The following is a 57,671-nucleotide window of genomic DNA, read 5'->3' as shown; positions in this document are numbered from 1 at the left end:
CTGGCGGTAGGGCCTGCTCTTGTAGGCAAGGTCAGCATTGAAGACCCGGTTGAAGTCACACTGGAGAAAGCCGCTGCCGCATTGAACAAAAACATCTCGGACCTCACTGTGATGATTCTGGATCGTGTACGACATGAGAGCACAATCAAGACGCTACGCAAGGTTGGAGTGAGAATTAAGTTCCTCAGTGACGGTGATGTTGCGGGTGCAATGGCACCTGCCTTCCCCGAGGCGGGCATTGATCTGTATGTCGGATCTGGAGGAGCGCCAGAAGGTGTGCTGGCTGCCGCAGCGCTATCTTGTCTTGGGGGTGAGATTCAAGGTCGTCTGATGCCTGCCAACGCAGACGAATTCCAGCGCTGCTTGCAGATGGGAATTGACAATCCTTACAAAGTGTTAACGATGCAGGATATGATCGGCACGGAGGACGTCATTTTTGCCGCAACAGGTGTGACGCCAGGTGAGATCTTGGGAGGGGTACGGTATCTTGCGGATGATCGTGCCGAGACGGATTCGATTGTTATGCGTGCCAAAACCAAAACAATTCGGTTTATTCGTTCCCAACACTTCCTGCCGAACAAAGAAGTGCTGCACAAAGTAAGACAGCTCCAATCCACGCCAGAACCCTCGGATCGCATTCCGAGTCATGCGAAAACAAAGGAGCAGGCTGAGTTCAGCCAATCCTCCGTTGATCTTGGCGTTACAACGACGTTGTAATTGATCCTTATTAGTAGTTAAAAGGATGGGGAATGGGTTCAATCCATTCCTCATCTTTTTTATGTTAAAAGCATTGACAACGGTTACATGGCATGAGAAAATGTACGCGCGTACATAAATATCGATTTTTAACCATTTTATGATTTAATGATGAGCTATATATGTTGAACTAATCATTTGCACGATAACGGAGAGGACAGAAAAAACCTGAAAAAGCGAAGCGTTCGCCTAAAAGCTTTCTGAAAGAAAGCTGCATCGGAAGCATACGCTATCCCCGGATTTTCCCCTTTAGAAAAGGGAATCGAAAAATCTGGGGATAACAGCGATTGGAAGGTTGTTCTGTCATCGTAGTGTCAGTGTAAATAATCTTTAGTTCAATTTATATAAAAGGGGTTGAAATTCATGGCATCTCGTAAAGAAGTGGCTGATCTTGCGGGTGTTTCCGAGGCGACGGTCTCCCGGGTGCTTAATGGGGTAGGTCCTATTAAGGAAGAGACACGCCGCAAGGTTCTTGAAGCTTCCGAACAGTTAGGCTATGTGCCCAGCGCTCTTGCTCGCAGTTTTGCCAGAAGTAAAAGCGGGAACCTTGGTGTGGTATTACCTTATGTTCCGAAGGCGCATCTGTTCTCGGCGTATTTCTTCTCGGAAATGCTGAGTGGGATTGGAAGTAAAGCCAGAGACAATAGCATGGACCTGTTGGTTATGTTCCGAACACCCGGTGAAGTGATGAATTATACGGATTTGTTCCGGCGTCAGAAAGTGGACGCTTGCATTATCCTTGGTGCCAGAGATGATCATGAAGAACTGGCGGCCATGCAGCAACTTCATCAGGAAGGACACCCATTCTGTGTCATGAATCAGCATTTTGAGGGCCAATCATTCACGGAAGTGGATGCGGATCATGTGGAAGGAAGCAGGCTTGCCATACGTCATCTTACGGATCAGGGGTATCGCAAAATCGCTTTTCTCAATGGTCCAGACAGCTATTCCAACAGCCAGGAGCGAATGGAAGGCGTTCGTCTTGGCCTGCAAGAAGCAGGTATGGAGCTGGACCCGAGTCTATTGCTTAAAGGGAATTATAGTAGAAGAAGTGGCATTGAGGCGGCAGCGATTGTAGCAGATCGCCTACATGAGATTGATGCTGTGTTTGCGGCCAATGACCGGATGGCAATAGGTGTCATGCATGGTTTGCGTGAGCGGGGAATAGGGCCTGCGGATTTTCCGGCATTTGTGGGTTATGACGACTCCGATGCCGCCGAGATGGCGGTTCCGCCGCTGAGCAGCGTCAGGGTTCCATTTTTCGAGATGGGTGAACTTGCAGTATCGAAGCTTATACATGGGTCTGTGGGTGACACACATAAAGCGAATAACTCTGTTGTAGCCGTAACCGAATCAGCGAGAGCGTTGTTGCCAACCGAACTGATCATCCGTGCTTCTTCTATCCGTCAATAGTTTATTGGTACACCTATAGAAAGACTTTTTATTATTCCAAAGGAGGAAATGACCATGTCAAATCGTCTTCGTGTCGGAATGGTTGGATACAAGTTTATGGGGAAGGCCCACAGTAATGCCTATCGCAGTCTGCCGATGTTTTTCCCGTCTGCTCCGTTGCAGCCTGAGATGTCTGTGATCTGTGGACGTAACGAGCAGGGAGTTCAAGAGGCGGCGAGCCAGTTTGGTTGGTCTGAAAGTGTAACGGATTGGCGCGAACTGGTGAAGCGGGATGATATCGATCTGATTGATATTAACGCACCAAGTGATGCCCATAAGGAAATTGCGTTGGAAGCAGCTCGTCAGGGCAAACATCTGTTTTGTGAGAAACCACTGGCCCTGTCGCTTGCGGATTCGCGTGAGATGCTTCAGGCAGCAGAGGATGCTGGAGTCGCACATATGGTCGGGTTCAACTACCGTTTCTCACCAGCGGTGCAATTAGCGAAGGATCTGGTGGAGAGCGGACGATTGGGTAAGATCTATCATTTCCGTGCTTTTTTCTTGCAGGACTGGATCATGGACCCTTCGTTCCCACTGGTATGGCGTTTGCAAAAAGAAGTGGCTGGCTCTGGTTCCCATGGGGATCTGGGCGCACACTTAATCGATCTGGCTCGTTTCCTTGTTGGTGAATTCCAGGAAGTCATCGGCATGAGCGAAACATTTATCAAAGAACGACCACTTGCAGCCGAGATGACCGGACTAAGTGCCAAGGGCAGTTCGAATGCGGATGCACCGAAAGGAGAAGTGACCGTCGATGACGCGACGTTGTTCCTGGCACGATTCGCAGGAGGGGCGCTGGGCAGCTTCGAGGCTACACGTTTTGCAGCGGGGCATCGGAGTACAAACTCGTTTGAGATTAACGGCAGTCTCGGCAGTGTACGATTTGATTTTGAGCGTATGAACGAACTGGAAGTGTATTTTACAAAGGATGAAGAGGACGTACAGGGATTCCGCCGTGTACTGGCAACCGATCCGGCACATAAATATGCTGAAGCCTGGTGGCCTGCTGGACATACGATTGGATTCGAGCACACGTTCACCCATGAAATGCTGGAGCTGGTGACAGCGATCTCTGAAGGACGCCAACCATCACCGAGTTTCCACGATGGGGTCGCGTGTCAGGCTGTACTGGAAGCAGTAGAGCGTTCGGTAACAGAACGGCGCTGGGTGACGCTTGAAGAGATGTGAGCAAGCAAGACAGTGACGTCAGGAATAAGGTTGAACACAACTAAACTAGGCGAAAGCGAGTGAATAAACGATGAGTAAAGCACTGATTGTATGGGGCGGCTGGGATGGACATGAACCGGAGCAGGTAGCAGCGATTTTTGAACGTATTTTGAAGGAAGAGCAGTTTGAGGTTGAAGTCTCGAATACGTTGGAGTCTTATGCGGATGCAGAGAAGCTGATGGGTCTGGATCTGATCGTGCCGTTGTGGACGATGGGACAGATTGAGCAGGAACTGGTCAATAACGTATCAGCGGCTGTCCAGAGCGGTGTGGGCTTGGCTGGTCTTCATGGCGGGATGTGTGATGCCTTCCGAAATAACGTAGATTGGCAGTTTATGACGGGTGGACAATGGGTTGCCCATCCAGGTAACGATGGTGTGGAGTATATGGTGAACATGAAGCGCGGCTCTAGCCCGTTATTGGATCATATTGAAGATTTTCAGGTGAAAAGTGAACAGTACTACCTGCACGTAGACCCGGCAGTGGAAGTGCTGGCAACCACTCGTTTTCCAGTGGTGACTGGTCCGCATGCAGCGAATGGGCCCGTAGATATGCCTGTTGTCTGGACGAAACGCTGGGGCGCAGGACGGGTATTCTACAACTCACTGGGACACCATGCAGACATTGTAGACATGAAACCCGTGACTGAAATGATGCGCAGTGGATTCAAATGGACAGCAGCAGGCAAAGAACTTGCCAAGAGTCGAGTAAGTTCAGCAACCGAAGTGTACACAGGTATGGCGGACAACCAGAACTAATGAGATTGTAGTTGGATTGCAAACGTAACTTCAGTGTTAACCATTCATCCTCAATGGATAAACCATTTCTGATCCACGGCGAAGGGAGCCCCAGGTATGAAAACAATGAAAGTAGGCATTATTGGCTGCGGTAAAATCAGCGGCATCTATATGGAAAACTGTCATCGGTTCGAGGTGCTGGAACTTGTTGCTGTTGCGGATCTCGATCGGAAACGTGCCGAGGAGCAGGCTGCAGCCTATAATGTGCCTAACGTATACAGCGTCGACGAAATCTTGGCTGATCCCGAGATTGAGCTGATCATCAACCTGACGATTCCTTCCGTTCATGCCGATGTATGCTTGCGGGCGCTTGAATCTGGCAAACATGTGTATGTAGAAAAACCGCTCGCGGTTACCCGTGAAGAAGGGCAGGCCGTGCTCGAAACAGCGAAGCGTAAGGGACTGCTCGTGGGTTGTGCACCAGAAACGTTCTTTGGTTCAGGAATCCAGACTTCACTTCAATTGGTGGAAGAAGGAGTAATCGGCAAGCCGGTTGCGGCGACCGCATTTATGATGAGCCGTGGTCATGAGCACTGGCACCCAGATCCGGAGTTTTATTACGCGTCAGGCGGTGGGCCAATGTTTGACATGGGTCCGTACTATCTCACCGCACTGGTTCAACTAATGGGACCGATCAAGTCGATCGCAGGTATGACAGGTAAAGCCATGGAAGAGCGGACGATTACGAGTGAGAAAAAGAGAGGCCAGACGGTTCCCGTCGAAATTCCTACTCACGTTACGGGTCTGTTACAGTTTGAACAGGGAGCCATTGGCACACTGATTACAAGTTTTGACGTATTTGGCGGAAGTGCACTGCCACCGATTGAGATATATGGCACGCATGGTACGTTGCAGGTACCTGACCCTAATACCTTCGGCGGTCCGGTTCGTTACCGTTTGTTAGGCGAACATGAATGGACGGAAGTTCCGCTTCTCCCAGGATATCAGGAAAATACACGCGGCATCGGTGTGGCAGATATGGCCTATGCAGCACATAGTGGACGTGCACACCGTGCGAGTGGGGAACTGGCCTACCATGTCCTTGAAGCCATGTGGGCATTCCACGATTCATCAGATGAGCAGACGTTCTACCAAATGAAAAGCTCGTGCCAGCGACCTGCTGCATTGCCAGTGGATCTGCCATTGTATACATTGGATAAATAAGATAGCCATTATTCTTTATGTCATGATAAATAGCCCCTTTCCTTCAAACAAGGAAAGGGGCTGTTTATATATTAAATCAAAAAAAACTGGGGATAACAGCGATCAGAAGCTTGTTCGGTCATTGGAGTGACCAGTGTAAATATTCTTTAGTCCAACTTATATAGCCATTTATGGCTCAAATCCCGCCTGACTGATCCAGATCTCATCCTCGGCAAAATAGTCTTTCATCCGCTGAACCACAGTCTGATACGCATCTGGATGATACCAATGCTCCATGCCTACTTGCTGATAGAGCGACTCCATGCCGAGCTGCCGGGTGCGCTTGCCCTCGCTGCCATCGCCCATGAAATAATCGTCAATGCATACACGCTGAACCAGAGGTCTCAAGATGGCTGCAAACTGTTCACTGCTGGGTAATACGGGAGCAATCGCAACCTGTGTCGGTATTCCGGCATCCCGCAACTGTTCCAATGCACGTAATCGGCCTGCAATTGGGGGAGCGGAGGGACTGAAATGCTTGCGCATATCGTCCAGATCCGTCTCCACCGTCATGCTGACCCGAACCCGGTCACCTAACTGCAGTAGCAGATCTATATCCCGGGTAACGAGTGGACTGCGGGTCTGGACTAATACAAAATTGGGCGGATGCTGTACCATCGTTTCAAGTAATGAACGCGTGATACACTCCTTGTATTCGGCGGGTTGATACGGGTCGGTACTGGAGGACATGAACAGAGTGACTTTCCCTTTCTGTAAGGCACGCTGCAATTCTTTGGCGAACACTCGGGAGGCCTCTTGTTTCACATCCACCCAGCTCCCCCAATCCTCTTTGCGAAATAGGGAGACAGGCATCTGTCTGACATAACAATAGGAACAACCGAAGGCGCAGCCTGTGTAAGGATTCAGTGTATGTGTATATCCATTAAGGAACCCTGTCCCCTTGTTGAGTAACGTTTTGGGTACTTTATAAGTAAGATTCGTCTTCATGAGTTTTCATGCCTTTCGCGGTAGTGTGCAGGTGTGAGACCTGTATGTTTGCGAAATACAGTAATGAAATAAGCTGAGTTAGGTATACCGACATGGCGTCCAATATCGGTGACGGTAAGTCCGGTATGTTCAAGCAACTTCCGGGCTTCGGTAATTCGTTTATCCTGAATATATTGAACCGGTGTGCGGCCTGTAATTCGCTTGAACACACGATGCAGATGATATGGACTGCCATGACTTACAGTGGCTAGGACATCCAAGGTTAGAGGTTCGGCGTAATGATGTTCGATGTAATCCGTGATCCCGTATACCCACTCCTGATCAGGTACCCGCTCGCCTGTAGGTTTACAACGTTTGCAGGGTCTGAACTTTAATGCTAACGCTTCTTCAACATGTTGAAATATCAGCACATTTTCAGCTTTGGGTGCTCTGGACTTACAGGAAGGTCGGCAGAAAATGCCCGTTGTCTGCACACCGTAAAAGAACGTTCCATCATAAGAATTATCGTTGTGGATGATGGCATGCCAGTATTTTTCATCTATAGATTCGGGCAGTATGCGATCTTGATCTCGACTTTCCACGGTGATCACCTCATCTCTAATTATACCCCTGATTCCAAGGGAGTGACGAAGTTTCAACTTAAAAAGCAAGATATCAATATTTGGGGGATAAAGCACCTTCCTTCAATCTGAACGAAATATGAGCTACAATATACTGGATGGTGTAAAGGTTATATAGGTTCAACTAAACTTTCTACACGAGAACGGAGAGGACAGAAATAACGTGAAGAAGCGAAGCGTTCGCCTAAAAGCTTTCTGAAAGAAAGCTGCTTCGGAAGCATACGCTATCCCCGGATTTTCCCTTTGAAGAAGGGAATTGAAAAAAATCTGGGGATAACAGCGATCGGAAGGTTATTCTGTCATCGGAGTGGTAAGTGTAAATATTCTTTAGTTGAACTCATATAGAACTCAAATGAAATTTATAGACGAAAGAGGTAGGTAAGCATGGTTCGATTTGGTGTAGTGGGTACTAACTGGATTACAGAAAGGCTTCTTGAAGCCGCAGTACAGGTTGATGGATTTAAATTGACCGCTGTGTATTCCAGAACTGAAGATAAGGCTAATGCATTTGCAGATAAATATGATGTTGAACACCGCTTCACCGATCTGGAAGAGTTGGCAGCAAGTGATGTGATTGATGCAGTCTACATCGCAACACCGAATACGGTTCATGCAGAGCAGGCTGAGCTTTTTCTGAGAAACGGTAAACATGTATTGTGCGAGAAACCTCTGGCTGCAAATAGCGCCGAAGTTCGGAGCATGATTGATACAGCACGAGAACATCAGGTTCTGCTCATGGAAGCGATGAAATCTACCCTTGTTCCCCAGTTCAAAATGGTGCAGAAGAACCTGCACAAAATCGGTCCTGTCCGCAAATATGTAGCAGGATACTCTCAGTATTCTTCGCGTTACGACAAGTACAAAGAGGGGATCGTCCTGAATGCGTTCAAGCCTGAACTCGCCAATGGTGCGTTAATGGATCTCGGTGTGTATTGTCTCTATCCATTGATTACATTGTTCGGTGCACCTAAGCGGGTTCAATCCCAAGCGATGATGCTGGAATCTGGCGTGGATGGACAAGGCAGTGTGCTGCTGGATTATGATGGGATGGATGCGGTTGTTACATACTCCAAAATCTCCAATTCTCATCTACCAAGCGAAATTATGGGGGAACTGGGCAGTATCATCATTGACAAGATTGGCTCACCGGAACATGCAGAGATACGTTACAATGACGGTACGGTGGAGCAGCTCACAGTCGAACAAAACCATCCGGCGATGTATTATGAAGTGGAGGAGTTCGTAAATCTGGTTGAGCTGGGCCAAAAGGAGTCTGACATGAACACGTATGAACGCTCTTATGTGACGATGCAGGTTATGGATCAGATTCGAAAGCAGATTGGGCTTGTGTTCCCTAACGATTGATTCAAGCGCAGGAAAGGAAGCTGAGACGAGATGAGCAGAGATGAGCAGAGCAACAATAGAGAGCGTCAGAAGAACAGCGGAGAAGATCAGCAGTCCAATGATTCTGGAGGTTTGGAACTGAAACAGATCGTTTTCATAGGAAGAACCTTCGAGGAATATATGAAGATGTTCAACCTGACGGTGGAGGATCTTACAGGCAAGTCTATTTTGGATTGTCCAGGTGGAGCATGTTCATTCAGTAGCAAGGCGCACAAGTTGGGTGCAGATCCCATGGCCGTGGACATTGCCTACAAATATGATATCGACGAGCTTGAGGTAAAGGGATTTCAGGACATTGAGCATACGATGAAACAGATGGAATCGGTGCAAGGCATATATGTGTGGGATCAATTTGGATCAATCCAGGGGTTAAAGGAAGAGCGAACTCGTGCAATCACAGATTGCATCGCAGATATGAGAATGTTTCCTGACCGTTATGTGGCGTCTGTGCTCCCGGTTCTACCCTTTGCGGATGAACAATTCGATCTGACGTTATCTGCCCATTTCCTGTTTACGTATGCGGATCGATTGGATGTTGATTTTCATATTGCAACCATAATGGAGCTGCTGCGTGTGAGCAAACGAGAGGTTCGTATTTTTCCAACAGTGGATCTGTCTGGCGAACGTTACAAGCACATGGATGAGTTGAAATTAATACTCGAAGAATGTGGGTGCACGGTATCCGAAGAACCAACTTCATATGAGTTTCAACGGAATGCTCACACCATGCTTCAAATTGTTAAACATAATCGAACAAGATAGGAGGTTTTTTGGATGAATAAAGTACTTATACTTGGGGGTACACGTTTTTTTGGTAAACGTCTGGTGGATCACTTGCTGTGGGAAGGGAAGTCTCAGATCACAGTCGCAACTCGTGGTAAAACGGATGTCGACTTCGGACCCGAAGTAAACCGAATCAAGATGGATCGTGAAGACCCGGAATCTCTGGCAGAGGTTGCGCAGACAGACATGTGGGATGTTGTGTACGATAATATCTGTTATTCACCGGATGCAGCGAAAGCGGCATGTGAAGCTTTTGCAGGGCGCACCAAAAGGTACGTTTTGACATCTACATTGTCTGTGTACGGTGATCCCAGACCTGGATTTAAGGAAACGGATTTTGACCCGTATACATATCCATTACACTATGGGAGTGCGGAGGATTTTTCGTATGGAGAAGGCAAACGACTTGCGGAGGCTGTATTTTTCCAGGAAGCGGATTTCCCGGTTGTGGCGATGCGCATTCCCATTGTACTCGGGATTGATGATTATACGAGAAGACTTCATTTTCATATTGAACATGTGCAAAAAGGAAAACCGATCGGCATGCCAAATCCGGATGCAGAGATTGGATTCATCAATTCCACAGAAGCGGCAAGATTTCTCGCCTGGCTTGGACATTCGTCCATTACCGGTCCGGTGAATGCAGCTTCCAAGGGTGCGATTACGCTGTCAGCCATGATTCATCTGATCGAGACGGTCACGGGCATGCAGTCCCAGATCCTCACGGAAACGGTGAAAGAGGACATGTCACCCTTCGGAATTGAGCAATCATGGACGATGGAGACGACCAAGGCAGAACAAGCAGGTTATACGTTTGAACCTCTGATGGACTGGTTCCCGGGACTCGTTCGTGAGGTCGCTCTTGCATTACAGTCGGAGCGGTAGAATATCGGCATGGATGGAACTGAAATAAACCTGATGGGCAAATCGGTTCGGACGAACTAAATCTTTTCAACGAATGAATGTAAAACAGGGTGCAGCCAGAGCGTAATCTCCGGTGCACCCTGTTCATGTTTTACATTTTTCGAGTTGGAAAGGGACCTAATCTAGATAAGTGGGACTAATCATTTAAACGATAATATTTAGTCAACTCTGGTGCTTAACTCTATTTTTGCTCACGTGGGGTAGTGGCTGAAGCCCGTATGCGCAGTTCTGACGGTAGAATGACGGTTTGGGCTTCGGAAGGTGCCTTGCCTTCAATCCGGTCAATCAGCATCTGTACGCCCTGAAACCCAAAGTCATATGCTGGCTGTGCAGCTACAGTTAGGAAAGGATCAAAAGCAGAAGCCAGATCCAGATCGTCGAAGCACACAACAGAAATGTCTTCTGGTACACGCAGTCCTCGTTTGCGCAAAAGCCGAATGACCCCAATCGCCAGCATGTTGTTGGCGGCAAAAATGGCTGTTGGTTGATTCGGTTGAGAGAGTAGTCCATCCAGTCCCTCTTCATCGCTGAAATCCCGGTACCCGGTTCGAAGCACAAGCTCGGGATCGATATCAGCTCCGGCCTCACGTAAACCCGCTATATAACCTTCCTCCCGCAGTCTGGCGGTAGAAACCTCCGACGAACCATTGACCAGTGCAATGCGCCGGTGCCCCAGTTGCACCAGATATCGGATCAGTTCAATCGCGCCTTCCCGGCTATCTCCTGCAATGATATCTGACGTAATGCCAGGTACGATGCGGTCCAGAAAGACAAACGGAATGTGACGTTCCTGCAGTTGTTTTAGATGAGGAAGAGAACGATCTCCCGCTGGGGCATAGAGTACACCATCCACGCGAGTAGATAGAATCGCATCCACGTAATCTTTTTCCTTATTATAATCCTCGTCACTATTGCCGAATAAAAGACGGTACCCACGAAGATGGGCTGCATCTTCAGCACCACGCGCCAGTGTTGTATAAAAAGGGTTGGTAATATCCGTAATAAGCAGGGAGAGCATCTGGGTTCGTTGAAGCACAAGGCTGCGTGCATTGGAGTTCGGGATGTAACCCAGTTCGTCGATTACCTGTTGCACACGTTCGCGTGTCGCGGAGCTTATGCGGCCTGTATGATTAATGACCTTGGAGACCGTCATGGCGGAGACGTTGGCTTTTTTGGCAATATCGTAAATGGTAATCATTAGAATCTAACCTTTCCGCAACATAGTCTTACCATTCTATAGGATAATGCCAATTGACAGCAACATAGGCTCATGCTATGTTAGGGTTACCGATAACCCTAAAAGGTTCTGAACGTCTTTACTACATAAACCATTTCGTTGAATTCGCTCATGCACGTTCCATTTTCTTGAATAGAGGAACTACATACAAAGCTAATTAATGAAGTGGTTTATTGTTATTTTCTTAAATATGTAAACGCATTCAATATCAAGTAAGGCTCTTGGTAATCTGTGTATGTAGTTCTTTCGTGCAACTCGGGTATCGGTTATATCTCCCATTATCTCATTTCAATCAACGCACATGGATCAGACAGAAGGTTTCTCAATTCAACCCAAATTCTATGAAACGAATTGAAGGAGGACATTCCAGTATGACACATCAGGATTATCGTTATAAACAGGCTTTCCCCAAGATTGGTATTCGTCCCACGATTGATGGAAGACGCAAAGGCGTTCGGGAGTCACTGGAAGAACAAACGATGCGGATGGCGACATCTGTTGCCGAGTTGCTTGCAGCAGAACTACGTTATCCTGACGGGTCCGCAGTGGAGTGTGTTGTGGCTGAGACCTGTATTGGCGGGGTGGCCGAGGCGGCCGCAGCATCAGAATTGTTCAGCCGTTCGAACGTTGGTGTAACGATCACCGTGACACCATGCTGGTGTTATGGTACGGAAACGATGGATATGTCGCCATCCACTCCAACAGCCATCTGGGGTTTTAACGGGACTGAACGTCCGGGTGCAGTCTATCTGGCAGCGGTACTTTCTGCTCATGCACAGAAGGGGATTCCTGCCTTTGGAATCTATGGAGAGGATGTTCAAGACGGAGGGGATACAACAATTCCCGAAGACGTGCGTGAGAAATTGCTCCGGTTCAGCCGTGCGGGTTTGGCAGCCACGACCTTGAAAGGGCAAGCGTATCTGTCCATTGGATCGGTATCCATGGGGATTGCAGGCTCGATTGTGAACGATTCATTTTTCCAGGAGTATCTGGGCATGCGCAACGAATATGTGGATATGAGCGAACTCACTCGTCGTATTGAAGAAGAAATCTACGATCCTGAGGAGTATAAGCTCGCGCTGGCTTGGGTGAAGGAGAATTGTAGCGAAGGTCCGGACAACAACGCTGCCCATCTGCAAACGGATCGTAAACGCAAAGAGTACGAATGGGAAACCGTTGTGAAAATGACCCAAATCGTGCGTGACTTGATGGCGGGCAACCCAAGATTGGCAGAGCTTGGTTTTACAGAGGAGTCGATGGGTCACCACGCGATTGTATCCGGCTTCCAGGGACAACGGCAGTGGACGGATCATTCTCCGAACGGAGATTTTCTGGAGTCGATATTAAACTCTTCCTTTGACTGGAATGGCAAACGTGCGCCTTATCTGGTTGCAACGGAGAATGACAGCCTGAACGGGGTATCGATGTTATTCGGTTCGTTACTCACGCATACGGCACAGATCTTTGCTGATGTGCGCACGTATTGGAGTCCGGATTCGGTACAGCGTGTGACGGGGCACCAGTTGGAAGGAAACGCAAAGGATGGCATTCTGCATCTAATCAACTCTGGTTCGGCAGCCTTGGATGGCACTGGACAACAGTCCAGAGATGGTAAGCCTGTACTCAAGCCATTCTGGGAAATTACAGATGAGGAAGTTCAGGACTGCCTGAAAGCAACATCGTGGAGACCGGCATCCGTAGAGTATTTCCGCGGGGGCGGCTATTCAGCGGATTTTCTGACCAAAGGCGGCATGCCTGTAACGATGACACGTCTGAATCTGGTCAAAGGACTGGGACCCGTGCTGCAAATCGCTCAGGGTTACACAGTCGATCTGCCTGAAGATGTGCATGATACGCTGGATCAGCGGACAGACCCAACCTGGCCATCCACCTGGTTTGCACCTGTTCTAACCGGATCGGGAGCGTTTACTTCCGTATACGAAGTCATGAATCAATGGGGAGCGAACCATGGGTCCATCTCATACGGACATATCGGTGCTGATCTGATCACCCTCGCTTCCATGCTTCGCATTCCGGTAAATATGCATAATGTACCTGAAACGGAAATTTTCCGTCCGCGTGCATGGGGATTGTTCGGCACAAGTGAGCCGGAGAGTGCAGACTACCGTGCTTGCAGTGTATTTGGCCCGTTGTATCGTTAAAATAAAGTTCCATTCCTGTCAAACGCCATGTACCTTGTGAAATGAGGTAACATGGCTTTCTCTTGAAAGCTGTGCTCAGAACTCGAATACGGCTTATCGCGTAGAGTTAAGGAGGCTTGAAAGAATGGGCAATCAAGCAACACATGTGCTTGCTGCCGATTACGGCGCTGGGAGTGGACGCGTAGTCCGGGGTTCATTTGATGGAAACAGACTCTCGTTACAAGAAGTGCATCGATTCAACAATGAACCCGTGCAGCTGGGCGACGGACTGTATTGGGATTTCTTGCGACTTTTTCATGAATTAAAACAAGGCATTGTGAAAGGGACGCAAGGCATCTCTCCATCGGTCCGTTCTATAGCTGTGGATACGTGGGGAGTGGACTATGGACTGGTGGATGGTGCGGGAAGGTTGTACTCGAACCCACGACACTATCGGGAAGCACGCAATGCACAGTGGATGGAAGAAGTTCTGCACATGGTGAAAGAAGAAGAACTGTATGCCATGTCCGGCGTTTTACCGCAGCAGATCAATACAGTTTTTCAACTGCTAGGCAGTGTACGAGAGCAGGCCGAAGTTTTGCGTCCGGATGTGCGCATGTTATTTATGCCGGATTTATTTCACTATTATCTATCTGGTCAGCAGGCTTGTGAGTATACGATTGCAAGTACCAGTGGGCTGTTGCATGCAGGCGAGGCACGTTGGAATGAACATCTGATCGGGCGTCTCGGTATACCGGAAACATTATTTCCAAAACTCGTTCAACCGGGCACCGTGCTGGGCAATTTAACGAATGAGTTGTGCGCCGAGTTACAGACTGGACCGATGCAGGTAGTCTCTGTGGGATCACATGATACGGCATCTGCCTTGGCAGCGATTCCTGCGATGGATTCGGATTTTGCTTTTATCAGCTGTGGTACCTGGTCTCTTATGGGGGTGGAGCGTGATACACCTGTATTGGATGACCGAAGTCGTGCATTGGGATTTACCAATGAAGGGACGGTAAGTGGAAAAGTACGCACCCTGAAAAATCGTTCAGGCTTATGGCTGCTACAGGAATGCAAACGGCAATGGGAGCGGGAGAATCAACCTCTTACACATGAAGAACTGATTCAATTGGCTACCTTGGCAGCGCCGCATCAAAGTTATGTATCGCCGGGAGATGGCGTATATTTGGCCCCAGGGAATATGGCTGAACGAATACGGCAACAATGCAGTCTCACCGGACAGACTGTGCCTGAAACGACTGGAGCGATTGTACGCTGCATTCTGGAAAGTCTTGCACTGGAATTCAGACAGACGCTGGATGAACTGCAGTTGGTTACAGGTACAAGACCTCGTGTCATTCATATGGTTGGTGGTGGTGTACACAATCGACTATTATGCCAGTTTACAGCCAATGCAGCCGGTGTCCCGGTGGTGGCAGGCCCGGCAGAGGCGACTTCAGCAGGGAATTGCATGCTGCAATTCCTTGCGCATGGAGAAGTGAGTAGCTTGGCCGAGGTACGGGAGGTCATGGCTGCTTCCTTTTCCCCCGAGATCTATGAGCCTGAGGATACTGAGCTGTGGCAGGAAGCTTATGAAAACTACCAAAGTCTAAATCAAATCAAAAGGTAATAAATAGATTCAATGCAATGAGCATTGACGCAAAATGCTAAAAAGAAAAGTATGAGGAGTGGTGAGCAACATGTCTGAACAACAAGTAAGGGAAGAGTTAACGAAGTATGCTCGGAGAGCAGTTGCTCAAGGACTGGTGGTAGGACCCGGTGGGAATCTGAGCGCTCGCTCTGGGGGAACGATGTTGTTGTCTCCGAGCGGTTATGCACTTGAAGACCTGGAACCGGACGAGTGGATCGCTATTGATATCGAGACAGGGGCGACTAGCGCGGGATCAACACGTCCGTCTTCCGAAGTATTAATGCATCTGTATAGTTATCGTGTGAATCCTGATATCCAAGCCATTGTGCATACGCACCCGGCATATACGATCGCACTTAGTCTCGTTTTCGATGAATTGCCACACTTGTTTCCTGATCAGTCCGCTTTGGTAGGTGATATCGGATTTGTTCCATATGTTTTGCCAACGACGAAACAACTTGCCGAAGCAGTCTCAGCAAAGGTAGAAGAACATACGGCACTCATTCTCGTCAATCACGGATTGGTCACAACGGGTAAAAACCTCCGCGAAGCCTATTACCGCACTCAGGTGGTGGAAGAAAGCGCGAAGGTATATATGATCGCCAAAGCAGCCGGGGAACCCAAAGTGTTAACTGCTGAAGAATATAAGGAAATTCAATCCCTTGAAAGTGAAGCCTATCGTGTACAGTTGTTGCAACAACTCAAGTCTTAAACTGAGATTAATCATTCGTCAAAACATGACATGAAACCGGACAATCCACTATTTTTCTCGTCAACTATTGCATAACCTGAAATACCGAGTATAATACTTGGTAAATAGAACGAAAAGGGGATGCAATAAACGATGAAAACACATGCTGAATTGAACTCACTTCTTGTTGACGATTATCTGGATCTCCTGAACATTGCGAAACAGCTGGGTGATGACGAATGGAAAGATGCTATTCTGCAAGCATTGAAGGAAGAAGTCGATGCGAATCATCATCTGGATTCCAAAGAGGTAAGACAGGATTTATGGATTCAATTTGAAGGCATTAATGAACAAATGCATGATCTGTTAATGCAATTGAAGCATGCCGACAGTCCTGAGGAGAAAGAGCAAATTATTGAAATGATCTGGGGATTGAAAGTAGACCGTCATGCGATCACACGTAAACTTGAAACCATGAGCCGTGCAAGCGCTGGACATCAATAAGCTCTAGGTTGATTATACATTGAAAACCCGCGTGTTTCCTGGGATTATCCCTAGGACGCACGCGGGTTTTGTTTTTGCTTTAATTGTTATTCTATACTTTAAGTGAGTGTTCAAAAAGGTCGGTTTTCAGTACCGAGAAGATGGGATGAAGCTAGAAATGGAGTAGCGGAGCGTAGGGAAAACTACGTGAGCAACGGACATTTCGGCTGAATTCCATATTCGATGCTGATGATGCCATTAGGCATCCTTCGTAATCAAAAGCGGACTTTTTGAACTACCTTTCTTAAAATTGTTTTGCGAAAGTGCGTGCTTGCTCTATAGCTTGTTGCTTGATCTCTTCCGCACGATCTTTATATTGATTGTGCCCCTCAACAAAAATGCCATCAAGCTTCGGCACACCGAGGAATGACATGATAATGCTTAAGTATCGATGACCGGATTCCATCTGAGCAGCTGGACCTTCGGAATAAATGCCGCCGCGCGCTTGAATATGCAACGCTTTTTTGTCAGACAACAGTCCAACAGGACCTTGTTCGGTATAACGAAATGTTTTGCCAGCTACGCAGATCGAGTCCACATAAGCCTTTAGAATAGGAGGGAACGAGAAGTTCCACATCGGGGTTACAAAAACATATTTATCTGCTGAGGCAAATTGATCCGACAGTTCATTCAAACGACTTACTTTCGTCTGCTCTTCGGCAGTCAGATCACTACCCGATTGCAGTTTGCCCCAACCACTGAAGACATCCGCATCGATATGGGGGATATCCGAACGATACAGATCGAGGTGAACAACCTCATCAGACGGGTGACTTTCACGATATGCATCAATAAATGCTTTGCCTGTAGCCATGCTGAAGGAGGTTTCATGATCATGAGGATGGGCAGTAATATACAATAAGGTAGACATGTAGTTCTTCCTCTCTGTGCGATTAATGGGGTGAAGCAATCTTGGCAACGATGAAGCGACCGCAGTAGTATGCATCGTTGCCCCCGTTTTATACGTCAGAAAGGGATATGAATGGATCGATCATGATACTGAATTGGATACTATATGGTGACCAGATACTCAATCCATGTATAATATACAGGACGAGTATTTATTTTCCAAAGACAATAGGATGAGTGAGATGAGCGCACATGGGAATGGACCTGGAGAAGCAACGATTAAGCATTGAAGCAGCGAAATTGTATTATCAGTCCGATTATAGCCAGCAGGATATTGCCGCAAGGTTGGGCGTGTCGCGTCCAACGGTGTCAAGATTACTTCAGTACGCCAAAGATCGTGGATACGTCCGGATTGAAATTATGGACCCGCTGGAGGATATCGACATCATTGCCGGAGAACTTAAGTCGAAGTATGATCTGGATACGGCACTTGTGTGTTTTGCCCCGTTGAAGAGTGATGAGGAAATACAGAAGCATATCAGCAAAAGAGCAGCAGACTACCTTCAAGAGACGGTTCAGGATGCAGATATTATCGGGGTGACTTGGGGAACAACCATGCATGCTGTAGCACGCCAACTTCGTCCCAAGCAGGTGAAAGGTGTCGAAGTCGTGCAATTAAAGGGGGGCGTAAGCCACTCCCATGTCAATACGTATGCCGCTGAGATTGTTCATTTGTTCGCTGAAGCATTCCATACAGTACCAAGGTATCTGCCGCTACCTGTTATTTTCGACAACATTGAAGTGAAAAACATGGTGGAAGCGGATCGGCATATCGGCAGAATCGTGGAACTTGGCAGACAGGCCAACATTGCTTTGTTTACTGTGGGTACTGTGAAAGAAGATGCATTATTGTTCAGGCTCGGTTACTTCAATGAAGAAGAGCAACAATTGCTGATGAACTCCGGTGCAGGTGACATTTGTTCACGCTTTTTCGACGCGGAAGGTCAGTTGATCAGTGAAGAGATTAACAGCAGAACCGTTGGAATTGATCTAGCCGAGTTGAGAAATAAGGAAAAATCAATCCTTGTTGCCGGGGGACAACGCAAAATTGAAGCCATTCACGCCGCGCTCAAAGGTCATTACGCAAATATTCTGGTTACGGATCAGTACACAGCGCAGGCATTACTTCGATTTTAATTTCAAATGGATATGGATGACAACATCTGCCACGCAAAAAGGGCGGATGTTTTGCTTTTTTAGGAAGAAAATATAACGAAGAAGAAATATAAGTGTAACTATGAACAAAAGTTCAAGTTGATTTTTACATATGTTCATGTTAGTGTAAGGGTATAGAAAATAACTAGTTCAGATAAGGGAGAGATTCAATTGACTACACCACAATTAGCTAAAATGATCGACCATACGTTGCTTCGTGCGGACGCAACGCAAAGTGAAATGGCCAAGTTAACCGAAGAAGCAAAGCAATATCAGTTTGCTTCCGTATGTGTTAACCCAGGCTGGGTTGCTTATGCAGCTGAGCAGTTGCAGGGTTCTGGCGTAGATATCTGCACCGTTATTGGTTTCCCTCTGGGAGCATCTACATCGGAGACAAAAGCTTTCGAAACGAAAGATGCGATTGCTAAAGGTGCAACTGAAGTCGATATGGTCATCAATATCAGTGCTTTGAAAGATGGCAAAGATGATTTCGTTGAACAAGATATTCGTGCTGTTGTTGAAGCGGCTGCGGGTAAAGCTTTGGTGAAAGTTATTATTGAAACTTGTCTGTTGACGGATGAAGAGAAAGTACGTGCTTGTCAGGCAGCTGTGCGAGCTGGAGCTGATTTTGTTAAAACTTCTACAGGTTTCTCCACAGGTGGAGCAACGCCAGAAGATATCGCTTTGATGCGTCGTACTGTAGGTCCTGATGTTGGCGTTAAAGCTTCCGGTGGCGTACGTAGCCTGGAAGATATGCAAAAAATGATCGAAGCGGGTGCGACTCGGATCGGTGCAAGCTCTGGCGTGAAGATTATGCAGGGTGGTCAGTCTACATCTTCTTATTAAGCAAAAGCATCTTATCAAGAAAAAAGCTTAATAAATAAAAGTAATGTTATATTCTCTGTACTTGGGCGTTCGACTCAGGTACAGGGAATACAACTTACACTTATATTTTAAATAACGGAACTAATTGTAAGCGCTTCATAAGTTTTCTGAAAGATTACTGATAAGAATGCTTAAGAGCCCTTTGAGCTGAATTTTCACATCCGGCTTAACTACCTTCAAAGGAGAAATCAAATGAAATTTCTAATTGCCATTATCGGCTTACTCGTTGTTTTTGGACTGGCTTATATCGCAAGCAACGGCAAAAAGCAGATTCGTTACCGGCCACTGGCTATCATGATTGTTTTGCAAGTTATACTAGCTTATGCTCTGTTGAATACAGGAGTGGGTACTTTTTTAATTGGCGGTTTCGCGACCGTATTTAAAAGTTTACTCGACTATGCGAATGAAGGTATCGCATTTGTATTTGGGGGTTTGACTACCGTAGGTGCCGAAAGCGGGGGGACACCATTTTTCCTCAGCGTATTGATGCCAATCGTTGTCATCTCTGCACTCATTGGGATACTGCAGTATATCCGAATCTTACCTTTTGTTATAAAATATATTGGTCTGGTATTAAGCAAAATCAACGGAATGGGCAGACTGGAATCATATAACGCGGTTGCTTCGGCTGTATTGGGGCAATCTGAAGTGTTCATTTCTGTGAAAAAACAAATTGGGTTGTTGCCAAAACATCGGCTGTACACCTTGTGTGCTTCGGCGATGTCCACGGTATCGATGTCGATTGTTGGTGCTTATATGACCATGATCGAGCCGAAATATGTGGTTACAGCTCTTGTACTGAACCTGTTTGGCGGATTTATCATTGCTTCGATCGTTAACCCTTATCGGGTGACGGAAGAAGAAGATATATTGGAAGTGCAGGATGAAGAGAAACAATCGTTCTTCGAAATGCTTGGCGAGTACATTCTGGATGGATTCAAAGTTGCTATCATCGTAGCTGCGATGTTAATCGGTTTTGTTGCTTTGATCGCACTTGTTAACGGAATTTTCAGCGCAGTGCTTGGCATTTCGTTCCAGGAGCTACTTGGTTATGTGTTTGCACCATTTGCCTTCATCATGGGTGTTCCATGGAAAGAAGCGATTCAGGCAGGAAGTATTATGGCAACCAAAATGGTATCCAACGAATTCGTAGCTATGCTTAATTTGAAGGAGACTGCAATGTCTGCCAGAACAACGGGTATCGTATCTGTCTTCCTCGTGTCGTTCGCCAACTTCTCCTCCATCGGTATCATTGCTGGTGCGGTGAAGGGACTCCATGAGAAGCAAGGTAATGTGGTCGCCCGCTTCGGTCTGAAACTGCTTTACGGTGCTTCGCTTGTCAGCGTGCTGTCAGCGATCATTACTGGACTGTTCTTGTAAGCTGGATTATTTGGAAGGAGTGCTTAAGTTATGTCAACATTCAAAAGAGTACATCTGGTCGTTATGGATTCTGTAGGAATCGGCGAAGCGCCGGATGCAGCAGAATTTGATGATTTTGATGTAGATACCTTCGGTCACATTGCACGTGAACGCGGAGGTCTGAAAATGCCTCACATGGCCAGTCTTGGACTGTCCAACATCAAAGAAATCGAGGGTGTCCCTGTAGCGGATGCACCTAAAGCGTACTACACCAAGATGCAGGAAGCATCCAGAGGCAAAGACACAATGACAGGTCACTGGGAGCTGATGGGTCTTTACATTGATACACCTTTCCGTGTGTTCGAGAATGGTTTTCCCGATGAGTTGATTCAGCGCATTGAAGAGAAAACGGGCCGCAAGGTGATCGGTAACAAACCGGCCAGTGGCACGGAAATTCTGGATGAGCTGGGTGCAGAGCATGTTGAAACTGGCGCGCTCATCGTGTACACATCAGCGGATTCGGTTCTGCAAATTGCAGCACATGAGGACGTTGTTCCACTGAAAGAACTGTATGAGATCTGTGAGTTCTGCCGTGAGATTACACTTGAAGATCCGTACATGCTGGGCCGCATTATTGCACGTCCATTTGTAGGAGAAGCGGGTAACTGGAAACGTACTGCGAATCGTCATGACTATGCGCTTAAGCCTTTTGGTCGTACTGTTATGAATGAACTGCAAGATAGCGGATTTGATGTGATTGCTTTGGGTAAAATCGCAGATATCTATGATGGCGAAGGTGTAACCAAGGCTGTTCGTACCGTCTCTAACATGGATGGCATGGACAAGTTGTCTGAAACGATGGATGAAGAGTTCACTGGACTCAGCTTCTTGAACCTGGTTGATTTTGATGCCCTGTACGGTCACCGTCGTGATCCACAAGGTTATGCTCAGGCACTTGAAGACTATGATGCACGGCTGCCAGAGATTTTTGCCAAAATGACTAATGATGACCTGCTGCTGATCACTGCTGACCATGGTAACGATCCAACATACCGCGGTACAGACCATACACGTGAATATGTACCACTTCTTGCCTACTCACCGCGCTTCAGCGAGGGCAAAAAGCTTGATTTGCGCAGCACATTTGCTGACCTTGGCGCAACCGTAGCTGAGAACTTTGGAGTGAAAATGCCGGAATATGGTACCAGCTTCCTGAAGGATTTGAAATAAGTTTTTCAAAAACTGGATAGGGGAGGTCGGAGTAGCTTAAGCTGCTCCGGTCCTGCCATCATAATAGACTAATTGTATAACTGGAGGAGATTCATTCATGAGTACACATATTGGAGCAAAACCCGGAGATATCGCAGAAACGATCCTTTTGCCAGGAGACCCTTTGCGCGCGAAATATATTGCAGATACGTACCTCGAAGATGTTGTATGTTACAACGAAGTTCGTGGAATGCTCGGTTACACAGGTACATATCAAGGACACCGGATTTCGGTGCAAGGTTCAGGGATGGGAATTCCGTCCTTTGCAATCTATGCTAACGAATTGATCAGCGAATATGGCGTGAAAAACCTGATTCGTGTGGGTACTTGTGGCGGTATGCAGGAGCATGTACGTGTACGTGACGTCATCCTTGCACAAGCAGCATGTACAGATTCCAGCATGAACAAACACGTATTCGGTGGATATGACTTCTCACCAATCGCTACCTTCTCCCTGCTGAAAGAAGCATATGACCGTGCAACAGCTAAAGGTATGAAGATCCACGTCGGTAACGTATTCAGCTCCGATTCTTTCTACCGCGATGACCGTTCCGTCACCGAGAAGTTGATGAAACACGGCGTACTCGGCGTAGAGATGGAAACAACAGCACTGTACACCATCGCTGCCAAGTTTGGTGTTAACGCACTGACCATCCTGACGGTAAGTGACCACTTGCTGACAGGCGAAGAAACATCTGCCGAAGAGCGTCAAAAAACGTTCAATGACATGATGGTAGTTGCCCTGGACACAGCAATCACACTGTAATTGTTATATTCATAATCAATTGATGTGGATCGAAACTTTTGTTTTAAGCATGGAGTGAAGGAACCGGAATCGATTCTGAAGAAGCGTTAGCGTTCGCCTTTGTCTCCGAGTTTTCCCATTGCAAAATGGATCAAAAAAAATTGGAGACAACAGCGATCGGAGGAACGATCCGGAGCCGTAACGGTTGCTGCACAAAGTGTTTTGTAGGATGACAACAAGATGTTGTTGCATATTATATTCATAATCATTTGATTTGGATCGAAACTTTTGTTTTAAGCACGGAGTGAAGGAACCGGAATCGATTCTGAAGAAGCGTTAGCGTTCGCCTTTGTCTCCGAGTTTTCTCCATTGCAAATGGAATAAAAAAAACTTGGAGACAACAGCGATCAAAAGAACGATCCGGAGCCGGAACGGACTCACAACAAAGTGTTCAATACAATCAATACACACACAAGGAGAGATCATCATGAGAATGGTAGACATTATTGCCAAGAAACGCGACGGAAAAGAACTGACAACAGCTGAGATTGATTTTGTTGTTCAAGGATACACACAAGGAGAGATCCCGGACTATCAAGTCAGCGCATGGGCGATGGCAGTATTCTTCAAAGATATGTCAGACAAGGAACGCGCTGATCTGACAATGTCGATGGTAAATTCCGGTGAAACAATCGACCTGTCCGCTATCGAAGGCATCAAAGTAGACAAGCACTCCACAGGAGGAGTGGGCGATACAACAACACTGGTACTGGCTCCGCTTGTTGCTGCGCTTGATGTTCCTGTTGCCAAAATGTCCGGACGTGGACTTGGTCACACGGGTGGTACAACAGACAAGTTGGAATCCGTTGCTGGTTTCCACGTAGAGCTTGAAAAAGAAGAGTTCATTCGTCTCGTAAACGAACATAAGGTTGCAGTTATTGGACAAAGTGGTAACCTTACGCCTGCAGACAAAAAGCTCTATGCACTGCGTGATGTAACAGCTACCGTTAACTCCATTCCACTGATCGCCAGCTCCATCATGAGTAAGAAAATTGCAGCAGGTGCAGATGCAATCGTATTGGATGTTAAAACGGGTGCTGGTGCATTCATGAAAACAACGGAAGATGCTAAAGAATTGGCACATGCCATGGTAAGCATCGGTAACAATGTTGGCCGTAAAACGATGGCTGTTATCTCCGATATGTCCCAACCACTGGGTCTGGCGATTGGTAACGCACTTGAAGTGAAAGAAGCCATCCTCACACTGCAAGGTAAAGGTCCAAAAGATCTGGAAGAACTGTGTCTGGCACTTGGACGTCAGATGGTATTCCTTGCTGGCAAGGCAGATTCCTTGGAGCACGCTGAGGAGAAATTGAAAGAAGTGATCCAGAACGGTAAAGCACTGGAGAAATTCAAAGATTTCTTGGCAAACCAAGGCGGAGACGCTTCGGTTGTGGATCATCCAGATCGTTTGCCACAAGCACAATATCTGGTTGAAGTCCCAGCAGACAAAGACGGCTATGTTGCCGGAATCGTCGCTGACGAAATCGGAACTGCAGCAATGCTGCTCGGCGCAGGCCGTGCAACAAAAGAGTCTGAGATCGATCTCGCGGTTGGTCTGATGCTGAACAAAAAAGTTGGTGACCCAGTCAAAGCTGGTGAGTCCCTTGTAACGATTCATGCCAATCGTGAAGACGTAGCAGATGTCATCGCGAAGATCAAAGAAAACATTACGATTGCGGATCATGCCGATGCTCCTGTATTGGTTCATGATATCGTAACGGAATAATACAATCAGAGAAGACGAGATGTAATCTCATGTCTGACTGAACATGAAAGCCCCAAAGCGATGTAATCCATCGCTTCGGGGCTTTTTGTCGTTGAGGTGCAAGTTGTTACTACTAGCAACTACGGGCTCTTTATTTTCTCATACGCCATCACCGAATCTGCATTGGTGTAAATATAAGGCGTGGATGGCTCGGCTACAGGTGTCACCTTTGTGGCCCGAATCTCAATCGTATCCTTACCGTTCACCTGTGCAGACCCGATGCTGCCATCGATTTGTACCCAACTGTCTGTAGGGAAGCTATCCGCTTCGGGGATGTGAATCATCACGCCAAAGGGAGCCGCATCAGCAGGGCAGCACATGACCAGAAATCGTCCCAGTGCAAAATGTGATTCATGATCCATGCTTTTGTCCCGATAAACGAACCCGGTTAAGGAGATATCTTTGCCTGCAAATTGTCGTTGGAACATATCGATCGTGCCGAGGGTTTCAGAGAAGATCTCGGGATAGACTCGGATGACCTGTTCTGCATACAACTTCTCCGCCAGTTCAGCGAATTCACGGCTATACTCGTCTGGGGGAATGAATTGTACTTTGGTAGCCGATGCAGGCTGAACGGTCGTTGGTTTTTGTGTGTGATCTTGTACATTCAATTGCGTTGCCGGATCAGGTAAAGGCTCTTTTCGACGAATCTCGGGAGGGGCATAGGTGAGAGACATGCCTTTCTGACTGGCCATGGAACTGCCGAGAGCCCGATCAGGTAACAGAAACCCCAGCAACAAGGGGATAGCAATCAGACCATATACCATTGAGCTACGAAGGAACCCCGAGGGTGGTGGATGTTCACAGTCGCAATGAACCTCGTTTCTGCCGAACAGTCCATGCCAAGCCATGATAATGGCAATAAACAATAAGGGAACAGGACAGCATAATAGCAGTTTTTGCATGGTAGGAGCCAAATAATAATGAAGCGAATCACTTGAATTCAACTGAATAATGTACACTGCCACCCCGCCGATCCAGCCTGCACGGATCAGGTTATGCCATTGGATGACGTGTGACCTTGGAACAGGAGGTTTGGTCATCGTATAGACAGTGTGGTTCATAACATCACCTCATTTCTATTCATAGTCAGGATGAAAGTTCATGGGATTAACCATTTAGGTCATGAAGTATGTTGCTCAACCGTTATACCAGTAGGTTAATCAACCACGAGCCGGCAAAAACGAGCGTAATAATCGCTAGACTTAGACCAATAACAAACCGCGTACGGAAGGTCGAGAGCAGCATCAGGGTGCTTTTGAAATCCAGCATTGGGCCAAGCACAAGGAAGGATACCAGCGGCCCCAGTGCAAACGTATGTGAGAACGCAGAAGCCACAAAAGCATCTGAAGTGGAGCAGAGAGACAATACATAAGCAAATCCCATCATAAACACATAGGAGGCGACAGGACCATTGCCAAGTGAGATCAGATCGCTGCGGCTAATGAATGTCTGGATGCAGGCTGTAATCAGGGCACCGATCACCAGATATTTGCTCATATCGACGAATTCGTCTCCGGCATGAATGAAGAAGCTACGCCAGTTTTTTACATGGTTATGATCATGTGCATTTGCGTGGGCGTGAGGTTGTGCCATTTTAAAACCAGGATGCGTCTTAACCTCTGTCACTGCGACTTTTGGCATCCGAAGGGGATTTCGACGAACGAACACATACACAAGCATGCCTATTGAAGCTGCTACAGCAAAGGCCAGTACCATTCGGGCAATGGTAATCTCAGGATGGGAGGGAAAGGCGAGCAAGGTTGCGGTAAATACGATGGGATTGACTACGGGACCACTCAAGATGAACGTCACTGCGATATAGGCAGGCATGCCTTTGTGCATTAACCGTCTTACTACCGGGATCATGCCACATTCACAGATGGGAAAAATAATACCGAGCAGCCCTGCGACAAGTACACCGCCGATCGGATTCTTGGGTGTAAGTCTGCGGACCATTTCTTCGGATACGAACCACTGCATGAGCGAGGACAATAACACACCCATGAGCAGAAAAGGTGCGGCTTCAAGGAAAATACCTATGAATACGGTTTTCATATTTTGCAAAGCTTCACTGTTCCATGCTTCCTTCAGGTCTGGAGCCATTGTGATCAACACGGGAACAAGAAATGCACAAGGGATCAGGAAGGACAGGAGCTTCAAATTGGCTGCCATTTTCATGAAACAGACCTCCACAACTAGGACTTTGCTAAAATATATGCTTGTACGTGCAGCAACATACATCATTCCTATGTTCTAATCAACATTTTTACGATTAATCAAGATTCTTCATCATATTAGAGTTGACAACCCAAAGAAAACTGCGGTATAGTTCGGATTGATTGTCCTTAATAGTAATTATTACGATTAAGGAAAGGGAGCCTCTTTTTTCTCTCTCATAGGCTCATAAAGAAGATTAGTCAATCCAACTTAAGCAGAGTGGAGGAAGCAGAAATGTCAGATCAACAGGTTCAACAACGGGTTCCAGTAACCGTACTGAGTGGATATTTGGGTGCAGGCAAAACGACACTGCTCAATCATGTGCTTCATAACCGCGAGGGGATGCGGGTTGCTGTCATCGTCAATGATCTCAGTGAGGTTAATATCGATGCAGGTTTAATACGAGATGGTGGAGGATTATCGCGCATTGATGAGAAGTTGGTAGAGATGTCTAATGGTTGCATCTGCTGCACATTGCGGGAGGATCTGCTGAAAGAAGTCGAGCGGCTGGCGCTGGATGGTTCTTTTGACTACATATTGATTGAATCCACGGGTATAGGTGAGCCGGTACCTGTTGCGCAGACGTTTACGTATATCGACGAGGAACTCGGCATTGATTTGACGAAATTCACCCGTCTCGACACGATGGTTACGGTTGTTGATGCTGCCCAGTTCTGGCGTGATTTTTATTCCAAAGAAACATTGAAGGATCGTGGACAGGAAGCCGGGGAGGATGATGTTCGCGGAATCGTTCATCTGTTGACGGATCAAGTGGAATTCTGTGATGTGCTGATTCTGAACAAATGTGATTTGGTGTCGGAGGAAGAACTTTCGAAGCTTGAGAAGGCACTACATGCCATGCAACCGGAAGCTAAGTTGATTCGCACGACACATGGGCAGATTGATCCGAGAGAGATATTGAATACGGGACGTTTTGATTTTGAAAAAGCAAGCCAGTCCGCGGGTTGGATCCGCGAATTAATGAAAGAGGAACATACCCCGGAGACTGAAGAATATGGAATTCATTCATTTGTCTATCATCGTAAACGTCCATTCCACCCAGAACGCTTACTGCGTTGGATTGCGAAATGGCCAGATAACATCGTGCGATCCAAAGGTCTGATGTGGCTGGCGACAAGAAACCATATGGCAATCTCTTTCAGTCATGCAGGCACATCGAAGCAGCTTGCGCCAGCAGGAATATGGGTAGGTGCGATGAGTGAGGAGGAAAGACAACTTCACTTTGGTGATACATTGCCAAGCATACCGGATTGGGATGATGAGTGGGGCGATCGGGTGACGAAATTGGTATTTATCGGCATTGACATGAACCGGGCAGAGATTGAACGTACATTGGATGAGACCCTTCTTACGGAGGAAGAGATGTTAATGAACTGGCGTGAACTGAAAGATCCTTTTCCGGCGTGGAGTTGACAAACGAAAAAGCATCAGCTAATATCATTAAATAGTAATTATTACGATTAAATAAGAGGAGGCAACAACCATGAGAGTCATTGTAACCTTAGCCTGCACCGAGTGCGGGGACCGCAACTATACAACAACCAAGAACAAACGTAACCATCCAGAGAGACTTGAGATGAAGAAGTACTCCCCACGTTTGAAGAAAATGACGATCCACCGGGAAACCAGATAAAATTTTTTGTTATTTTTAAATCGTAATATTTACGAAAAGAGGGAAAGGCATGATACTATCCTCCATGCGTGATGTTGTATTTGGATATGGCAAAGAGCCGGTCATTGATCAACTGTCGCTGGATATCCATGTGGGAGAGTTCATAGGCATTACTGGCCCCAATGGTTCTGCCAAAACGACCCTGTTAAAGCTGCTGCTAGGGCTATTGAAGCCCTGGAGCGGCACGATACATATGAGTCCGCAGTTGAAACGCGGGAACACATCCAATATTGGCTATGTACCCCAGCAGGTGGCATCGTTTAATAGTGGATTTCCCAGCACGGTGAACGAACTGGTCCGATCCGGATGTTATACCAGACTGGGACTATTCCGAAGCTTCACAGCAGAGCAGGATGCCATCGTTGAACGCAGTTTGCGTGAGGTCGGCATGTGGGAATATCGGAATACACGCGTCGGTGAGCTGTCTGGTGGACAGAAGCAGCGGATCTGTATTGCCAGAGCTATGGCTGGGCAACCGCAGGTTCTGGTACTGGATGAGCCAACAACGGGAATGGACCGCCACAGCCGTGAAGGATTTTACAATCTGATGCGCCACTATGCTGATGTTCATGGGTTAACCATTATTATGGTTACTCATGGGCTGGAAGAGATGGGGAATCGATTGGATCGAACGATTACTCTGGAGCGGCAAGAAAGTGAGGAATGGCAGTGTTTGAGTACGAATTCATGCAACGTGCCTTCTGGGCAGGTGGACTGATTGGGGTCATAGCTCCGATTCTGGGTGTCTATCTGATGCTCAGGCGGCAGGTCCTTATGGCAGACACGTTATCCCATGTCTCACTCGCAGGGGTGGCGCTCGGTTCGGTCATGAATCTTAACCCGGTAATCTGCGGATTCGCCATTGCCATTATCGGTGCATTACTGGTTGAACAACTCCGGCGAAGTTACCGAACCTACAGCGAGGTACCTGTGGCGATCATCATGACTTCGGGGCTGGCTCTTGCAGTGGTATTGATGAGTCTCAAAACCAATCTGTCCAAAACATTCAGCTCATACTTATTTGGATCTATTGTCGCGGTTAGCGATATGCAGTTGTGGATGATGGCAGGGGTATGTGTCACGGGATTGCTTTTTTTCATCATTCTCCGAAGACCGCTCTATAGCTTTACGTTTGATGAAGAGACAGCTTCCATTGGAGGCGTTCAGGTGAAAGGATTATCGTTTGCATTTGCCATTCTGACAGGAATGACTGTAGCATCAGCCATGCCGATCGTCGGTGTGCTGCTAGTGTCTGCTCTCATTGTATTGCCCGCTGCCCTGGCACTAAGAGTGTCTCGCAGTTTTACAGCAGCCATCATTGTCGCGGTAATTACAGGTTTAATCGGTATTTTTTGCGGACTCACAACATCTTATCATCTGAATACACCACCGGGAGGAACAATTGCACTCATCCTGTTGGTCTTCCTATTGACTGGAATATCAGCGCAAAAGCTGATTGCACGATATAACCGCAAGCGTCACCGCAAAGAAACGAAATCACAGCACGTCATTCTGGTCAACCATTCTAGGAGGAATACATCACATGAAATTCAGTAAAAAAGCAACGCTTGGATTGTTGTTCAGTCTCACACTTATCGTCGCAGGCTGCGGACAAAAATCCGCTTCTGATGCAAATACAAGTTCTACGGGTGCTGCTAATACAGTCTCCACAGAGAATGAAGCAGCAAAATTAAACGTGCAGGTTAGTTTCTATCCCATGTACGAATTCACTAAAAATGTAGCAGGTGACCTAGCGGATGTACATACCCTCGTTCCAGCAGGTATGGAGCCTCATGATTGGGAGCCCACACCGCAAGATATTGCCAGCATTGAAAAAGCGGATGTGCTTGTATACAACGGTGCGGGTATGGAATCATGGATAGATCAGGTCACCGGAAGTCTGAGCAACGCTTCGCTCATTCAGGTGGAAGCAAGCAAGGGCATCAACCTGCTTGAGGGTGGAGAGCATGATCACCATCATGAAGATTCAGAGGCAACAGAACATGAGCACGATCATGACCATGCGAATGAAGCGACTACAGAAGAGCATGATCACGACCACGATCATGATGCCGAGGCAGAAGAAGGACATGATCACGATCACGGTGGACTCGATCCCCACGTATGGCTGTCGCCTGCACTGGCTGTCAAAGAAGTACGCAATATTGAAACAGGATTAGCGCAGGCTGCTCCAGAACACGCTGAACAGTTCAAGCAGAATGCAGATGCTTACATTGCTCAACTGGAGTCACTGGATCAGGACTTCAAGACCGCTGTGACGGATAGCAAACGCAAGGATTTCATCACCCAACACGCTGCATTTGGTTATCTGGCTAAAGAATATGATCTGCAGCAGGTACCTATTGCCGGGCTATCCCCTGAGCAGGAACCTTCAGCAGCGCAGATGGCATCCGTTATTGATTTTGCGAAAGAGCATCAGGTGAAGACGATTTTCTTCGAAACATTGGTTTCATCCAAAGTGTCTGAGACGATTGCAAGTGAAGTGGGGGCCAAGACGGCTGTATTGAACCCGATTGAGGGACTCACCGAGGAAGAAATTGCGGCGGGAATGGACTACATTAGCGTGATGAAACAGAATCTGGAGGCACTGAAACTGGCGCTGAACGAATAATAAAAGATCAATTTGATGCCTGTCACCGAAAAGGGTACAATAATACAACATGCTGAGGAATGGAGTGCCATTCCTTTGCCTTTTTGCGAAGCAGAGAGCACAGTGATGTGCTCTCTGCTTCGTTTAAGGTGACCGGATTGAGAAGAAACAGGAGGAAGCAGTAGATGAATTCAAATGAGGAACATGAAGTGCTGTTAAGTGAACAGCCCGCCCATCTGTGGAGACGGCGTAAGCTGGAGCTGATGCACTGGACGGAACGTGATAAACATACGGTATCCGCGAAGAAAACGGAGATATGGAATGGCGTTGAAGTGGATGCCGAGCTTGTGAACGCATTGTCCATACTTCAGAATGCGGGCGTGAAGACTGAATTTTCATGTGCAGGGGTGAGTCCGCTTGATGAACCTGTCGATCATTCCCTTTATGCTTATGTTACCCTGATACAAAGTGAGGTTGCAGATCAATTCGTGCACTATGCTCTCCGTCAGATGCGGAATCGACTGCTTGTTACGCTAGAGACTGAAAAGGGCCGCTATGATCTATCTTCTTTTTTCATTGGACACAATCGGAGCTTCTGCTGGTGGATAGAGCACTGTGCCCTACAGTTCGGAAGCCGAAACGAATCGAGTGAAAAAAGCGTAGTATAAAGGATAGGCTTGTTTATTTGAAGGTAAAGGAGGTATGGCACGATTGAATAAGTGGGTCAAAACGATACTTTTTCTACTAGGCTCCGTCTTTCTTACACGATTCATCCCATTTTCGTCCTTGTTCCGTAACCTGGATACGATGATTCACGAATTCGGTCATGCACTAATGACACTGGTATTGTCCGGTAAAGTGCTGCGCATTGAATTGTACGCTGATCATAGTGGTGTAACTTACTCTTCCATGCTGACGCCAGGCAGATCGATCCTGGTTTCTCTTGCGGGATATATCAGTGCATCACTGTTCGCCTGGCTGTTGTTCTACTTATACCGCAAAGGCTTGCACATGTGGGGACTCGGTATTATGACGGCTGTCGCTCTGGTGTCACTCCTGTTATATGTAAGAGGGGAGTTTGGCATGTTATGGCTGACCGGGTTCATTGTACTGAACGTTGTCATTATGATTTTTGGTGCCAAGATCGTGAAGTTCTATTATCTGTTACTGGCGTTTCTTACGCTGGAAGAGTCGGTCGTTAGTGCCGTATACGTTGGATTAATGTCCTGGACTCAGCCTTCACGGGCAGGGGATGCAGCGAATCTCGCTCAGCAGACGTTCCTTCCCGCGCTGTTCTGGGGCACGTTGTTCGCTTTGTTTGCACTGTGGTGTGCGAACAGAGCACTCGGTCTCTTTTTCCGCAAAGAAAGCACTTCGCGATCGTCACGGTCTCGGGGATTACGAAGAGCTTAACGTTGTATAGTAACACCAGAAGGCACTTCCTTTTTCGACAAAGGAGGTGCTTTTTACTTTATTTCCCCAATTCGTCCCATAAGACGTAAAAGTAATAGATTTCTTCCATGATCGCCTGATCATCCTCTGCTGCAATGCCGCCTTTGATCCGTGCTAGGACACCGAGTATATCATAGATCATCTCACGTTCCACACTGTATTGAATTCGGTTGACGATTTGATCCCAGGCCTTCATTGCATACTCAACCTGGGACTTGGCTGCCGTCCACTGTTTGCTCTCAACGTGCTTTTCCAGCTTCTGCACTGATTCGAGCAATCGATCTTGGGTACCAAATGGTTTTTTGAGATATGTTCCGCCAGCCATGATCGCTACGAATAGCAAGATCAAAAAGATCGGAAGTACATATAGCAACCAGAAACGTGTTTTCATTCAACCACCTCCCGCAATGTGAACATTTAGAATGGTCCTTCATAGTCACCCATATCCACTTTCTCGTTAAAATGATCATCGAAGAGATCAATGTACAATTTGTCATTGGGTAAAATGGCAGCAAATGCAATATCCTGAATCGTTATTTTTTTCTTTTTTAACTGTTCGGTAAGCCACTGGATGTCCTTATGTCTCTCATACAGGTTCTGTTTGATCAGAACACCATCAATGATCAGTTCGGTCATCAGCTTGCTTTTCGGCGGATGCATATGCATATCTTTAGCTGTAAGAGGCTGATTCTCCGGTTTTAACACCACAGAGAGACTTCCATCGGGTTCCATGATTGCATAGTTGATTGTAGTGATATCAAATACATCCTTTTGGCGAAGCATGACGGTCAGTTCGTCGAATTTCACACGCATTTTATGCAGGTTTTGTTCCAGAATTTTGCCTTCCTGAATCACCAGGGTAGGATCGGAATCCATCAATTTGGAGAGAGTTCGATTTTTCATCGTTATGAACTGAAATATGATTGTAATGACTGTGAAAATGGTCAAGGCGACAAAATGAATCCATGCTTTAGAGGATAACTCCGTCGCAAATGTTCCTGCGATGGAACCGATGGTGATCCCGTTAATGTAATCAAAATACGTCAAGTTACCCATCTGTTGTTTGCCCAGTACCCTTGTATAGATGATCAAGGTTATAAAGGCGATAATCGACCGTACGGCAACAACCCATGTTTCTTCCATCATGTATGTATCACCTTCCTTTACTTCACTTCGCATAGTACTATAACAAGCTTTTCCTATGCTGGAGGATCTTATGCTTGAACGCAAAAAACCGAAACCTGGGTATGTATCCCAAGCTTCGGTCTCTAAAATTCTCTATATTAGTTGAACTGATTATTTACACGTAACGGAGAGGAAAGAAAAAACTTTCATCGGAGTGTCTGTGTAAGAAATCGTTAAACACCGGAATAGGCCATAAATCCGCCATCTACCGGAATGACTGTACCAGTGACAAAGCCGGACTGTCTTTCATCCGCAAGCCACATCAATGTACCAAGCAGGTCTTCCGGCTTGCCAAAGCGGCGCATGGGTGTATGAGCAATAATTTTACTGGAACGTTCCGTTGGTGAGCCGTCTGGTTGCAGTAATAAATTACGGTTTTGCTCGGTCAGGAAGAACCCGGGTGCAATAGCATTGACACGAATTCCGGATTCGGCCAGATGCACGGCGAGCCACTGCGTGAAGTTGTTAATGGCTGCCTTCGCAGCGCTGTACGCTGGAACTTTGGTCATGGGCGATGGGGCACTCATGGAAGAAATGTTTATGACAGTAGCGGGAACATCGCGCTCTATCATATGTTTTGCAAAGATCTGAGTGGGGATGAGAGAACCGACAAAATTCAGATCCATCACTTGACGAAATCCCTCTACACTTACATCGAAAAATGTAGTGACATCGCTCTTTTCCAGATCTTCCAATCTAAAAATTTCATTCGTGGTGTTGGCACTGGCATTATTGCCACCCGCGCCATTGATCAGAATATCACATGGTCCAAGCTGTTCCAGCACCGCATCTGCCGCAGCTTGCACACTATCGGCCTGGGTTACGTCACAGGCAATAGCAATCGCTCTGCCACCCGCAGCTTCAATCGCAGCTACAACTTCCTGTCCCTTGGACACCGTGCGGTTCAGGATGGCTACACTTGCACCGTGCCGAGCGAGTTCTTCCGCCATGGAGCGGCATAATACTCCAGCACCTCCGGTGATTACAGCCGTTCTGCCTTCGAGACGAGATGAGCGTTCATATTGGTGTTCACTCATGCTTTTGCCCTCCTTTGCAGGGAATCCCAGACGCCCCAGAGATACATGATCCCCAAAGCCCGGTCATAGAGTCCATAACCAGGTCGGCACTGTTCTCCCCAGAGATGACGACCGTGGTCGGGTCTTGCATAACCTTCATAACCGATATCGTGATAAGCCTCAACAACCCCTGCAATATCAACACTGCCATCCTGACTGCGATGTGAGGTTTCAATAAAGTCGCCATTATCGTAGATTTTTACATTACGAATGTGGGCAAATGGAATCCGATCCTTGAACTCGTGTATCATCCCGATGATGTCATTATCGGCATTCGCTCCCAAAGAGCCGCTGCATAACGTCACGCTATGGTAAGGGCTATCATAAAGATTCAAATATTTCCGAACATTCTCCTGACTTGTAATAATCTTTGGTAATCCAAAGATTGGCCATGGCGGGTCATCCGGATGGATGGCCATTCGAATCCCCAGCCGTTCGGCTGTAGGCATAATCTCTTGCAAGAAATAACGTGCGTGCTCCCACATATGATCCTCGGTTACATCCTTGTAGGCTTCGAACAGACCTGTTAAATACTGCAATCGTTCTGGTTCCCAACCTGGCATGGTGAGTGCGGAGTTTTCCGTAATGCGTCGAACGAGTTCTAGAGGTTCTATATCTGCGAGTTTACTGTGCTCATAGAAGAGGGCCGTTGAGCCATCCTCCATTTCCTTGTGCATATCCGTGCGAAGCCAGTCGAAGATCGGCATAAAGTTGTAACAGATGACCTTCACACCAACTTGAGCCAGTTTCTCCATTGTTTTAATATAGTTCGCAATGTATTTATCCCTTGATGGCAGGCCTAACTTGATATCCTCATGGATGTTCACACTCTCAACGACATCCAGATGTAACCCGGCCTTGTCCGCTGCTGTTTTGACAGCGAGTATTTTGTCCATCGGCCATTCCTCACCAGCTGGAACATCGTGCAGTGCCCACACAATACCTTCAACACCCGGAATCTGCCGGATATGATCCAGCGTTACCGTATCATTACCTTCGCCGAACCAGCGAAAAACCATTCTCATCACGTTCACCTCATCATGAATAGTAGGAAGAAAAATTCAGTCATTGAAAATAGGACGGATATGTATCCTGCAGGACAGCCAAATCGGTGACAGTTAAATGCAAATGTTCCTGCATCAGTCGCTCTGCTGTGTCGGCATCATGCTGCTGAATGGCCTTGACCATAGACCGGTGCTGTTCAATCAGGTGATCCCACTGGTGGTCCGAGGACAGGCGTAACATGCGACTTCGATTCAAATGTACATTCATCTGCTGGATAACAGTCCAGGTGTTGCTTTTGTTGCAGCCTGCAAAAAGAGTGCTATGGAATTCCTCATCCAATTGGAACATTCGTTCATCATCCGGTTTGACCCTGCATTCCTGTTGCCACGCAAGGTTCTGTTCAAGAGCTACCATCTGTTCGTTCGGAAAGTTCTCGCAGGCGAGCCTGATTACGGCTCGTTCGAGCTGTTCACGCATGAACCGTGCTTCCTCAACGAGATCGACCTGAATCAGAGAGACGTATGTGCCACGCTGTGGATACACTTCCAGCAGACCTTCCTGTGCAAGCCTTACAAAACTTTCTCGAACAGGTGTCCGGCTGACCTGGAACTCCAGCGAAATTTCCTTCTCAGAAATAGCTGTTCCCGGAGGCATTTTCAAACTCAAAATGAGTTGTTTCAGCGTGAAGTAAACGACATCTCGCGTTGAGTAAGACTGCTTATTATTCATGGAAGACATATTGCTCGCAACAGGCAACAAACCGGTTTTGGATGATAACTTTGGGGTATATTCCACAACTTCAACTCCTTCAATGACATACTACCATACTTGTATGGTAGTATGGAAGCGCTTTATAAGTATTATATTAAATTTAGTTGATGGTTCACTTGCAGTTCAAGTAATTAAAGAGTACAATTCAGTCATTAGGTTCGAATGTTTAAACCAACAGACACCAAACGGAGAAAATAGACGTAGAAATAATGAAGAAGAAATAGTATAGAGGTGAAACCGTGGGACAAAAAGCAATTAGCGTTTTTCAAACCTGTATTCCGTTATTTCAGGTGTTAAGTGACAACCATCGTCAATCCATTTTGCTGACACTTACCGAGAAGGGCAGAATGACGGTAAATGAAATTACCGAACAATCCAGCCTATCCCGCCCAGCCATATCTCATCATCTCAAGCTGTTGTTAGAGAAGGGACTTATATCTGTGGAACAGAAGGGGACACAGCGCTATTATTCGGCTTCATTGAATGCATCGGTGGAACTGCTGAAGGAACTGGTAGCTGCTTTGGAAGAAGAGTGTCTGTAGAGTAATAGTGATCAAACATGCTTTTGCATGTGTCTTATAGGTTCGTAAGTTTAAACGCTTGATCAATAATGAATAGAGGAGTATGTATATATGACAACGACGATACAGGAAGTAACCAGTCAGGAAGTTGAACAGATCTTGGAGCAGCAACGACAGTTCTTTCGTTCCGGGGCAACACGATCGGCAGAAGCTCGAATTGCCCGTCTGACCCAACTGAAGCAGGCCATTCAAAAGTACGAATCCAGACTGACAGAAGCTCTCTATCAGGATTTGGGCAAAAGTGAGTTCGAATCCTACACAACCGAGATCGGATTTATGATGGATAGCATCACACACACCATTCGTAAAGTGAATAAATGGGTGAAACCCGTTAAAGTGAAAACGCAAATGGCACTCCTTGGTTCGAAAAGTTATATCATACCCGAACCCTACGGGGCGGTTCTAATTATCGGACCGTTTAATTATCCTTTTCAACTCTTAATCGAACCATTGGTTGGTGCGATTGCAGCAGGTAACACAGCCGTGCTCAAAGCGTCAGAGAATACACCTGCGGTGTCCGCTGTTGTACGTGAAATGATTGCGAGCGTGTTCGAACCGGCATACGTACAAGTGCTTGATGGTGCAAAAGATACAACGACAGCGCTGATTAACGCGCCATTCGACTATATCTTTTTTACAGGCAGTGTACCGGTAGGCAAGATTGTGATGGAGGCAGCTGCCAAAAATCTCGTTCCCGTTACGTTAGAACTTGGAGGCAAGAGCCCTGTCATCGTGGATGAACAGGCGGATATCAAAGTAGCAGCTGAGCGCATTATATGGGGCAAACTGCTCAATACAGGACAGACCTGTATCGCACCCGATTATTTACTTGTGCATGAGCGCGTGAAGGAAGCGTTAATTACAGAGATGAAGGCAGCAATCGTGTCTTTCTTTGGTTCGGATATCCAGCACAACAAGGACTATGGGCGAATCGTGAACAAGGGACATTTTAAACGTCTGACAACTCTGATTGAACGGGATCACGCCAAAGTGATCTATGGGGGAGCTTCGGATGAGGAAGATCGCTTCATTGAACCTACGCTGATTGATGCGGAGTCCTGGGAAGCAGCAACGATGGAAGATGAGATTTTTGGACCGATTCTGCCGATCATTAGCTACCGTAATCTCGATGAAGCCATTGTAGAAATCGTCAAGCGGCCGAAACCACTCGCCTTGTATCTGTTTACTTCCGACACCCAGATTCAGGACAAAGTGCTGCGTGAAGTTTCTTTTGGAGGCGGCTGCATTAACGACACCATCACGCATGTTGCTAATCCGCGTCTGCCGTTTGGTGGTGTTGGTCATTCGGGTGTTGGTTCGTATCATGGGCAGTACAGCTTCGAAACCTTCTCTCATCTCAAAAGTGTACTGAAAAAAAGCACCAAATTGAATCTGCCGATTCTGTATCCACCGTATGATAACAAGCTGAAGTTGATTAAGCGTTTGTTGAAATAAAAAATAAGAAAGACAAACAGCCTGCTACTGGACTTCATTCCAGAGCAGGCTGTTCCTGTCGGTAACGGGATGGTGACATGCCGGACCAGCGCTTGAACTGACGACTGAAATGGGCGATATCCTTATAACCAAGCATGACGGCAATATTTTGAACGGACAGCTTCGGATTGCCCAGAAGAAGCTTCGCTTCATGCAAAACCAACTGGGACAATACAGCACGTGGAGACTGACCGAACACCTCCTTAAACACTCGATTACAGTGAGAAGAACTGATGCCCAGCTCTGCTGCTATATCATCAATGCCATAGTGACCGTTGGACTTGTGTCCCTGTTTGAATTGCTGACTCATCAGGCCTTGCAATCGATTACGAATCTGGTGGGCGAGTTCGATCTTCTCGTGTCCGTCGGTAAACCATTGCGCTGCCTCTTGCGAGACCGCCTCCCACAGATGGCCAAATAGTTCAAATACCGCAGATTGCAACTGCATGCGCTGCACCATTGTACTTGCTACTTCATCATCCGCAGATGACATCAATTTGCGCAAAACAGGCTCGATCTGCTGCGTAACCGGACTATCTGCACTGAATCGTACTTGTTTGATGCGCGCAAGCAACGATAGGAACAACTGATCATCAATGTCAAAATGCATGCAAAAATACGTGAATCCCTTGCCGTTATGGCTCTGGCTGGAATGAATACTTCCCGGAGGAATCAGGAGTAGTTCGCCAGCCTTTTGAATATATAGGGTGCCGTTCACCATCATGCGTTGCTCGCCTTCCGTGACATAATTCAATTCATATTGAGGGTGCTCATGCGCCGGATAATCCCAGTCCGTACCGACACTTCGTAAATGAATGGCGAACAGATTAACCGTTGTTTGCACATCTGGATAAAAAACTTCATGGACACTTTCTCCCAAAGTAGGAGGCAAATACGTTGAAGACATGGAAGATCCTCCTTTATTTAGAGGTTGTTCAAAAAGTGCGATTTTGAACATGCACTTATATCAAATGGAATGTTTTTGTGTAACCGCTTTAATTCATTATAGTCTATCAGCTTGATTTGGGTAAATATCCGATTGATTTGATCATGGTCGGAGGTGGAACCACGTGTTAGGATGGGGCTAATGAAAACGTATGCATACCATTCTGAGAGGGGTTATGATTCATGAGCACATTCAAATCCATCTTTTATAATGCACATCACGCACCGATTGGTGCTTTTGCGAGTTTTACACTGGGTTACAAAGGAGCCAAAGGCGGGCTGGGTCTTGAACTCGGCAAGCCGGCTGACCAGAATGTATATATTGGATTACAATCTCGCGATGGCGACAATTATCAGGCGCTTCCTTTTTATGAAGCTTCCGAGGATGAGAGCAGCCGCTATGATGTAGAGAAGTTGGAAAATGGGGACCCGGCGTCGACAACAGCGACCAAAGTTCCACAACCTCTTATTACGGCTTTTCGCGATGAAGATATTACGCGTGAATTTACCTCAGGTACGGATACGTGGACTGCTGGAGATCTGACGTTCCGTATCTACTCGCCTGTACGTCCAGTACCTGATCCAACGAATGGGGATCGTGAAGAATTAATGGATGCACTCGTACCTGCCGTATTGGTTGAGATGACAATTGATAATACGGAAGGTCAACAATCCCGCAAAGCCTACTTTGGTTATCAGGGCAATGATCCGTACTCTGCGATGCGTCTGATTGGGGGACCGGAAGGTGGCTCCATCACAGGTGTGGGACAAGGTCGACTTACAGCGATTATGTCAGCAGATGACGGACTGTGGCCCGCACGCGGATTTACGCTGGAGAAACTGTTGCAGGAGAAACATCAGGAGAATCTGGCATTTGGACTTGGTTCAACAGCTGCACTACTGATGGAGGTTCCGGCTGGAGAGAAACGTACGTATCAATTCGCAGTATGTTTCTATCGCGGGGGCATTGTGACGACAGGAATGGACACAACGTATTGGTATACGCGGTACTTCTCCGATATTCAGGCTGCAGGAGAGTATGCACTTCAACGCTTCAGTGAGTTGACTGCATCCTGTGGAGAGGTTGAACAACGCCTTGGATCGGCTGCTTTGACCGAAGATCAATCATTCATGCTTGCTCATTCCATTCACAGCTATTATGCCAGTACTCAACTGCTGGATGCCGATGGTGAGCCACTCTGGGTGGTGAACGAAGGGGAGTATCGGATGATGAACACACTTGATCTGACGGCTGATCAGTTGTACTTCGAGCTTGCCTTGAATCCATGGACGGTGCGTAATGAGCTGGAGTGGTTTGTGAAACGATACAGTTATACGGATCAGGTTCGTTTCCCGGGGGAAGAGAAGTTATATCCGGGCGGAATTACCTTTACCCATGATATTGGTGTTGCCAATGTGTTCTCACGCCCTGGACACTCGGCATATGAGCTGGTTGGCATTGACGACTGTTTCTCACAGATGAGCCACGAGGAACTGGTGAACTGGCTCTGCTGCGCGACAGTATACATTGAACAGACACAGGATCAAGCTTTTGTGAAAAACATGTTGCCTGTTATCCAGGATTGCTTCGAAAGCATGCTTAATCGTGACCATCCCGACGCAGAGCAGCGTAACGGTCTGATGGGTCTGGATAGCAGCCGCACCCAAGGTGGAGCGGAGATTACAACTTACGATAGCCTGGATGTGTCACTTGGTCAGTCTCGCAATAATATCTATCTGGCGGGTAAATGTTGGGCGGTCTATGTTGCATTGGAGAAGCTGTTCGCAACTGAGAAGTTGGCCGATCTGTCCCATCAAGCAGGGCTTCAAGCGGATCGCTGCGCTGCCAGTATTGCTGCACAGTTGACTGATGGCGGCTACATTCCAGCTGTTATTGCAGAAAATAATGATTCTCGAATCATTCCGGCGATTGAAGGTTTGGTGTTCCCGTACTTTACAGGCTGTGAAGCAGCACTGGATGTCAATGGTCGTTTTGGACCTTATCTGAAAGCACTCCAAACTCATCTGAACACGGTTCTTGTACCGGCAACATGTCTGTTCGAAGATGGGGGCTGGAAACTGTCCTCAACAAGCAATAACTCGTGGCTGAGCAAAATCTATTTGTCCCAGTTTATCGCTAGAGAGCTGCTGGGTGTGGAATGGAATGAGACAGGCAAGGCAGCAGACGCGGCTCATGTCAACTGGCTTCTGCATCCGGAGGAATCCTACTGGTGCTGGAGTGACCAGATCCTGTCTGGTGTGGCGGTTGGCAGCAAGTACTATCCGCGTGGTGTAACGTCGATTCTATGGCTACTCGAAGGAAAAGGGAATCGCCTTGCGCAGATCTATGCGAGCAAGGAGGCGGTACAATGAGCCAATCCGTCGTTCAATCTGTCTTGTCGGGTCCACAGTACGATGCGTGGCTGGGGTATCACTCTGAATTGCCAGAAGCGAATGGACTTGCTCAAAAGACGGCTCCTGCGTGGAGCAAGCTGATATTGGTGGGAGAGAACCATGGAGTGATCACAACAGCTCTGACCGAACTTTCACGGGGACTGGAAAGGTTATATGGCGTGAAACCGTCGGTCAGTCATCTGTCTGATACTCAGGAAAGTGAACGGGACAATCATGCTTCCGCTCCCGCAATACAAATCGGCACTTGGACAGGGAGCGATACCGTGGCCGGGTTGTTCAGCGAGACAGAGCGTTCAACTGTTCAAGGAGAAGGGTACATCATTCGTGAGAACGAGACCGAGGGTGTGCTGGTCATTGGATCAGAGACCCCCCAAGGTGTGCTCTATGGTGCATTCCATCTGCTTCGAGAGTTGACAATGGATCAAGGAAGTGCACATGAGGCGGATAGCGCTGTGAAGAAGTGGAGCTTCATTACAGAGCAGCCAACGAATGCGCTACGGATGATTAATCAGTGGGATAACGTGGACGGCAGCATTGAGCGTGGTTACGCAGGAGAATCCATTTTCTATGATAACGGGGAATTCACGCTGGACTTGGGACGCATCCGGGATTACGCACGTTTGCTCGCTTCCACGGGAATCAATGCCATATCGATCAACAACGTCAATGTTCACCGCCGTGAGAGTCTGTTTCTGACAGAACGTTATCTTAGTGATGTGGCGAAGGTTGCCGCTGAATTCAGAGCGTATGGTATTCGATTGTTCCTGAGCGCCAACTACGCAAGTCCAATTGAGATTGGTGGTTTACGTACGGCTGATCCGCTGGATGCGCAGGTACGGGAATGGTGGAACATTCAAACGGCCAAGGTGTACGCAGCGATTCCGGATTTTGGCGGTTACCTGATCAAGGCAGACTCCGAGAATCGTCCGGGACCGTTCACGTATAACCGTGATCATGCCGATGGTGCGAACATGCTGGCTGAAGCCCTTCGGCCATTCGGTGGATTGGTCATCTGGCGTTGCTTTGTCTATAACTGCAAGCAGGACTGGCGGGATCGTTCCACTGACCGTGCACGTGCAGCTTATGACCACTTTACGCCGCTGGACGGGCGTTTTGCCGAAAATGTCATTTTGCAGATCAAAAACGGGCCGATGGACTTTCAGGTGAGAGAGGCGGTATCCCCGCTGTTTGGTGCCATGGAAAATACAAATCAGGTGATTGAATTTCAGATTACACAGGAGTATACCGGGCAACAACGTCATCTCTGTTATCTGGTTCCTCAGTGGAAAGAAGTATTGGACTTTGACACATATGCCAAAGGAGAAGGTTCAGAGATCAAGCGAATCGCGGACGGTTCTCTGTATAAACGACCATACAGTGGCTTCGCCGCAGTATCCAATATTGGTGCAGATGCCTGTTGGACAGGACATCCACTCGCGCAGGCGAATCTATATGGATATGGAAGACTTGCGTGGAACCCGGAGCTGTCCGCGGAAGAGATTGCTGATGAGTGGGTGAGACTCACATTTGGACATGAAGACGAAGTTGTGCGGCAGGTTACGGGCATGCTTTTGACTTCACTAGATATCTATGAGAATTATACGGCGCCTCTCGGTGTAGGCTGGATGGTTAACCCGGAACATCATTACGGGCCGAATGTAGATGGATACGAGTATTCCAAATGGGGAACGTATCACTTTGCCGATTGTCATGGCATTGGTGTAGATCGCACCGTGAACAGCGGCACAGGATACACTTCACAGTATCACCCTGAGAATGCTGATCGTTATGAGTCCGTAGACACCTGTCCGGATGAGCTGATCTTATTTTTCCATCACGTGCCGTACACCCATGTTCTGCATTCTGGTAAAACGGTCATTCAGCATATTTATGATACACACTTTGAAGGTGTTGTGCAGGCAGAGGCGTTAGCCGAGATATGGAGACAGCTGGAGGGCAAAATCGACCCGGTTATTTTCAGCAAAGTTGCTTCATTACAGGACAACCAGGCCGAACATGCCAAGGAATGGCGGGACATGATCAATACGTACTTCTATCGCAAGAGCGGCATTGCGGATGAACAAGGTCGAACAATCTATTGAGTGGAATTGGGAATGCGGATGAACTTGGTGTTATGAAGAAAAAAGATACCTTGTTTTCTTTGATGTACAATAGACAGCATGGACATACATGAGGAGGAGAACCGTATGGGACAACATCAACTACCCGAGACCATGAAGGCCGCTGTCATGACAGAGCCAGGACACATTATTATTGAGGAACAACCCGTCCCGCAACCGGCAGCGGATGAGGTGTTAATCCAGGTAATGGCTGTCGGGGTGTGTGGCTCGGATGTGCATTATTTTGAACATGGACGCATTGGCAGATTTGTGGTGGAGAAACCGATCATTCTGGGTCATGAGTGTGCTGGGATCATTGCTGCTGTTGGCTCGAACGTATCACGTCTGAAAACAGGGGATCGGGTTGCTATTGAGCCTGGGGTGACTTGCGGACGCTGCACGGCATGTAAGGAAGGTCGTTATAACCTGTGTCCGGATGTACAATTTCTGGCGACCCCTCCGGTGGATGGGGCATTTGTACAATACATGGTGGTACGTGAAGATATGGTATTCCCGATCCCGGATCACCTGTCTTATGAGGAAGCAGCTATGAACGAGCCATTCTCTGTTGGTATTCACGCTGCACGCCGCAGTAAACTGGCTCCGGGTACAACCCTGGCGATTATGGGCATGGGTCCCGTTGGACTCATGGCCGTAGCTGCTGCCAAATCTTTCGGTGTAGAGAAGATCATTGTAACGGATCTGGAGGAAGTTAGGCTGGAAGCAGCTCGCCGCATGGGGGCCACTCATACCATTAATGTGCGGAATGAAGATGCGCTGGCTGTGATTCGCGAGTTAACAGGTGGTGTGGGTGTTGATACTGCATGGGAAACAGCTGGGAATCCAAAGGCGCTACAATCTGCTCTGTATTCACTTCGACGTGGAGGAAAACTTGCGATTGTGGGCCTGCCTGCACAGGATGAGATCGCACTCAATGTTCCATTTATTGCGGACAATGAAGTTGATATCTATGGCATATTCCGTTATGCCAATACGTATCCGGCAGGAATTGAGTTCCTGAGTTCCGGTCAGCATGACGTGATGTCCCTGATTACAGATCGTTATTCACTCGAAGAGACACAGCAAGCGATGGAGCGCGCATTACACAATAAAAGCGGCAGTCTGAAGGTCATGGTATATCCGAACGGTATGTAAGAACAACCTGGAAGAGTCCTGCGGTATAGGACTCTTTTTTTGTTTTTTTTGCAAAAAAGTATGGGTCAAGCTCCCATAACATGGTATAATTCATGAAGATTTTAATATATAAATGGATACACACCATATTGGTGAATAAGTACTTAGCGAAAGGAACTGAAGGTTGTGAGAGTACATGAATTTATGATACACGCTGATTTTCATCGGGATGATCTGATGTCGGTATCTTCTCAAGCGTCGCGTTTTTCCTCGGATATTATTTTGTCGTATATGGAGTCTGAGCATGAGCATCGTGTAGATGTCAAAAGCCTGCTTGGAATGGCGTTACTACCCATTCGATATGGTAGTGTTGTCAGATTACAGACAAGAGGCAGGGATGAACTGGAGGCTTTGGAGTACATGTTGAATGTACTGGAGAAAGGGACGGCGTGACACCTGATTAGGTGCAAAATCACAGATATCATAATTTTTTTAGCTATTCCTCAAATCCTGCTGGTACTTTGTCCAAAAAAAGAGTATAATAAAATGTAGTTTGATTCTAAAGAAGTACCCATATTAAAGGAGTGTAAATAGATTATGCCAAAAGTTGACATCCATCCAAAGACACAACTCGTAATTTTTTACGATGCAAGTGCTGATTTCAAATTCCTGAGTTCTTCCACGAAGTTCTCTAACGAAACTATGGAATGGGAAGACGGTAACTCTTACCCAGTAATCCGTGTGGACACTAGTTCCGCATCCCACCCGTTCTTCACTGGTAAACAAAGAAACGTGGATATCGGTGGCCGTGTTGATAAATTTAACCGTAAATACAACATCACCAAATAATTTTGTCCATACATTACAAGAAAACCTCGGGATTTGTCCTGAGGTTTTTTTTTGTACATATTCAGGGTAAAGGCTAGTGAATTTTACTTGAAATTAATATTTGTAACTATATAAATTGAGATAAACATTTACACAAAACGGAGAGGACAGAAAGAACCTGAAGAAGCGGAGCGTTCGCCTTTATCCCCGGATTTTCCCCTTTAGAAAAAGGAATCGAAAAATCTGGGGATAACAGCGATCGGAAGGTTGTTCTGTCATCGAAGTGACCAGTGTAAATATTCCTTAGTTCAATTTATATAGAAATATCAATTCATAATAATTAATTCAACCAATTATTGCGCTTACAACACATTCGGATGTACACTAGGAAACAGAGTACGAACATATTGGAGGAGGAAATAGAGATGAGCAGCATCACACATATGGTAACGTTTACACTTTACGCGGGTAAAGATACACCGGAGGCCGAAGCCTTTTTGAAGGAAAGTTCGGATGCACTGGCTGTCATTCCTGGGGTAGAGCAATTTCAGGTTTTGAGACAGGTAAGTGAGAAGAATGAGTTTGACTACAGCTTCTCGATGGTCTTTGCAGATCAGGCTGCGTATGATGCATACAATAATCACCCGGTTCACCGTCAGTATGTAGAAGAGCGTTGGGAAAAGGAAGTCAGTCGCTTCCAGGAAATTGATCTTATTCAACATCATAATTAAATAGTCTCCACATATAGGAAAAAAGTTGAACTACCATATACAGCATTGAACAATGCTGTATATATCTCTGAATAACGCGTAATTAATGAACAAAAATAACATATTTTCGAAATCGTTTTCGACTATTTCGAATAAATAATTTCAAGGAGGTTTTCGCTGTTATGCAATTGGATCTCTCAGGAAAAACGGCTCTGGTTACAGGCGCAACCGGACAACTGGGGAGAGTCATCGCCCGCACGTTGGCAGCCTGTGGCGCCAATCTGGCTCTACATTACATAAATAATGATACCAAGGCTCGGGAGCTTCAAGGTGAGATTGAAGCACTCGGTCGTCAGGCTGTAATTGTACAGGGAGATATTACAAAGCAGGATACGGCATTTCGGATGCGTGATGAAATTCAGCCTGTCCTCGGCGGAGTGGATATTGTTGTTGCCAATGCAGTCATTCAATATGAATGGACAACAGTATTGGAACAGTCTCCTGAAGATTACTTGAGCCAGTTTGAATCCTGTGTCATGCAGAGTGTGTATCTTGCCAAAGCTTTCATTCCACATATGCAAGATATCAGAGCCGGTCGGTTCATTGGTATCAATACGGAATGTGCGATGCAAAATTTCGCTCACCAATCGGCCTACACCGCTGGTAAGCGTGGAATGGACGGTGTATATCGCGTACTTGCCAAGGAGGTTGGCGAGTATCAGATTACCGTAAACCAAGTTGCACCTGGATGGACGATAAGTGAGCGTGATCGGTCCAGTGAGCCTGGACATGATGAGGCATATACGCGTACCGTGCCGCTGAAGCGCAGGGGTGAGGATCAGGAGATCGCCAATGCGGTAGCTTTTCTCGCTTCGGACCTGTCCTCCTTTATCACAGGTGCCTATATCCCGGTAAGTGGTGGCAATGTGATGCCTGCTATCTAGTATCTGATTTGGATTCGGGAATTCACATGAAAATGAATAATCTGAGTGTAACCGTAATCCGTTTGTCATTCGACAAGCGGATTTTTTGGCATTTGCTATGGCTGGAATAACGGTATAAGGGGCCGGTTTTGTTTCATATATCCAGACATACATATGAGTTGGTTCGGTTTTCGGAAGATTGGGGTATAAGAATAGGTATATTAACAGAGTGGAAACATAACCAAAATGAGCAATTAAAGGAGACCCATCACTTATGAAAAAAACAGTCGCGGACGTTCTGGTTGAATCCTTATTGAACGCTGGCATCAAACGCATATATGGCATTGTTGGAGACTCCTTGAATGCGGTACTCGACTCCATCCGTCGATCGGGCAAGATCGAATGGATTCATGTACGTCATGAAGAAGTAGCTGCATTTGCTGCTGGGGCGGACGCTCAGGTCAGTGGAAGTATCGCTGTCTGCGCAGGTAGTAGTGGTCCTGGTAATATGCATCTGATTAATGGTCTGTACGACTGTCACCGCAATCGTGTTCCTGTACTCGCCATCGCTGCACATATCCCAAGTGACGAGATTGGCAGTGAATATTTTCAGGCGACTCATCCGGAGTATCTGTTCCAGGAATGTAGCGATTATTGTGAAGTCATTACAACAGCCAAACAGATGCCGCGTTCTCTGACGATGGCCATTCAGACAGCAGTTGCACGTTCAGGTGTGTCTGTGGTTGTATTGCCGGGGGATGTAGCAGGACTTGAAGCAGCGGATCTTCCTGTGCCTGAGCATGTGTATCACGCAACCAACCCCGTGGTACATCCTTCTGAGCCTGAACTCGTGAAACTGGCGGAGTATCTGAATCAAGGCAAAAAAATTACGTTATTGTGCGGTGCAGGCTGCGCAGGCGCTCGGGAACCCCTTATGCAGCTCTGTGATCGTTTGAAATCCCCGATGGTTATTGCGCTACGAGGCAAGGAATATTTGGAGTATGACAACCCCTATTCCGTGGGTCTTACGGGTCTAATTGGGTATTCATCCGGTTATCATGCCATGATGGACTGTGATGTATTATTAATGCTGGGAACGGATTTCCCATATCGTCAATTCTATCCCGAAGATGCGAAAGTCCTTCAGGTCGACATTCAATCTTCCCATCTGGGTCGGCGCACGAAGCTGGATTACGGCGTATGTGGGGATGTGAAAGCGACCCTTGAAACTTTGCTTCCTTATCTGACAGAAGAACACAGTGACAAACATCTGCGTAAAAGTGTGGATCGTTATGTGAAAGTACGCAAAGATCTGGACGAGCTGGCCGTTGGAAAACCGGGTAAAAAGCCCATTCATCCGCAGTACCTGACCAAGGTCATTAGTGATGCCGCAGCTGAAAATGCCATCTTCACCTGTGATGTCGGTACTCCGACAGTATGGGCGGCCCGTTATATCGAGATGTCTCGCAATCGCAGGCTGCTCGGTTCATTCAGCCATGGTACGATGGCAAACGCTTTGCCTCAGGCAATTGGCGCTCAGGTCGCTGATCCGGGCAGACAAGTCATCTCTTTGTCGGGTGATGGTGGTATTACGATGCTGATGGGTGATCTATTGACATTGAAACAGCATAATCTGCCGATTAAAGTCGTGGTGTTTAATAATGGAGCACTCGGTTTTGTTGAGCTGGAGATGAAAGCTGCCGGATTCCTGGAATCGGGAACAGAGCTTGTCAATCCCAACTTTGCGATGGTTGCTCAAGCCATGGGCATGGAAGGCATTCGGGTAGAGGATCCGGATGAACTCGAAGGAGCTGTACAGCGTGCGCTTCAGCATGATGGTCCTGTGCTGATTGACGTGGTGGTGAATCGTCAGGAATTGTCCTTACCTCCGAAGATTGATATCAAACAGGCGGAAGGATTCACCTTATGGATGATGAAAGCCGTGCTCAACGGACGCGGTGACGAGATTATTGAATTGGCAAAAACGAATTTGCTGCGTTAATGTGTTTCGATAAGCGGATGTGCACCGTTTGAAGTTATAGAGATACCGACTTGAAAAGTATTGTATATGTAAAAGAGGAGCATGCAACTAGGCGTAATAGTTGTATGCTCCTTCAATATAAATGCTGAAAATGTGACAGGGAATATAGTATGAATACATATTATATGATTTGTTTTTATGTCGAAAGTCTATTAGAATAGGTAAAGTCAAGAAGGTTTTATGCCATTTTTGACCTACATATTGCATCATTACATGTAAGTACGTTTCATATCGTATTCATCGATCCAATCACAAGATGACACACACACATGGAGGAGATCAACATGAGTCACGCAGGAAAAGTAGCCATTATTACTGGAGCAGGAAGTGGATTGGGCCAAGCAGCAGCACTGAAGCTAGCTGAGAAGGGTGCATCCATTGTCGTTGTGGATCTTGTCGAAGAGACAGGTCTTGAAACGGTTAAGCAGATTGAGAAGCTGGGAAGTAAAGCTATTTTTGTACAAGCAGACGTGAGTAAAGCACCTGAAGTGGAGAATTATGTGAAAAAAGCAGTCGAAGAGTTCGGACGAATCGACATGTTCTTTAATAATGCAGGTATTGCAGGTCCTGGGATCAAGCTGATTGAACATACGATTCAGCAGTTTGACCAGATTATTGATATTAACCTGAGAAGTGTATTCTACGGGTTGAAGTATGTAATTACTGAAATGCTCAAAACAGGTGGAGGTTCCATTCTGAACACGGCCTCCACAGCGGGTATTGTTGGTGTACCCGCAGTTGCACCATACGCAGCAACCAAACATGGCGTAGTGGGCTTGACCCGCACAGCTGCGATTGAATATGGCAAGGACAACATTCGTGTAAATGCGATTGCCCCAGGTACAATTGAGACGCCAATGGTCATTCAGTTCGGTAAAGACAACCCTGAAGTGTTCAAGGCAACCGTCGACAGCATTCCATCCGGACGTCTGGGAAGACCGGAAGAGATTGCGAATTTGGTTTCCTTCCTGCTTGGAGATGAAGCGCCATATATCAATGGTGCAGTATATCCAATCGATGGTGCAGTTACGGCTCAATAAGAGTTCTGCTTATCGGTAATAGAATAGCCGTTAAAATGTTTAAAGAGAGGCTGCTGTATACATACAGTGCCTCTCTTTTTGGTTTGTTTTAAACTTCACGAATCTAGGGAATCAACATAGTCTTTGGCTTCCTTCAACGAAAGACCTCTGGCTTCACGCAGTCGTTTGATCGCCATAATTTTTTTCCCTTGTTGTATAAGTGTGAGCAGTTCCTGATCCAGATCCGTTTGGGCTGGTTGGCTTGTATGCGAAGGGGATGCTTCCTTCGGCGACAAGGTGTAATTGAAGTCGGAGCGTGTGCCTGCGGTTGAACCGTTCTCCAGACGCTCCACATCTCTTTTCAATTCATTCAATTGACGTTGCAGGCTGGTGACTCTGACCAGTAACACAAGGATCAGAAGCAGCAAAATGATCCATACCAAGGTGTTCATTTCCATGATGTAAGGTGCCTCACTTTCAATTATTCATATTTAGGCATTATTTTAGTTGAACCGGAATTTCCTTGACACCACGAACAATCATGCCGGGTCTCCATTCGAGTTCATCCACATCAGCCTGTAGCTGCATATTAGGAAAACGATTCAGAAGTGTGCTGACTGCAATCTCACCTTCCAGACGAGCAAGCGGTGCTCCGAGGCAGAGATGAATGCCTTTGCCAAAGGCCAGATGCGAACTCTTCTCGCGTGTGATATCGAAAATATCCGGGTTATTGAATTGTTCCTCATCCTGATTAGCCGAATCAAGCGCAACAATGACAAGTTCACCTTGAGCGATATGCTGTCCACGGAATTCAATATCTTCCAGAGCCCAGCGAGATGTGCTGAACTCCACCGGACCATTGTAGCGCAACATCTCTTCAATGGCGTTGTGAATAAGCCCCGGCTGCTTGATGAGCAGTTCGCGTTGCTCAGGGTGCTCCAGCAGTGCAAGTATCCCATTGCCGATGAGATTAACCGTCGTTTCATGACCCGCGATGATTAACAAGGAGACTACGCCAAGCAATTCTTGTTCAGTTAACTGTTGCCCGGATTCTTCTGCAATGACGAGTTGGCTGATCAGATCAGGGCCGGGATCTTGGCGTACTTTCGCAAACCAAGCAGTCAGGTATTCCGTAAACTCTCTGGCATGCTGCTCGAACAGCTCTGCGCTCTCAGCTGTGGAAGCATCGATTACCGTATTGGACCACATGCGGAATTTGTCACGATCCTCAATAGGGACGCCCAGAATCTCACTGATGACAATGATGGGCAGCGGGAAAGCAAAGTCATCGATCAGATTCATTTTTTCCTGTGACGCAAGGTTGTCCAGCAGATCATCAGCAATGTCCTGAATATGGCTGCGCATGTCTGCAACCAGTTTGGGTGTGAATGCTTTCTGCACAAGTCCCCGAAGACGCCGATGATCTGGTGGATCGGAGAACAGCATGTTATTGACAAAGATACTTTGATTTTCAGGTCCATAACGTTTGGCAATATCTTTAGTGAAGCGAGGATCTTTCAGGATCTGGACTGCATCCTCGTATCGGGTAATGATCCAGCCGAACTCCCCGTGAGGAAACATGACTCTGAAAACAGGCTCCTCTTTTCTTAACTTTTCATATACCGGGTAAGGGTTGTGTGTGAATTCTTTCGTGAAAAACGCTGGCTTTGAGGACTCTTTGGCTTCATTCGGGTTCAAATGCAAAATCTCCTCTCATATTCCTGCATAATACCTGCACCCTCTATATATTCAATACACAAGCTTTTGAAACCTTGTTTTTTCTTCATATGGATGATAGAGCAGGAAAATAGAGGAAGATGGAAGAAGACATGGTAGAGAGAATTGGTTATTATGCTTGGTAATAATGAAAATGAGGTGAACGCTGACATGTCTTACGCACAACTTCCTTTGCATCACCACCAGATTCCGGCAAGTCGAATTGTTCTTGGGTGTATGCGGTTTGGGGGTGAATGGGATGGGCTCCCCATTACTTCAGATCTTGTCGTAGAAGGTCATCGAGCGGTAGAAGCAGCTATCGAAATCGGCATTAATCACTTTGATCTGGCGGATATTTACACACGTGGCAAGGCAGAGTATGTCTTGGGGCGAGTTTTATCCGAAACTCCTGGCTTGCGTGAACAGATCATTATACAGTCGAAGTGTGGTATACGTCTTGTGGGTGATGATGAAGGACCGCAGCGTTATGACACCTCAGGTGCACATATCCTGGCGAGTGTGGACGGTATCCTGGAACGGCTCGGGATCGATTACCTGGATATTTTGCTGTTACACCGTCCTGATCCGCTCGCCCATCCGCAAGAGATTGGAGAAGCACTGGCTGAGCTGCATCATTCCGGTAAAGTGCGCCATTTTGGTGTGTCCAATATGGGGTCTGAACAGATTCGCCTTCTTCAGCTTCATAGTAAAGTACCTCTGATTGTGAACCAGCTGGAGATGAGTCTGGACAAAATCGGATTCGTAGAAGCCGGTGTGACAGTTAATCGGCCCCAAGCGAGAGACAACGTATTTCCCTATGGCACAATGGAATATTGTCAGGCAGAGCATATTCAACTGCAGGCTTGGGGTCCACTTGCTCAAGGACGATTTAATGGCAGGATCGTCGAGGGACAGCGCGCGGAGATTGAGCATACGGCTCAATTGGTAGATCGAATGGCCAAGGAACGTGGTGTTACATCTGAATCCATTGTACTGGCTTGGTTAATGAAACATCCAGCAGGGATTCAGCCCGTGATTGGCTCGATTCGGCCAGAGCGTATTCTGGCCTGTCGTGATGCGACGAATATGGAGCTTACCCGTTATGAGTGGTACGAGCTGTATTCCGCTTCATGCGGACGTAGAATGTAAGTAGGGAATTCTGAGAGATTGGTCAGTTTCGATTAAAATTCATAGATGTTGGGTGAAATTTGAACATATAAGAAAACACAGGCTGCTAATGGCCTGTGTTTTCTTTGTAATATTCAGCTTCATTTGGTTGAAACACATGATCGAAAGTTTAATGAATCCTGAGGTCATATGGCCTACAATGCGTTTACATGGGTAATAAGCATGCTGATTCGGATCCGCAACCAGTGTGTTGGCACGGCTGTAAGGATGTTTTATCTTCATACTTGCGCTAGAGGCTATGTCCATGGACTTAGGAAGAGTGCTGATAAGAAGGACGTTTCAACCATTTTTATCGTTTTACCGGGTAGTTGTTCGAGGGCTGTGATAAAATGATAGGAATAAGAACATACGATCTGTTTAATTGAGAGGAGACACCTTGACGATGGAGATGCTCAAACCACCCGCCGAGACATTATACGAGGTTGAATTACGTGCGCTTCGAGAGGAAGATCAGGGGAAACGTCCTCCGAACTGGCTGTTATCTCCCGCCTATGTGCGCGATTTTATTATAGGCAGGGATAAGCCTGCATCATTGAATGGAGAAGAGATCCCGATTACCCGCAAATTCTATGGCAATGACGTGTTAATTGAACGTGCAGTGGTTACTCTGGCAGGCAATCGAGGATTAATGCTCGTGGGAGAACCCGGGACAGCCAAAACTATGCTGAGCGAACTGCTGACCGCAGCAATCTCCGGAACCAGTCTGAATACGATTCAAGGTACAGCAGGCACGACAGAAGATATGATCAAGTATTCTTGGAATTACGCCATGTTGCTCGATAAAGGCCCTTCGGAAGCTGCGCTTGTACCATCACCGTTATATAACGGAATGAAGAAAGGTATTCTTACCCGTTTTGAAGAGATTACACGTTGTCCCGCGGAAGCGCAGGATAGTCTGATCAGTATTCTCAGTGACAAGGTCATGAGCATTCCTGAACTGGATGGTGGTGTACTGTTTGCTCAACCAGGATTTAACGTCATTGCTACAGCTAATATTCGGGATAAAGGTGTTAACGAAATGAGTGGTGCATTGAAACGTCGGTTCAATTTTGAAACGATCAAGCCCATTCATAACGTGAAGATGGAAGCCAAAATTATTGAATCCCAGGCACGAAGCCTGTTATTACATAGTGGAATTGATATTGACATTAACCCTGATGTGGTTGAATTACTGGCTACAACATTTATGGAACTGCGCACCGGCATGACACGGGAAGGATACAAGCTCGATACCCCTCAAACATCCATGAGTACAGCGGAAGCGGTGTCTGTCTATGTCCAGAGTGCGATGACTTCCTATTATTACGAAGATAAGGCTATTGCACTGGATCGGTTGGTGCAGAACATGCTGGGCACCATTGCAAAGGAAAACGACAAGGATCTGTCCATTCTCAAAACCTATTTCTCCAAGGTCGTAAAAGAGCGTTCCAGAGAAGAGGGAATGTGGAAGGACTATTATGAGGAGAGAAAATGGATCGGTTAACAGCAGTTCTGGACCCTGATGTTGAGCAGTTACAATGCTTGTTCGAGTCCCAGGTATATAACCTGAGTAATCATACGGTTTATTATCCTATTAGACACCACAGCCCTGCATGTTCGTATCACTTGTTACGATTAATCGGGGAGTACAAGCCGGATATCATTCTAATCGAAGGACCGGAGAGCGGTAATCCATTAATTTCGGTGCTGAGTGATGAGGCAACGATACCTCCTGTCAGTCTGTACTATACCTATGAGAGTGAATTGGAGAGAGAAGCCTGCTATTATCCGATGCTTCGGTATTCGCCTGAATATGTAGCTTTGAAAGAAGCAAAACGGCTGGACATTCCGGCGAAGTTTATTGATTTGGACTATCAACACTTCTCCACTCGTGCATCCAAATCCGGCCAGACAGAACAAAAGGAGATCTCCATTCAGGACGAAACCTTGCTTGCGGGGTCTGATTTCATTAACCGATTATGCCAAAAAACAAACTGTCGCAGTTTTGATGAATTGTGGGAAAAGGTGTTTGAAATTGGTGGTCTGGAAAAATCCACTCGGGCATTCGTGCAGGATGTATTCACGTATTGTACTTTATCCCGAATGTGTTATTCCACGGAACGATTACAGTCTTCAGGTGATCTGGCAAGAGAAGCACATATGAGACAACGTATTCAACAAGCGGTGCAGGAGCATGACCGTGTGCTTGTCATTACCGGTGGGTTTCATACGTATGGACTGTTGGTGTCAGAGAAACATGAATCGGAATTGGAACAGCCAGAAATGAATAAACGACATACAGACCAACGTTTGGATGGACAAGGTAAACCAGGAACGTCTCAACAAAGTGCGGTTAATCCAGATACGGTTCACCAACAAATGTACCCAATGGTCTATACCTTTGCTGAAGCGGATCGGCTCAATGGATATGCGAGCGGCATGCCTTATGTAAATTATTACGATCAGATCTGGAACCAGCTGCTTCGCAAAAAGAGTACACCGTATAATCTAACGGCTCTGGACTTGTTATCTCGGCTGATGCGCCAATTAAGGGATGGACACGAGCATGTATCAACGAGTGATGCAATTGAGGCGTACAGCATGATTCAAGGTCTTGCCGGGCTTCGTGGTAAAAGGGAAGGCGGCGTCTATGAGTTGATGGATGCAGCACTCTCTTCCTTTGTGAAGGGTGAGCTTACCTTGGCGACTGATAAACCGCTGCAAGAGCTGCAGCAGTTATTGACAGGAGACGTCATTGGAAGCGTGGCTCCCAATTCATTCAGTATTCCCATCGTGGAGGACTTCAAGGCGCGTTGTACAGAGTACAAACTGCAGATTCGTACAACAGGTCAACACAAGAAAGTGCTGGATCTGTATGCGAAACCGGAGCATCGTCAGATAAGCCAATTGATTCAATGCATCACCTATCTGGTTCCGGAATTCGCGAAACGGCAATCGGGGCCGGACTGGATTGCAGAGCATGATATGAATCTTGTTCGCGAAACCTGGGTTTACATGTACTCATCTCGCATTGAAGCCAGATTGATAGAGAACTCTCTCTATGGTGGAACACTTGCCAGGGCGGCTACACGCAAAATGGAAGAACAGATGCAGGAAGTACCGGATCATCATAGCGGTGAACTTGCCCGACTCATGCTTCAAGCGCTGCTCATGGGACTTCAGGACACAGCGATGAAACTTTATGAACAGGTGCGCTCAGCGCTGAGAACCGACGGGAATTTCCTTTCCTTATGTAACAGTCTGCATGTCTTGAACCGAATTCATCAGCACCGCAGGCTACTGGGACTATCTGACGAGCAACAACTCCCTGAGCTAGTATCCGAGGCTTACAGGAATGCCGTAGACAAGTTGTTACAGCTCTCCAGAGCCAATCCGGATGAACATGAAGCCATTATTCAGGGATTGAAGCTTTTAGCTATGCTCGCGGAGTCATCAGAGGGGGATTTTCAGGATGAGACATTCCGAATACATCTGAATGAGCTTCTGTCTGATCACCAGCTTCCGGCTCAGCTGGAGGGTGTGTGTGTGGCTATTTCCTCAGGGCTCGGTGACAGGCCCAGGGATGAGATTGTTGATCGTGCTCGCGGGTATATCCATGGTACACCGGATCAGACCCGTCAAACGGCACTTTTTTTACAGGGAGTATTCACTGTAGCACGTGACGCTTTTTTATATGAAGATCAGCTCTTGTCCGAGTTGAATTATCTGATTGAACAGCTGTCATACGAGGATTTCATCAGCATGGTACCGGAATTAAGGCTGGCATTCACCTACTTCACACCAATGGAGACGGGCTTGATTGCTGAACGGGTGGCGAGTCTGCATCAGGTTGAACCAGAGGAGATGTTAAGGCCTGCGGTGGATGAGCAGATGCTGATCCAGTCCAAAGCATGGGACGAAGCGCTTCGAAAGGAGTTTGCCGCATGGAAGCTAATATGAATAAAGCGAATCGGACAACGGAAGAAATCGGAGAAATAGATGAAACTTCCAATCCAGATGGAAGCAACCGAGG

Annotated in this window: 54 protein-coding genes (2 of these 54 only partly in view); 40 read left to right on the top strand and 14 right to left on the bottom strand. The window is 46.9% G+C overall.

Going from position 1 to position 57,671, the window contains the following annotated elements; all coding sequences use genetic code 11:
* From glpX to MKY66_RS17005, 5 genes are all read left to right on the top strand, one after another.
* A protein-coding gene (gene glpX, locus MKY66_RS17025) for a class II fructose-bisphosphatase (protein WP_076217229.1) crosses the window boundary here: on the top strand, positions 1-717 show its 3' portion. The gene continues 366 nt to the left of window position 1, outside the view; only the last 717 of its 1,083 coding nucleotides appear in the window; its start codon lies beyond the left edge, outside the window; its stop codon occupies positions 715-717.
* A gap of 402 nt (positions 718-1,119) precedes the next feature.
* Positions 1,120-2,169, top strand: coding sequence for a LacI family DNA-binding transcriptional regulator (locus tag MKY66_RS17020; protein WP_076217228.1), 1,050 nt, complete (start codon positions 1,120-1,122; stop codon positions 2,167-2,169).
* A gap of 54 nt (positions 2,170-2,223) precedes the next feature.
* Positions 2,224-3,396 carry a Gfo/Idh/MocA family oxidoreductase gene (locus tag MKY66_RS17015; RefSeq protein ID WP_076217227.1) on the top strand — a complete coding sequence of 391 codons (1,173 nt, stop codon included), beginning with the start codon at positions 2,224-2,226 and terminating at the stop codon, positions 3,394-3,396.
* 70 nt (positions 3,397-3,466) lie between these two features.
* On the top strand, positions 3,467-4,192 hold the full coding sequence (locus MKY66_RS17010; protein WP_076217226.1) for a ThuA domain-containing protein: 726 nt from the start codon (positions 3,467-3,469) through the stop codon (positions 4,190-4,192).
* A 96-nt stretch (positions 4,193-4,288) separates the two neighbouring features.
* Positions 4,289-5,395, top strand: coding sequence for a Gfo/Idh/MocA family oxidoreductase (locus MKY66_RS17005; RefSeq protein WP_047843312.1), 1,107 nt, complete (start codon positions 4,289-4,291; stop codon positions 5,393-5,395).
* Between the two features lie 168 nt (positions 5,396-5,563).
* On the opposite strand, the gene MKY66_RS17000 is transcribed toward MKY66_RS17005, so the two are convergent.
* Positions 5,564-6,382, bottom strand: a complete 819-nt coding sequence (locus tag MKY66_RS17000; RefSeq protein WP_076217225.1) for a radical SAM protein — start codon at positions 6,380-6,382, stop codon at positions 5,564-5,566.
* On the bottom strand, positions 6,379-6,963 hold the full coding sequence (locus tag MKY66_RS16995; RefSeq protein ID WP_256704416.1) for a bifunctional transcriptional activator/DNA repair enzyme AdaA: 585 nt from the start codon (positions 6,961-6,963) through the stop codon (positions 6,379-6,381). The genes MKY66_RS17000 and MKY66_RS16995 overlap by 4 nt, the downstream gene beginning before the upstream one ends.
* Before the next feature lie 423 nt (positions 6,964-7,386).
* On the opposite strand from MKY66_RS16995, the gene MKY66_RS16990 reads away from it, so the two are divergent.
* Genes MKY66_RS16990 through MKY66_RS16980 form a run of 3 tightly spaced genes read left to right on the top strand, consistent with a single transcriptional unit; the run spans position 7,387 to position 10,074 of the window.
* Positions 7,387-8,367, top strand: a complete 981-nt coding sequence (locus tag MKY66_RS16990) for a Gfo/Idh/MocA family oxidoreductase (protein WP_076217224.1) — start codon at positions 7,387-7,389, stop codon at positions 8,365-8,367.
* Between the two features lie 30 nt (positions 8,368-8,397).
* The gene (locus tag MKY66_RS16985) at positions 8,398-9,168 is read left to right on the top strand and encodes an SAM-dependent methyltransferase (RefSeq protein ID WP_083657447.1); all 771 of its coding nucleotides are present in this window, start codon (positions 8,398-8,400) and stop codon (positions 9,166-9,168) included.
* 12 nt (positions 9,169-9,180) lie between these two features.
* Positions 9,181-10,074, top strand: a complete 894-nt coding sequence (locus MKY66_RS16980; RefSeq protein ID WP_076217223.1) for an NAD-dependent epimerase/dehydratase family protein — start codon at positions 9,181-9,183, stop codon at positions 10,072-10,074.
* 220 nt (positions 10,075-10,294) lie between these two features.
* Here the strand turns inward: MKY66_RS16980 and MKY66_RS16975 are convergent, their stop codons facing one another.
* The gene (locus MKY66_RS16975; RefSeq protein WP_076217222.1) at positions 10,295-11,311 is read right to left on the bottom strand and encodes a LacI family DNA-binding transcriptional regulator; all 1,017 of its coding nucleotides are present in this window, start codon (positions 11,309-11,311) and stop codon (positions 10,295-10,297) included.
* Between the two features lie 410 nt (positions 11,312-11,721).
* Here MKY66_RS16975 and MKY66_RS16970 point away from each other — a divergent pair, with 410 nt between their 5' ends.
* From MKY66_RS16970 to MKY66_RS16955, 4 genes are all read left to right on the top strand, one after another.
* Positions 11,722-13,512 (top strand): L-fucose isomerase, encoded by a 1,791-nt coding sequence (locus MKY66_RS16970; protein WP_076217221.1) that lies wholly within the window; start codon positions 11,722-11,724, stop codon positions 13,510-13,512.
* 124 nt (positions 13,513-13,636) lie between these two features.
* Entirely contained in the window at positions 13,637-15,127 is a 1,491-nt protein-coding gene (locus MKY66_RS16965; RefSeq protein ID WP_076217220.1) for a rhamnulokinase family protein, read from the top strand.
* 70 nt (positions 15,128-15,197) lie between these two features.
* On the top strand, positions 15,198-15,860 hold the full coding sequence (locus tag MKY66_RS16960) for a class II aldolase/adducin family protein (protein WP_076217219.1): 663 nt from the start codon (positions 15,198-15,200) through the stop codon (positions 15,858-15,860).
* 132 nt (positions 15,861-15,992) lie between these two features.
* Positions 15,993-16,343 (top strand): hypothetical protein, encoded by a 351-nt coding sequence (locus MKY66_RS16955; RefSeq protein WP_036613800.1) that lies wholly within the window; start codon positions 15,993-15,995, stop codon positions 16,341-16,343.
* Between the two features lie 283 nt (positions 16,344-16,626).
* On the opposite strand, the gene MKY66_RS16950 is transcribed toward MKY66_RS16955, so the two are convergent.
* Entirely contained in the window at positions 16,627-17,253 is a 627-nt protein-coding gene (locus MKY66_RS16950; protein ID WP_076215424.1) for an FMN-dependent NADH-azoreductase, read from the bottom strand.
* A gap of 236 nt (positions 17,254-17,489) precedes the next feature.
* Between MKY66_RS16950 and MKY66_RS16945 the strand changes: the two genes are divergently transcribed.
* The 6 genes from MKY66_RS16945 to MKY66_RS16920 all read left to right on the top strand — a co-directional run bounded on the left by MKY66_RS16945 (position 17,490) and on the right by MKY66_RS16920 (position 24,493).
* Complete coding sequence (locus MKY66_RS16945; protein ID WP_062836066.1) at positions 17,490-18,428, top strand: sugar-binding transcriptional regulator; 939 nt, start codon at positions 17,490-17,492, stop codon at positions 18,426-18,428.
* A 213-nt stretch (positions 18,429-18,641) separates the two neighbouring features.
* A complete protein-coding gene (gene deoC, locus MKY66_RS16940; RefSeq protein ID WP_076215422.1) occupies positions 18,642-19,292 on the top strand; it encodes a deoxyribose-phosphate aldolase in 651 nt (216 codons plus the stop codon).
* 231 nt (positions 19,293-19,523) lie between these two features.
* Positions 19,524-20,711, top strand: coding sequence for a NupC/NupG family nucleoside CNT transporter (locus MKY66_RS16935; protein WP_076215419.1), 1,188 nt, complete (start codon positions 19,524-19,526; stop codon positions 20,709-20,711).
* 30 nt (positions 20,712-20,741) lie between these two features.
* Positions 20,742-21,920 carry a phosphopentomutase gene (deoB, locus tag MKY66_RS16930; RefSeq protein ID WP_076215417.1) on the top strand — a complete coding sequence of 393 codons (1,179 nt, stop codon included), beginning with the start codon at positions 20,742-20,744 and terminating at the stop codon, positions 21,918-21,920.
* Positions 21,921-22,017: 97 nt separating this feature from the next.
* Positions 22,018-22,725 carry a purine-nucleoside phosphorylase gene (gene deoD / locus MKY66_RS16925; RefSeq protein WP_017688193.1) on the top strand — a complete coding sequence of 236 codons (708 nt, stop codon included), beginning with the start codon at positions 22,018-22,020 and terminating at the stop codon, positions 22,723-22,725.
* 466 nt (positions 22,726-23,191) lie between these two features.
* On the top strand, positions 23,192-24,493 hold the full coding sequence (locus MKY66_RS16920) for a pyrimidine-nucleoside phosphorylase (RefSeq protein WP_076215414.1): 1,302 nt from the start codon (positions 23,192-23,194) through the stop codon (positions 24,491-24,493).
* Positions 24,494-24,612: 119 nt separating this feature from the next.
* Here the strand turns inward: MKY66_RS16920 and MKY66_RS16915 are convergent, their stop codons facing one another.
* Together MKY66_RS16915 and MKY66_RS16910 are read right to left on the bottom strand one after the other, a co-directional pair.
* Positions 24,613-25,596 (bottom strand): TIGR03943 family protein, encoded by a 984-nt coding sequence (locus MKY66_RS16915; protein WP_083657313.1) that lies wholly within the window; start codon positions 25,594-25,596, stop codon positions 24,613-24,615.
* Positions 25,597-25,678: 82 nt separating this feature from the next.
* Entirely contained in the window at positions 25,679-26,713 is a 1,035-nt protein-coding gene (locus MKY66_RS16910) for a permease (protein ID WP_076215411.1), read from the bottom strand.
* A 273-nt stretch (positions 26,714-26,986) separates the two neighbouring features.
* On the opposite strand from MKY66_RS16910, the gene MKY66_RS16905 reads away from it, so the two are divergent.
* The 7 genes from MKY66_RS16905 to MKY66_RS16875 all read left to right on the top strand — a co-directional run bounded on the left by MKY66_RS16905 (position 26,987) and on the right by MKY66_RS16875 (position 32,469).
* A complete protein-coding gene (locus MKY66_RS16905) occupies positions 26,987-28,186 on the top strand; it encodes a GTP-binding protein (protein WP_076215409.1) in 1,200 nt (399 codons plus the stop codon).
* A 70-nt stretch (positions 28,187-28,256) separates the two neighbouring features.
* Positions 28,257-28,406, top strand: coding sequence for a 50S ribosomal protein L33 (gene rpmG, locus MKY66_RS16900; RefSeq protein ID WP_036613813.1), 150 nt, complete (start codon positions 28,257-28,259; stop codon positions 28,404-28,406).
* Between the two features lie 49 nt (positions 28,407-28,455).
* A complete protein-coding gene (locus MKY66_RS16895) occupies positions 28,456-29,163 on the top strand; it encodes a metal ABC transporter ATP-binding protein (protein WP_076215406.1) in 708 nt (235 codons plus the stop codon).
* Positions 29,109-30,002 carry a metal ABC transporter permease gene (locus MKY66_RS16890; RefSeq protein ID WP_076215404.1) on the top strand — a complete coding sequence of 298 codons (894 nt, stop codon included), beginning with the start codon at positions 29,109-29,111 and terminating at the stop codon, positions 30,000-30,002. The genes MKY66_RS16895 and MKY66_RS16890 overlap by 55 nt, the downstream gene beginning before the upstream one ends.
* Complete coding sequence (locus MKY66_RS16885) at positions 29,989-31,077, top strand: metal ABC transporter substrate-binding protein (RefSeq protein ID WP_076215401.1); 1,089 nt, start codon at positions 29,989-29,991, stop codon at positions 31,075-31,077. The genes MKY66_RS16890 and MKY66_RS16885 overlap by 14 nt, the downstream gene beginning before the upstream one ends.
* A gap of 164 nt (positions 31,078-31,241) precedes the next feature.
* Positions 31,242-31,724 carry a hypothetical protein gene (locus MKY66_RS16880; protein ID WP_076215398.1) on the top strand — a complete coding sequence of 161 codons (483 nt, stop codon included), beginning with the start codon at positions 31,242-31,244 and terminating at the stop codon, positions 31,722-31,724.
* A 43-nt stretch (positions 31,725-31,767) separates the two neighbouring features.
* A complete protein-coding gene (locus MKY66_RS16875; protein ID WP_076215396.1) occupies positions 31,768-32,469 on the top strand; it encodes a M50 family metallopeptidase in 702 nt (233 codons plus the stop codon).
* Between the two features lie 58 nt (positions 32,470-32,527).
* Here the strand turns inward: MKY66_RS16875 and MKY66_RS16870 are convergent, their stop codons facing one another.
* From MKY66_RS16870 to MKY66_RS16850, 5 genes are all read right to left on the bottom strand, one after another.
* Entirely contained in the window at positions 32,528-32,899 is a 372-nt protein-coding gene (locus tag MKY66_RS16870) for a DUF4363 family protein (protein WP_076215394.1), read from the bottom strand.
* Between the two features lie 26 nt (positions 32,900-32,925).
* Positions 32,926-33,654 carry a DUF421 domain-containing protein gene (locus MKY66_RS16865; RefSeq protein WP_256704321.1) on the bottom strand — a complete coding sequence of 243 codons (729 nt, stop codon included), beginning with the start codon at positions 33,652-33,654 and terminating at the stop codon, positions 32,926-32,928.
* Positions 33,655-33,866: 212 nt separating this feature from the next.
* Positions 33,867-34,730, bottom strand: coding sequence for an SDR family oxidoreductase (locus MKY66_RS16860; RefSeq protein WP_076215391.1), 864 nt, complete (start codon positions 34,728-34,730; stop codon positions 33,867-33,869).
* Complete coding sequence (gene uxuA, locus MKY66_RS16855; protein WP_076215389.1) at positions 34,727-35,794, bottom strand: mannonate dehydratase; 1,068 nt, start codon at positions 35,792-35,794, stop codon at positions 34,727-34,729. Before uxuA ends, MKY66_RS16860 begins: the two co-directional genes overlap by 4 nt.
* Before the next feature lie 40 nt (positions 35,795-35,834).
* On the bottom strand, positions 35,835-36,512 hold the full coding sequence (locus MKY66_RS16850; protein WP_026081054.1) for a GntR family transcriptional regulator: 678 nt from the start codon (positions 36,510-36,512) through the stop codon (positions 35,835-35,837).
* Positions 36,513-36,784: 272 nt separating this feature from the next.
* Here MKY66_RS16850 and MKY66_RS16845 point away from each other — a divergent pair, with 272 nt between their 5' ends.
* Positions 36,785-37,087 carry a metalloregulator ArsR/SmtB family transcription factor gene (locus tag MKY66_RS16845; protein WP_017688208.1) on the top strand — a complete coding sequence of 101 codons (303 nt, stop codon included), beginning with the start codon at positions 36,785-36,787 and terminating at the stop codon, positions 37,085-37,087.
* Between the two features lie 90 nt (positions 37,088-37,177).
* Complete coding sequence (locus tag MKY66_RS16840) at positions 37,178-38,581, top strand: aldehyde dehydrogenase (RefSeq protein WP_076215386.1); 1,404 nt, start codon at positions 37,178-37,180, stop codon at positions 38,579-38,581.
* Between the two features lie 34 nt (positions 38,582-38,615).
* Here the strand turns inward: MKY66_RS16840 and MKY66_RS16835 are convergent, their stop codons facing one another.
* Positions 38,616-39,527 carry an AraC family transcriptional regulator gene (locus MKY66_RS16835; protein WP_076215383.1) on the bottom strand — a complete coding sequence of 304 codons (912 nt, stop codon included), beginning with the start codon at positions 39,525-39,527 and terminating at the stop codon, positions 38,616-38,618.
* Positions 39,528-39,748: 221 nt separating this feature from the next.
* Here MKY66_RS16835 and MKY66_RS16830 point away from each other — a divergent pair, with 221 nt between their 5' ends.
* The 9 genes from MKY66_RS16830 to MKY66_RS16790 all read left to right on the top strand — a co-directional run bounded on the left by MKY66_RS16830 (position 39,749) and on the right by MKY66_RS16790 (position 50,776).
* Entirely contained in the window at positions 39,749-41,938 is a 2,190-nt protein-coding gene (locus tag MKY66_RS16830) for a glycoside hydrolase family 52 protein (RefSeq protein WP_076215381.1), read from the top strand.
* Positions 41,935-44,082: an alpha-glucuronidase family glycosyl hydrolase gene (locus MKY66_RS16825; RefSeq protein WP_076215378.1), complete on the top strand. Its 2,148-nt coding sequence runs from the start codon at positions 41,935-41,937 to the stop codon at positions 44,080-44,082. The genes MKY66_RS16830 and MKY66_RS16825 overlap by 4 nt, the downstream gene beginning before the upstream one ends.
* Positions 44,083-44,187: 105 nt before the next feature.
* Complete coding sequence (locus MKY66_RS16820; RefSeq protein WP_076215375.1) at positions 44,188-45,255, top strand: NAD(P)-dependent alcohol dehydrogenase; 1,068 nt, start codon at positions 44,188-44,190, stop codon at positions 45,253-45,255.
* A 183-nt stretch (positions 45,256-45,438) separates the two neighbouring features.
* Entirely contained in the window at positions 45,439-45,687 is a 249-nt protein-coding gene (locus MKY66_RS16815; RefSeq protein WP_017688214.1) for an HPr family phosphocarrier protein, read from the top strand.
* A gap of 144 nt (positions 45,688-45,831) precedes the next feature.
* Complete coding sequence (locus MKY66_RS16810) at positions 45,832-46,083, top strand: type B 50S ribosomal protein L31 (protein ID WP_036613829.1); 252 nt, start codon at positions 45,832-45,834, stop codon at positions 46,081-46,083.
* 404 nt (positions 46,084-46,487) lie between these two features.
* Positions 46,488-46,793 carry a Dabb family protein gene (locus MKY66_RS16805; RefSeq protein WP_076215373.1) on the top strand — a complete coding sequence of 102 codons (306 nt, stop codon included), beginning with the start codon at positions 46,488-46,490 and terminating at the stop codon, positions 46,791-46,793.
* A gap of 161 nt (positions 46,794-46,954) precedes the next feature.
* Positions 46,955-47,716, top strand: a complete 762-nt coding sequence (locus tag MKY66_RS16800; protein WP_076215370.1) for an SDR family oxidoreductase — start codon at positions 46,955-46,957, stop codon at positions 47,714-47,716.
* 253 nt (positions 47,717-47,969) lie between these two features.
* Entirely contained in the window at positions 47,970-49,697 is a 1,728-nt protein-coding gene (poxB, locus tag MKY66_RS16795; RefSeq protein ID WP_076215368.1) for a ubiquinone-dependent pyruvate dehydrogenase, read from the top strand.
* Between the two features lie 323 nt (positions 49,698-50,020).
* Positions 50,021-50,776 carry an SDR family NAD(P)-dependent oxidoreductase gene (locus MKY66_RS16790; RefSeq protein ID WP_076215365.1) on the top strand — a complete coding sequence of 252 codons (756 nt, stop codon included), beginning with the start codon at positions 50,021-50,023 and terminating at the stop codon, positions 50,774-50,776.
* A gap of 95 nt (positions 50,777-50,871) precedes the next feature.
* Here the strand turns inward: MKY66_RS16790 and MKY66_RS16785 are convergent, their stop codons facing one another.
* Complete coding sequence (locus tag MKY66_RS16785; RefSeq protein WP_076215362.1) at positions 50,872-51,213, bottom strand: ribosomal protein L7/L12; 342 nt, start codon at positions 51,211-51,213, stop codon at positions 50,872-50,874.
* Between the two features lie 40 nt (positions 51,214-51,253).
* Positions 51,254-52,453, bottom strand: a complete 1,200-nt coding sequence (locus MKY66_RS16780) for a cytochrome P450 (RefSeq protein ID WP_076215359.1) — start codon at positions 52,451-52,453, stop codon at positions 51,254-51,256.
* 189 nt (positions 52,454-52,642) lie between these two features.
* Here MKY66_RS16780 and MKY66_RS16775 point away from each other — a divergent pair, with 189 nt between their 5' ends.
* The 4 genes from MKY66_RS16775 to MKY66_RS16760 all read left to right on the top strand — a co-directional run.
* The gene (locus MKY66_RS16775; protein ID WP_076215445.1) at positions 52,643-53,620 is read left to right on the top strand and encodes an aldo/keto reductase; all 978 of its coding nucleotides are present in this window, start codon (positions 52,643-52,645) and stop codon (positions 53,618-53,620) included.
* A 421-nt stretch (positions 53,621-54,041) separates the two neighbouring features.
* Positions 54,042-55,142, top strand: a complete 1,101-nt coding sequence (locus tag MKY66_RS16770) for an AAA family ATPase (protein ID WP_076215356.1) — start codon at positions 54,042-54,044, stop codon at positions 55,140-55,142.
* Positions 55,130-57,598, top strand: a complete 2,469-nt coding sequence (locus MKY66_RS16765) for a DUF5682 family protein (protein WP_076215353.1) — start codon at positions 55,130-55,132, stop codon at positions 57,596-57,598. Before MKY66_RS16770 ends, MKY66_RS16765 begins: the two co-directional genes overlap by 13 nt.
* Positions 57,583-57,671, top strand: partial view of a VWA domain-containing protein gene (locus MKY66_RS16760; RefSeq protein WP_256704320.1) — the start only. The gene runs 1,135 nt beyond the window's last position; 89 of the gene's 1,224 nt are visible here — the first part of the coding sequence; it begins with the start codon at positions 57,583-57,585; the stop codon falls past the right edge of the window. The genes MKY66_RS16765 and MKY66_RS16760 overlap by 16 nt, the downstream gene beginning before the upstream one ends.

This window comes from Paenibacillus sp. FSL R5-0766 (assembly GCF_037971845.1).
In the GTDB taxonomy this organism is placed as follows: Bacteria; Bacillota; Bacilli; order Paenibacillales; family Paenibacillaceae; genus Paenibacillus.
The sequence above is the reverse complement of the archived record's forward strand: the minus strand, read 5'-3'. Positions and strand labels throughout refer to the sequence as shown.

Bases quoted from the DNA above. Each gene is read 5' to 3' on its own strand.
- MKY66_RS17020 (WP_076217228.1), top strand. From the start codon at position 1,120: ATGGCATCTCGTAAAGAAGTGGCTGATCTTGCGGGTGTTTCCGAGGCG.
- MKY66_RS17015 (WP_076217227.1), top strand. From the start codon at position 2,224: ATGTCAAATCGTCTTCGTGTCGGAATGGTTGGATACAAGTTTATGGGG.
- MKY66_RS17010 (WP_076217226.1), top strand. From the start codon at position 3,467: ATGAGTAAAGCACTGATTGTATGGGGCGGCTGGGATGGACATGAACCG.
- MKY66_RS17005 (WP_047843312.1), top strand. From the start codon at position 4,289: ATGAAAACAATGAAAGTAGGCATTATTGGCTGCGGTAAAATCAGCGGC.
- MKY66_RS17000 (WP_076217225.1), bottom strand. From the start codon at position 6,382: ATGAAGACGAATCTTACTTATAAAGTACCCAAAACGTTACTCAACAAG.
- MKY66_RS16990 (WP_076217224.1), top strand. From the start codon at position 7,387: ATGGTTCGATTTGGTGTAGTGGGTACTAACTGGATTACAGAAAGGCTT.
- MKY66_RS16985 (WP_083657447.1), top strand. From the start codon at position 8,398: ATGAGCAGAGATGAGCAGAGCAACAATAGAGAGCGTCAGAAGAACAGC.
- MKY66_RS16980 (WP_076217223.1), top strand. From the start codon at position 9,181: ATGAATAAAGTACTTATACTTGGGGGTACACGTTTTTTTGGTAAACGT.
- MKY66_RS16975 (WP_076217222.1), bottom strand. From the start codon at position 11,311: ATGATTACCATTTACGATATTGCCAAAAAAGCCAACGTCTCCGCCATG.
- MKY66_RS16970 (WP_076217221.1), top strand. From the start codon at position 11,722: ATGACACATCAGGATTATCGTTATAAACAGGCTTTCCCCAAGATTGGT.
- MKY66_RS16965 (WP_076217220.1), top strand. From the start codon at position 13,637: ATGGGCAATCAAGCAACACATGTGCTTGCTGCCGATTACGGCGCTGGG.
- MKY66_RS16960 (WP_076217219.1), top strand. From the start codon at position 15,198: ATGTCTGAACAACAAGTAAGGGAAGAGTTAACGAAGTATGCTCGGAGA.
- MKY66_RS16955 (WP_036613800.1), top strand. From the start codon at position 15,993: ATGAAAACACATGCTGAATTGAACTCACTTCTTGTTGACGATTATCTG.
- MKY66_RS16950 (WP_076215424.1), bottom strand. From the start codon at position 17,253: ATGTCTACCTTATTGTATATTACTGCCCATCCTCATGATCATGAAACC.
- MKY66_RS16945 (WP_062836066.1), top strand. From the start codon at position 17,490: ATGGACCTGGAGAAGCAACGATTAAGCATTGAAGCAGCGAAATTGTAT.
- deoC (WP_076215422.1), top strand. From the start codon at position 18,642: ATGATCGACCATACGTTGCTTCGTGCGGACGCAACGCAAAGTGAAATG.
- MKY66_RS16935 (WP_076215419.1), top strand. From the start codon at position 19,524: ATGAAATTTCTAATTGCCATTATCGGCTTACTCGTTGTTTTTGGACTG.
- deoB (WP_076215417.1), top strand. From the start codon at position 20,742: ATGTCAACATTCAAAAGAGTACATCTGGTCGTTATGGATTCTGTAGGA.
- deoD (WP_017688193.1), top strand. From the start codon at position 22,018: ATGAGTACACATATTGGAGCAAAACCCGGAGATATCGCAGAAACGATC.
- MKY66_RS16920 (WP_076215414.1), top strand. From the start codon at position 23,192: ATGAGAATGGTAGACATTATTGCCAAGAAACGCGACGGAAAAGAACTG.
- MKY66_RS16915 (WP_083657313.1), bottom strand. From the start codon at position 25,596: ATGAACCACACTGTCTATACGATGACCAAACCTCCTGTTCCAAGGTCA.
- MKY66_RS16910 (WP_076215411.1), bottom strand. From the start codon at position 26,713: ATGAAAATGGCAGCCAATTTGAAGCTCCTGTCCTTCCTGATCCCTTGT.
- MKY66_RS16905 (WP_076215409.1), top strand. From the start codon at position 26,987: ATGTCAGATCAACAGGTTCAACAACGGGTTCCAGTAACCGTACTGAGT.
- rpmG (WP_036613813.1), top strand. From the start codon at position 28,257: ATGAGAGTCATTGTAACCTTAGCCTGCACCGAGTGCGGGGACCGCAAC.
- MKY66_RS16895 (WP_076215406.1), top strand. From the start codon at position 28,456: ATGATACTATCCTCCATGCGTGATGTTGTATTTGGATATGGCAAAGAG.
- MKY66_RS16890 (WP_076215404.1), top strand. From the start codon at position 29,109: ATGGCAGTGTTTGAGTACGAATTCATGCAACGTGCCTTCTGGGCAGGT.
- MKY66_RS16885 (WP_076215401.1), top strand. From the start codon at position 29,989: ATGAAATTCAGTAAAAAAGCAACGCTTGGATTGTTGTTCAGTCTCACA.
- MKY66_RS16880 (WP_076215398.1), top strand. From the start codon at position 31,242: ATGAATTCAAATGAGGAACATGAAGTGCTGTTAAGTGAACAGCCCGCC.
- MKY66_RS16870 (WP_076215394.1), bottom strand. From the start codon at position 32,899: ATGAAAACACGTTTCTGGTTGCTATATGTACTTCCGATCTTTTTGATC.
- MKY66_RS16865 (WP_256704321.1), bottom strand. From the start codon at position 33,654: ATGATGGAAGAAACATGGGTTGTTGCCGTACGGTCGATTATCGCCTTT.
- MKY66_RS16860 (WP_076215391.1), bottom strand. From the start codon at position 34,730: ATGAGTGAACACCAATATGAACGCTCATCTCGTCTCGAAGGCAGAACG.
- uxuA (WP_076215389.1), bottom strand. From the start codon at position 35,794: ATGAGAATGGTTTTTCGCTGGTTCGGCGAAGGTAATGATACGGTAACG.
- MKY66_RS16850 (WP_026081054.1), bottom strand. From the start codon at position 36,512: ATGTCTTCCATGAATAATAAGCAGTCTTACTCAACGCGAGATGTCGTT.
- MKY66_RS16840 (WP_076215386.1), top strand. From the start codon at position 37,178: ATGACAACGACGATACAGGAAGTAACCAGTCAGGAAGTTGAACAGATC.
- MKY66_RS16835 (WP_076215383.1), bottom strand. From the start codon at position 39,527: ATGTCTTCAACGTATTTGCCTCCTACTTTGGGAGAAAGTGTCCATGAA.
- MKY66_RS16830 (WP_076215381.1), top strand. From the start codon at position 39,749: ATGAGCACATTCAAATCCATCTTTTATAATGCACATCACGCACCGATT.
- MKY66_RS16825 (WP_076215378.1), top strand. From the start codon at position 41,935: ATGAGCCAATCCGTCGTTCAATCTGTCTTGTCGGGTCCACAGTACGAT.
- MKY66_RS16820 (WP_076215375.1), top strand. From the start codon at position 44,188: ATGGGACAACATCAACTACCCGAGACCATGAAGGCCGCTGTCATGACA.
- MKY66_RS16815 (WP_017688214.1), top strand. From the start codon at position 45,439: ATGATACACGCTGATTTTCATCGGGATGATCTGATGTCGGTATCTTCT.
- MKY66_RS16810 (WP_036613829.1), top strand. From the start codon at position 45,832: ATGCCAAAAGTTGACATCCATCCAAAGACACAACTCGTAATTTTTTAC.
- MKY66_RS16805 (WP_076215373.1), top strand. From the start codon at position 46,488: ATGAGCAGCATCACACATATGGTAACGTTTACACTTTACGCGGGTAAA.
- MKY66_RS16800 (WP_076215370.1), top strand. From the start codon at position 46,955: ATGCAATTGGATCTCTCAGGAAAAACGGCTCTGGTTACAGGCGCAACC.
- poxB (WP_076215368.1), top strand. From the start codon at position 47,970: ATGAAAAAAACAGTCGCGGACGTTCTGGTTGAATCCTTATTGAACGCT.
- MKY66_RS16790 (WP_076215365.1), top strand. From the start codon at position 50,021: ATGAGTCACGCAGGAAAAGTAGCCATTATTACTGGAGCAGGAAGTGGA.
- MKY66_RS16785 (WP_076215362.1), bottom strand. From the start codon at position 51,213: ATGGAAATGAACACCTTGGTATGGATCATTTTGCTGCTTCTGATCCTT.
- MKY66_RS16775 (WP_076215445.1), top strand. From the start codon at position 52,643: ATGTCTTACGCACAACTTCCTTTGCATCACCACCAGATTCCGGCAAGT.
- MKY66_RS16770 (WP_076215356.1), top strand. From the start codon at position 54,042: ATGGAGATGCTCAAACCACCCGCCGAGACATTATACGAGGTTGAATTA.
- MKY66_RS16765 (WP_076215353.1), top strand. From the start codon at position 55,130: ATGGATCGGTTAACAGCAGTTCTGGACCCTGATGTTGAGCAGTTACAA.